60 protein-coding genes and 4 tRNA genes (1 of these 64 only partly in view) are annotated in these 55599 nt (G+C 65.3%); 17 read left to right on the top strand and 47 right to left on the bottom strand.

Features of this window, described 5'->3' with window-relative positions; translation table 11 throughout:
• The 3 genes from AC13GI_RS18775 to dxs all read left to right on the top strand — a co-directional run.
• Positions 1–295, top strand: the 3' end of a protein-coding gene (locus AC13GI_RS18775; RefSeq protein ID WP_482997025.1) for an acyl-CoA dehydrogenase C-terminal domain-containing protein. The gene continues 1496 nt to the left of window position 1, outside the view; 295 of the gene's 1791 nt are visible here — the last part of the coding sequence; its start codon lies off the left edge, out of view; its stop codon occupies positions 293–295.
• Positions 296–726: 431 nt separating this feature from the next.
• The gene (locus AC13GI_RS18770) at positions 727–1392 is read left to right on the top strand and encodes an HNH endonuclease (RefSeq protein WP_025876340.1); all 666 of its coding nucleotides are present in this window, start codon (positions 727–729) and stop codon (positions 1390–1392) included.
• Positions 1393–1497: 105 nt separating this feature from the next.
• A complete protein-coding gene (gene dxs / locus AC13GI_RS18765) occupies positions 1498–3405 on the top strand; it encodes a 1-deoxy-D-xylulose-5-phosphate synthase (RefSeq protein WP_099819123.1) in 1908 nt (635 codons plus the stop codon).
• Between the two features lie 183 nt (positions 3406–3588).
• On the opposite strand, the gene AC13GI_RS18760 is transcribed toward dxs, so the two are convergent.
• The 3 genes from AC13GI_RS18760 to AC13GI_RS18750 all read right to left on the bottom strand — a co-directional run bounded on the left by AC13GI_RS18760 (position 3589) and on the right by AC13GI_RS18750 (position 4867).
• Positions 3589–3792, bottom strand: a complete 204-nt coding sequence (locus AC13GI_RS18760; RefSeq protein WP_032978640.1) for a hypothetical protein — start codon at positions 3790–3792, stop codon at positions 3589–3591.
• A gap of 174 nt (positions 3793–3966) precedes the next feature.
• Complete coding sequence (locus AC13GI_RS18755) at positions 3967–4530, bottom strand: DUF3011 domain-containing protein (RefSeq protein WP_099819085.1); 564 nt, start codon at positions 4528–4530, stop codon at positions 3967–3969.
• Positions 4531–4660: 130 nt separating this feature from the next.
• Complete coding sequence (locus AC13GI_RS18750) at positions 4661–4867, bottom strand: hypothetical protein (RefSeq protein ID WP_380654382.1); 207 nt, start codon at positions 4865–4867, stop codon at positions 4661–4663.
• A gap of 416 nt (positions 4868–5283) precedes the next feature.
• On the opposite strand from AC13GI_RS18750, the gene AC13GI_RS18745 reads away from it, so the two are divergent.
• The 5 genes from AC13GI_RS18745 to AC13GI_RS18725 all read left to right on the top strand — a co-directional run bounded on the left by AC13GI_RS18745 (position 5284) and on the right by AC13GI_RS18725 (position 7614).
• Positions 5284–5547 carry a hypothetical protein gene (locus AC13GI_RS18745; protein ID WP_482997024.1) on the top strand — a complete coding sequence of 88 codons (264 nt, stop codon included), beginning with the start codon at positions 5284–5286 and terminating at the stop codon, positions 5545–5547.
• 12 nt (positions 5548–5559) lie between these two features.
• Entirely contained in the window at positions 5560–5793 is a 234-nt protein-coding gene (locus AC13GI_RS18740) for a DUF1653 domain-containing protein (protein ID WP_099819082.1), read from the top strand.
• Positions 5794–5862: 69 nt separating this feature from the next.
• Positions 5863–6618, top strand: a complete 756-nt coding sequence (locus AC13GI_RS18735; RefSeq protein ID WP_375069924.1) for a transporter — start codon at positions 5863–5865, stop codon at positions 6616–6618.
• Between the two features lie 77 nt (positions 6619–6695).
• Positions 6696–7268, top strand: a complete 573-nt coding sequence (locus tag AC13GI_RS18730) for a TetR/AcrR family transcriptional regulator (RefSeq protein WP_099819080.1) — start codon at positions 6696–6698, stop codon at positions 7266–7268.
• A gap of 13 nt (positions 7269–7281) precedes the next feature.
• Positions 7282–7614, top strand: coding sequence for an SMR family transporter (locus AC13GI_RS18725; protein WP_025876322.1), 333 nt, complete (start codon positions 7282–7284; stop codon positions 7612–7614).
• Positions 7615–7639: 25 nt separating this feature from the next.
• Here AC13GI_RS18725 and AC13GI_RS18720 read toward each other — a convergent pair whose 3' ends face one another.
• From AC13GI_RS18720 to AC13GI_RS18710, 3 genes are all read right to left on the bottom strand, one after another.
• Positions 7640–7813 carry a DUF1328 domain-containing protein gene (locus AC13GI_RS18720; protein ID WP_025876319.1) on the bottom strand — a complete coding sequence of 58 codons (174 nt, stop codon included), beginning with the start codon at positions 7811–7813 and terminating at the stop codon, positions 7640–7642.
• A 104-nt stretch (positions 7814–7917) separates the two neighbouring features.
• On the bottom strand, positions 7918–8556 hold the full coding sequence (locus AC13GI_RS18715; protein WP_099819122.1) for a LysE family translocator: 639 nt from the start codon (positions 8554–8556) through the stop codon (positions 7918–7920).
• A 99-nt stretch (positions 8557–8655) separates the two neighbouring features.
• A complete protein-coding gene (locus tag AC13GI_RS18710; RefSeq protein WP_099819079.1) occupies positions 8656–9288 on the bottom strand; it encodes a cation efflux transmembrane domain-containing protein in 633 nt (210 codons plus the stop codon).
• A gap of 136 nt (positions 9289–9424) precedes the next feature.
• On the opposite strand from AC13GI_RS18710, the gene AC13GI_RS18705 reads away from it, so the two are divergent.
• Entirely contained in the window at positions 9425–10117 is a 693-nt protein-coding gene (locus AC13GI_RS18705) for an aspartate/glutamate racemase family protein (RefSeq protein ID WP_482997023.1), read from the top strand.
• 7 nt (positions 10118–10124) lie between these two features.
• On the opposite strand, the gene AC13GI_RS18700 is transcribed toward AC13GI_RS18705, so the two are convergent.
• The gene (locus tag AC13GI_RS18700) at positions 10125–10493 is read right to left on the bottom strand and encodes a hypothetical protein (RefSeq protein ID WP_482997022.1); all 369 of its coding nucleotides are present in this window, start codon (positions 10491–10493) and stop codon (positions 10125–10127) included.
• Between the two features lie 275 nt (positions 10494–10768).
• On the opposite strand from AC13GI_RS18700, the gene AC13GI_RS18695 reads away from it, so the two are divergent.
• From AC13GI_RS18695 to AC13GI_RS18685, 3 genes are read left to right on the top strand one after another with little or no spacing between them, the layout of a single operon-like run.
• Entirely contained in the window at positions 10769–11278 is a 510-nt protein-coding gene (locus tag AC13GI_RS18695) for a DUF3011 domain-containing protein (protein WP_482997021.1), read from the top strand.
• Positions 11279–11337: 59 nt separating this feature from the next.
• Complete coding sequence (locus AC13GI_RS18690; RefSeq protein ID WP_482997020.1) at positions 11338–11691, top strand: DUF6713 family protein; 354 nt, start codon at positions 11338–11340, stop codon at positions 11689–11691.
• Positions 11688–12191: a GNAT family N-acetyltransferase gene (locus AC13GI_RS18685; RefSeq protein ID WP_482997019.1), complete on the top strand. Its 504-nt coding sequence runs from the start codon at positions 11688–11690 to the stop codon at positions 12189–12191. The genes AC13GI_RS18690 and AC13GI_RS18685 overlap by 4 nt, the downstream gene beginning before the upstream one ends.
• Here the strand turns inward: AC13GI_RS18685 and AC13GI_RS18680 are convergent.
• The 11 genes from AC13GI_RS18680 to thrS form a co-directional block, all read right to left on the bottom strand.
• Complete coding sequence (locus AC13GI_RS18680; protein WP_482997018.1) at positions 12107–12448, bottom strand: low molecular weight protein tyrosine phosphatase family protein; 342 nt, start codon at positions 12446–12448, stop codon at positions 12107–12109. The genes AC13GI_RS18685 and AC13GI_RS18680 overlap by 85 nt on opposite strands.
• Positions 12442–12645, bottom strand: coding sequence for a hypothetical protein (locus AC13GI_RS18675; protein ID WP_100553082.1), 204 nt, complete (start codon positions 12643–12645; stop codon positions 12442–12444). The genes AC13GI_RS18680 and AC13GI_RS18675 overlap by 7 nt, the downstream gene beginning before the upstream one ends.
• A 118-nt stretch (positions 12646–12763) precedes the next feature.
• Positions 12764–12840: transfer RNA gene (locus AC13GI_RS18670), tRNA-Pro, on the bottom strand.
• Positions 12841–12907: 67 nt separating this feature from the next.
• Complete coding sequence (locus AC13GI_RS18665; protein ID WP_005410431.1) at positions 12908–13264, bottom strand: MerR family transcriptional regulator; 357 nt, start codon at positions 13262–13264, stop codon at positions 12908–12910.
• Positions 13245–13544, bottom strand: a complete 300-nt coding sequence (locus AC13GI_RS18660) for an integration host factor subunit alpha (RefSeq protein WP_005410432.1) — start codon at positions 13542–13544, stop codon at positions 13245–13247. Before AC13GI_RS18660 ends, AC13GI_RS18665 begins: the two co-directional genes overlap by 20 nt.
• A 27-nt stretch (positions 13545–13571) precedes the next feature.
• Positions 13572–15968 (bottom strand): phenylalanine--tRNA ligase subunit beta, encoded by a 2397-nt coding sequence (pheT, locus tag AC13GI_RS18655; protein WP_099819121.1) that lies wholly within the window; start codon positions 15966–15968, stop codon positions 13572–13574.
• A gap of 83 nt (positions 15969–16051) precedes the next feature.
• The gene (gene pheS, locus AC13GI_RS18650; RefSeq protein ID WP_049468839.1) at positions 16052–17047 is read right to left on the bottom strand and encodes a phenylalanine--tRNA ligase subunit alpha; all 996 of its coding nucleotides are present in this window, start codon (positions 17045–17047) and stop codon (positions 16052–16054) included.
• Between the two features lie 194 nt (positions 17048–17241).
• The gene (rplT, locus tag AC13GI_RS18645) at positions 17242–17601 is read right to left on the bottom strand and encodes a 50S ribosomal protein L20 (protein ID WP_005410435.1); all 360 of its coding nucleotides are present in this window, start codon (positions 17599–17601) and stop codon (positions 17242–17244) included.
• Positions 17602–17612: 11 nt separating this feature from the next.
• Positions 17613–17810, bottom strand: coding sequence for a 50S ribosomal protein L35 (gene rpmI, locus AC13GI_RS18640; RefSeq protein WP_002811096.1), 198 nt, complete (start codon positions 17808–17810; stop codon positions 17613–17615).
• Between the two features lie 274 nt (positions 17811–18084).
• Positions 18085–18627 carry a translation initiation factor IF-3 gene (infC, locus tag AC13GI_RS18635; RefSeq protein ID WP_089236282.1) on the bottom strand — a complete coding sequence of 181 codons (543 nt, stop codon included), beginning with the start codon at positions 18625–18627 and terminating at the stop codon, positions 18085–18087.
• A gap of 49 nt (positions 18628–18676) precedes the next feature.
• A complete protein-coding gene (gene thrS, locus AC13GI_RS18630) occupies positions 18677–20578 on the bottom strand; it encodes a threonine--tRNA ligase (RefSeq protein ID WP_089236283.1) in 1902 nt (633 codons plus the stop codon).
• 417 nt (positions 20579–20995) lie between these two features.
• Between thrS and AC13GI_RS18625 the strand changes: the two genes are divergently transcribed.
• From AC13GI_RS18625 to AC13GI_RS18615, 3 genes are read left to right on the top strand one after another with little or no spacing between them, the layout of a single operon-like run.
• Positions 20996–21292, top strand: coding sequence for a hypothetical protein (locus tag AC13GI_RS18625; RefSeq protein WP_025876254.1), 297 nt, complete (start codon positions 20996–20998; stop codon positions 21290–21292).
• Positions 21292–21555 (top strand): hypothetical protein, encoded by a 264-nt coding sequence (locus AC13GI_RS18620; RefSeq protein WP_099819071.1) that lies wholly within the window; start codon positions 21292–21294, stop codon positions 21553–21555. The genes AC13GI_RS18625 and AC13GI_RS18620 overlap by 1 nt, the downstream gene beginning before the upstream one ends.
• A 10-nt stretch (positions 21556–21565) precedes the next feature.
• Positions 21566–23125, top strand: coding sequence for a PepSY-associated TM helix domain-containing protein (locus AC13GI_RS18615; RefSeq protein ID WP_482997017.1), 1560 nt, complete (start codon positions 21566–21568; stop codon positions 23123–23125).
• 25 nt (positions 23126–23150) lie between these two features.
• On the opposite strand, the gene AC13GI_RS18610 is transcribed toward AC13GI_RS18615, so the two are convergent.
• Both AC13GI_RS18610 and AC13GI_RS18605 read right to left on the bottom strand, forming a co-directional pair.
• Positions 23151–23543 carry a VOC family protein gene (locus AC13GI_RS18610; protein WP_482997016.1) on the bottom strand — a complete coding sequence of 131 codons (393 nt, stop codon included), beginning with the start codon at positions 23541–23543 and terminating at the stop codon, positions 23151–23153.
• A 103-nt stretch (positions 23544–23646) separates the two neighbouring features.
• Positions 23647–24837 carry a glycoside hydrolase family 18 protein gene (locus AC13GI_RS18605; RefSeq protein WP_482997015.1) on the bottom strand — a complete coding sequence of 397 codons (1191 nt, stop codon included), beginning with the start codon at positions 24835–24837 and terminating at the stop codon, positions 23647–23649.
• A 205-nt stretch (positions 24838–25042) separates the two neighbouring features.
• Here AC13GI_RS18605 and AC13GI_RS18600 point away from each other — a divergent pair, with 205 nt between their 5' ends.
• Both AC13GI_RS18600 and AC13GI_RS18595 read left to right on the top strand, forming a co-directional pair.
• Positions 25043–26044, top strand: a complete 1002-nt coding sequence (locus AC13GI_RS18600; protein WP_482997014.1) for a tetratricopeptide repeat protein — start codon at positions 25043–25045, stop codon at positions 26042–26044.
• Between the two features lie 103 nt (positions 26045–26147).
• Positions 26148–27206, top strand: coding sequence for a serine hydrolase domain-containing protein (locus AC13GI_RS18595; RefSeq protein WP_482997013.1), 1059 nt, complete (start codon positions 26148–26150; stop codon positions 27204–27206).
• On the opposite strand, the gene AC13GI_RS18590 is transcribed toward AC13GI_RS18595, so the two are convergent.
• The 27 genes from AC13GI_RS18590 to tpiA form a co-directional block, all read right to left on the bottom strand.
• The gene (locus AC13GI_RS18590; RefSeq protein WP_482997012.1) at positions 27175–28734 is read right to left on the bottom strand and encodes a tetratricopeptide repeat protein; all 1560 of its coding nucleotides are present in this window, start codon (positions 28732–28734) and stop codon (positions 27175–27177) included. The genes AC13GI_RS18595 and AC13GI_RS18590 overlap by 32 nt on opposite strands.
• A 125-nt stretch (positions 28735–28859) precedes the next feature.
• Positions 28860–30968, bottom strand: coding sequence for a polyribonucleotide nucleotidyltransferase (gene pnp, locus AC13GI_RS18585; RefSeq protein ID WP_099819065.1), 2109 nt, complete (start codon positions 30966–30968; stop codon positions 28860–28862).
• 147 nt (positions 30969–31115) lie between these two features.
• The gene (gene rpsO, locus AC13GI_RS18580) at positions 31116–31376 is read right to left on the bottom strand and encodes a 30S ribosomal protein S15 (protein WP_005410445.1); all 261 of its coding nucleotides are present in this window, start codon (positions 31374–31376) and stop codon (positions 31116–31118) included.
• A 177-nt stretch (positions 31377–31553) separates the two neighbouring features.
• Positions 31554–32462, bottom strand: coding sequence for a tRNA pseudouridine(55) synthase TruB (truB, locus tag AC13GI_RS18575; RefSeq protein WP_380654273.1), 909 nt, complete (start codon positions 32460–32462; stop codon positions 31554–31556).
• A gap of 109 nt (positions 32463–32571) precedes the next feature.
• Positions 32572–32955 carry a 30S ribosome-binding factor RbfA gene (gene rbfA, locus AC13GI_RS18570; RefSeq protein ID WP_025876229.1) on the bottom strand — a complete coding sequence of 128 codons (384 nt, stop codon included), beginning with the start codon at positions 32953–32955 and terminating at the stop codon, positions 32572–32574.
• A 99-nt stretch (positions 32956–33054) separates the two neighbouring features.
• Positions 33055–35700 (bottom strand): translation initiation factor IF-2, encoded by a 2646-nt coding sequence (gene infB / locus AC13GI_RS18565; protein WP_099819063.1) that lies wholly within the window; start codon positions 35698–35700, stop codon positions 33055–33057.
• Between the two features lie 92 nt (positions 35701–35792).
• The gene (gene nusA, locus AC13GI_RS18560; RefSeq protein WP_099819062.1) at positions 35793–37304 is read right to left on the bottom strand and encodes a transcription termination factor NusA; all 1512 of its coding nucleotides are present in this window, start codon (positions 37302–37304) and stop codon (positions 35793–35795) included.
• Between the two features lie 4 nt (positions 37305–37308).
• Positions 37309–37899, bottom strand: coding sequence for a ribosome maturation factor RimP (rimP, locus tag AC13GI_RS18555; RefSeq protein WP_089236292.1), 591 nt, complete (start codon positions 37897–37899; stop codon positions 37309–37311).
• 400 nt (positions 37900–38299) lie between these two features.
• Positions 38300–38376, bottom strand: a tRNA-Met gene (locus tag AC13GI_RS18550).
• Positions 38377–38460: 84 nt separating this feature from the next.
• Positions 38461–38537, bottom strand: a tRNA-Met gene (locus AC13GI_RS18545).
• Between the two features lie 129 nt (positions 38538–38666).
• The gene (gene nuoN / locus AC13GI_RS18540; protein WP_380655223.1) at positions 38667–40127 is read right to left on the bottom strand and encodes an NADH-quinone oxidoreductase subunit NuoN; all 1461 of its coding nucleotides are present in this window, start codon (positions 40125–40127) and stop codon (positions 38667–38669) included.
• 15 nt (positions 40128–40142) lie between these two features.
• Positions 40143–41651: an NADH-quinone oxidoreductase subunit M gene (locus AC13GI_RS18535; RefSeq protein ID WP_089236294.1), complete on the bottom strand. Its 1509-nt coding sequence runs from the start codon at positions 41649–41651 to the stop codon at positions 40143–40145.
• A 23-nt stretch (positions 41652–41674) separates the two neighbouring features.
• On the bottom strand, positions 41675–43834 hold the full coding sequence (gene nuoL, locus AC13GI_RS18530) for an NADH-quinone oxidoreductase subunit L (RefSeq protein ID WP_482997011.1): 2160 nt from the start codon (positions 43832–43834) through the stop codon (positions 41675–41677).
• Between the two features lie 7 nt (positions 43835–43841).
• Positions 43842–44147 (bottom strand): NADH-quinone oxidoreductase subunit NuoK, encoded by a 306-nt coding sequence (gene nuoK, locus AC13GI_RS18525; protein WP_006381125.1) that lies wholly within the window; start codon positions 44145–44147, stop codon positions 43842–43844.
• On the bottom strand, positions 44144–44800 hold the full coding sequence (locus tag AC13GI_RS18520; RefSeq protein ID WP_099819058.1) for an NADH-quinone oxidoreductase subunit J: 657 nt from the start codon (positions 44798–44800) through the stop codon (positions 44144–44146). The genes nuoK and AC13GI_RS18520 overlap by 4 nt, the downstream gene beginning before the upstream one ends.
• A 9-nt stretch (positions 44801–44809) precedes the next feature.
• Positions 44810–45298, bottom strand: coding sequence for an NADH-quinone oxidoreductase subunit NuoI (nuoI, locus tag AC13GI_RS18515; RefSeq protein ID WP_005417924.1), 489 nt, complete (start codon positions 45296–45298; stop codon positions 44810–44812).
• Between the two features lie 3 nt (positions 45299–45301).
• Positions 45302–46396 carry an NADH-quinone oxidoreductase subunit NuoH gene (gene nuoH, locus AC13GI_RS18510; protein ID WP_099819057.1) on the bottom strand — a complete coding sequence of 365 codons (1095 nt, stop codon included), beginning with the start codon at positions 46394–46396 and terminating at the stop codon, positions 45302–45304.
• Entirely contained in the window at positions 46393–48639 is a 2247-nt protein-coding gene (gene nuoG, locus AC13GI_RS18505; protein ID WP_482997010.1) for an NADH-quinone oxidoreductase subunit NuoG, read from the bottom strand. Before nuoG ends, nuoH begins: the two co-directional genes overlap by 4 nt.
• Positions 48636–49976: an NADH-quinone oxidoreductase subunit NuoF gene (nuoF, locus tag AC13GI_RS18500; protein WP_025876206.1), complete on the bottom strand. Its 1341-nt coding sequence runs from the start codon at positions 49974–49976 to the stop codon at positions 48636–48638. Before nuoF ends, nuoG begins: the two co-directional genes overlap by 4 nt.
• Positions 49977–49980: 4 nt before the next feature.
• Positions 49981–50508, bottom strand: coding sequence for an NADH-quinone oxidoreductase subunit NuoE (nuoE, locus tag AC13GI_RS18495; protein ID WP_025876204.1), 528 nt, complete (start codon positions 50506–50508; stop codon positions 49981–49983).
• Positions 50509–50605: 97 nt separating this feature from the next.
• Positions 50606–51913, bottom strand: a complete 1308-nt coding sequence (locus AC13GI_RS18490) for an NADH-quinone oxidoreductase subunit D (protein WP_025876202.1) — start codon at positions 51911–51913, stop codon at positions 50606–50608.
• Positions 51910–52656, bottom strand: coding sequence for an NADH-quinone oxidoreductase subunit C (locus AC13GI_RS18485; protein WP_099819055.1), 747 nt, complete (start codon positions 52654–52656; stop codon positions 51910–51912). Before AC13GI_RS18485 ends, AC13GI_RS18490 begins: the two co-directional genes overlap by 4 nt.
• 33 nt (positions 52657–52689) lie before the next feature.
• The gene (locus AC13GI_RS18480; protein WP_089236302.1) at positions 52690–53244 is read right to left on the bottom strand and encodes a NuoB/complex I 20 kDa subunit family protein; all 555 of its coding nucleotides are present in this window, start codon (positions 53242–53244) and stop codon (positions 52690–52692) included.
• Positions 53235–53591, bottom strand: a complete 357-nt coding sequence (locus AC13GI_RS18475) for an NADH-quinone oxidoreductase subunit A (protein WP_005414075.1) — start codon at positions 53589–53591, stop codon at positions 53235–53237. The genes AC13GI_RS18480 and AC13GI_RS18475 overlap by 10 nt, the downstream gene beginning before the upstream one ends.
• 111 nt (positions 53592–53702) lie before the next feature.
• Positions 53703–53787: transfer RNA gene (locus AC13GI_RS18470), tRNA-Leu, on the bottom strand.
• 51 nt (positions 53788–53838) lie between these two features.
• Entirely contained in the window at positions 53839–54276 is a 438-nt protein-coding gene (secG, locus tag AC13GI_RS18465; protein WP_025876192.1) for a preprotein translocase subunit SecG, read from the bottom strand.
• Positions 54277–54326: 50 nt separating this feature from the next.
• Positions 54327–55082, bottom strand: a complete 756-nt coding sequence (gene tpiA, locus AC13GI_RS18460) for a triose-phosphate isomerase (RefSeq protein ID WP_380655241.1) — start codon at positions 55080–55082, stop codon at positions 54327–54329.
• Positions 55083–55599 lie beyond the last annotated feature (517 nt).

Raw genomic sequence — 55599 nt, 5'->3', positions numbered from 1 at the left:
GGGCAAGCTGACGATGGACGTGCTGCAGCGTTCGGCCGCCAACCCGGACGAACTGGGTGCAGCCAGCTACGACTACCTGTTCTATTCGGGGTATGTGGTGCTGGCCTACTGGTGGGCCCGCAGCGTTGCCGCCGCCGATGCCAGCGCACACGGCGCAGCATTCGCCCAGGGCAAGCGCGAGACCGCGCGTTTCTACTTCGCCCGCGTGCTGCCGCGCACCCTCGGCCACGCCGCCGCCATCGAGGCGGGTGCCGCACCGCTGATGGCAATGGACGACGAACGCTTCGGCGCCTGAGCCGGGCCGCGGCCGGCACCCGAGGTAGTGCCGGCCGCTGGCCGGCACCTGCAACAGCTGGAGCAACAGCAACAGCTGGTTTCCTGCGGGATGGCGGGGTGGGTCCAATTGCGGGGGACGGCGCAAGTACGTCCCTGTAGCCTCGGCCGCGCCATCCATGGCGCTCACGCCCCCCGCAACCGGCCCCACCCCGCCTTCGACAATTCCCCGCGGCTGTTGGTAGGTGTCGACCTTGGTCGACACGCAAATCCACGCCATGCGTGGATGGAACCCCCCGAAATCCATCTGGAGAAAAGCCCCCTTTTGTTAAAGGGGGCGCGCCAACGGCGCGGGGATTAGGTGGAATGCGCGGACCTGAATGTTGACGATTTGTGTATCGCCCAGCGGGCGATACACAAATCGTCAACATTCAGGTATAAGCTGTTTTCCCGATGGAGACAGACACTACACGCTTGGGTCTGATCGAAGCCGGAGCTCCGTTTTCTGCTCCGGGCGCCGAAGCATCGCCCAACGCCACGACGCTGCATCGCCCCGGCACGGTCCGGTTGCTCTCACTTGATGGCCACGGGCGGGTCCTGGATTGGATCACCTGGCAGGACGCCGCCTGCCTCTACGCCCGCGATGCCGTCGCCTGGACGCTCGGCGACCCCTGCCTGCACATCCACGGTGGGACCAATCGTCGCAGTGGCATGCAGAGCGGGATGGACCTGCACCCGATCATCGCCGCGCGCGGCCATGCCCGCTCACGTGCGCTGGACCCGACGCCGAACCTGACCAACCCGGCCCTGTTCGCCCGCGATGCCCATCTCTGTCTTTACTGTGGCCAGCAGTTCGGCCGCCCCACCCTCACCCGCGACCACGTCATGCCCTTGTCCAAAGGCGGCCTGGATACCTGGGAAAACGTCGTCACCGCTTGCTTCCACTGCAATTCGCGCAAGAGCGACCGCACCCCGCAACAAGCCGGCATGCCACTGCTGGCGGTGCCCTACCGGCCGAGTTGGATCGAGCACCTGATCCTGTCCAACCGCAACATCCTGGCCGACCAGATGGCATTCCTGAGGGCCCAGCTGCCCAAGCGCTCCAAGCTCTGCACCTGAACACCTGAAATTGCAACCCTCACCGTCCTGTCACGGACGGCGGCGTTTGCTTGCCCCACCCCCGTTTGAGGGCGAAAATGGGCGTTCAGAACAAGTGCGAACATGATGATCGACTCTGCCCGCTATCCCCGCCTCGCGCGCATCCAGACACCGGATGACCTGCGCACGTTCGACGAATCCGAACTGACGGCGGTTGCCGATGAACTGCGTGCCTACCTGATCGAATCGGTGGGCAAAAGCGGCGGCCATTTCGCCGCCGGCCTGGGCGTGATCGAGCTCACCGTGGCCCTGCACTACCTGTACCAGACCCCGGTCGACCAGCTGGTCTGGGACGTCGGCCACCAGACGTATCCGCACAAGATCCTGACCGGTCGCCGCGACGAGATCCACACCGTCAAGCAGAAGGACGGCGTCGCGCCGTTCCCCAAGCGCGAAGAGAGCGAATACGACACCTTTGGCGTCGGCCACTCCTCGACCTCGATCTCGGCAGCGCTGGGCATGGCCATCGCGCGCCAGACCGAAGGTGACGACCGCAAGGTCGTGGCCGTGATCGGCGACGGCGCGATGACCGCCGGCATGGCGTTCGAAGCGCTGATGCACGCCGGCGGCATGGAACCGGAACCGAACCTGCTGGTGATCCTCAACGACAACAACATGTCGATCTCCGAGGCAGTGGGCGGGCTGACCAAGATGCTCGGCCGCGCCACCGGCAGCCGCACGCTCAATGCGCTGCGCGAAGGCGGCAAGAAGATCCTCGGTGACAAGAAGAACAACCCGGCCCGTTTCGTGAAGCGCTGGGAGGAACACTGGAAGGGCATGTTCGTGCCGTCCACGATGTTCGAGGAGATGGGCTTCCATTACACCGGCCCGATCGACGGCCATGACCTGCCGGCGCTGCTGTCCGCGCTGAAGACGCTGCGCGCCTCCAAGGGCCCGAAGCTGCTGCATGTCATGACCACCAAGGGCAAGGGCTACGAGCCGGCCGAAGGTGACCAGATCGGTTACCACGCGGTGGGCCCGTTCGATCCGGACAAGGGCCTGGTGGCCAAGACCGGCGCGAAGAAACCGACCTATACCGATGTGTTTGGCGACTGGCTGTGTGACGCCGCCGCGGCCGAGCCGCGCCTGTATGGCATCACCCCGGCGATGCGCGAAGGCTCGGGCCTGGTGCGCTTCAGCCGGGAATATCCGCAGCGTTATTTCGATGTGGCCATCGCCGAGCAGCACGCGGTGACCCTGGCCGCCGGCATGGCCACCCAGGGCGGCAAGCCGGTGGTGGCGATCTATTCCACGTTCCTGCAGCGCGCGTACGACCAGCTGGTGCACGACGTGGCCATCCAGGACCTGGATGTGCTGTTCGCGATCGATCGCGCCGGCGTCGTCGGCCCGGATGGTGCAACCCACGCCGGCAACCTCGACCTCAGTTTCCTGCGCTGCGTGCCGAACATGGTGGTGATGGCTCCGTCCAACGAAGCCGAGTGCCGGCAGATGCTCAGTACCGGCCTGCAGCACCCCGGCCCGGCTGCGGTGCGCTACCCGCGCGGCAGCGGTACCGGCGTGGATGCCGGCAGCGATCTGTCGACCCTGCCGATCGGCAAGGGCGAGCTCCGCCTGCAGGGCAACCGCGTCGCCCTGCTCGCCTTCGGCAGCACCGTCGCCGCCGCTGAACAGGTGGGTCGCGAACTGGGTTTGAGCGTGGTCAACATGCGTTTCGTCAAGCCACTGGATCGCGAACTGGTGCTGGCCATGGCCAACCAGCACGACGCACTGGTGACGATCGAAGACAACGTGGTGGCCGGCGGCGCCGGTTCGGCCGTGGCCGAACTGCTCAATGCCGAGGACGTGCTGCGCCCGATCCTGCACCTGGGCCTGCCCGATGCCTTCCAGCATCATGCCAGCCGCGAGGACCTGCTGGCCGAGGCCGGCATCGATGCCGCCGGCATCCGTGCAGCCCTGCTCAAGCGCTGGCCGCAATTGGCAGCCGGTAACCCGCCGCTGAGCGCGGCGGGCTGAGCGTCGCCGGGGTTATGGGGCCACGTCATGCGTGGCTCCCCAGGCCCCTCATCCACGCATGGCGTGGATCTACCAAGGCACTGGTGGCGCAGAGATACATCCACGCATGGCGTGGATCTACCAGGGTAAAAGTAGATCCACGCCATGCGTGGATGCCGCAGACCCTGCCGGCGATCGGCGCTCTCAGCCGTAGCTGATCGCTTCGACAAAAGCACCGCTGGACTCCACCCGCACCGAGGCGCGCTGGCCGGTGTCGGTGAAATGCAGGCGGGCCAGGGTTTCGGCGAAATCGAAGGCACGGACGCCATCACGGAACTCGATCGGTTCCGGCTTGTCCGGGTGCAGCACGCGCCATTGGCGCTGCTCACATTGCAGTCGGATCAACATGCGTTGCTCACTCCTTGAACAGCGTATCGACGACGAGAGAATGACCGCACCGGGCGCGACAGGGATGGCCAGTGCGAACCGGGACGCGCAAGGCGTCCCGGGAGTCGACAATACGAGGAAAGAAGTGTGATCGCTATCAGATTTCTCTGATCTTGAGCCGATTGCGTCGGCCGCTCAGTTCACCTGGAACTGGGCCCTGCAGCCATTGCTGACCCAGATGCCACGACGGTCCCAGCCCCAGCTCTGGCCTTCGATGCAGGCGCTGCGCGATTCCTGTCGTACCAGGCGCACGCCGCGACGAACCTGCGCATCACAGTACTGCTGGCGCCGGTCATTGGAATGGCAGGCAATCACCTGGCCGCCACCACCCCACTGGCTTCCGCCCCAGCCGTTGCCGCCACCGCCGCCCCAACCACCGCCGCCACCGCCCGGCCGCCGGTACTCACCGACGAATTCGGCGCGGCAGCCCTGGGTAACCCAGACACCGTAACGGGACTGGCCCCAGGTCTCACCTTCCACGCAGGGGGAGCCGGACAACTGGCGGATCATGCGCGCGCGCCCTTCCAGCCGGCACTCATTACTACGGTTCTTGATCGATTCACAGCGCACGATGCCATTGCCGCCACGATCATCGTAGCGATCGTCGTAGCCATAGTTCTGCGCCTGCGCTCCGCCAGCGGCAGCCATCATCGGCAACAGGGTGCACGCCACGGTGCGCCAAGTGAGTCCCTTGCCCATCCCTCGTCTCCAGGTGAATACGGTGGAGGCAAGCATCGGGGATTCTCGGCGTGGCGCACAGAGGGAGCTGCGACGGCGGTTTTTCCCCCATTCAACCAACCCAACCGCAACTGACTGCGGCTGCGCCGGCTCAGCGGCCGAAGTGCAGCGCGTCGACCGCGGTGCCCAGGGCTTCCACGCGCACGGTGCTGTGCTGGCCGGTACGGCAGTGATGTTCGCTGGCCCGCGAGGCAGCGGCGTCGAAGGCGGCCGCGCCGGTGCTGAACACTTCGGTCGCGCGCGTCTGCGGATCCAGCACGGACCACCGCTGGGCATTGCATTGGACAGTGATGACCATCGTAGGCTCCTGCGTTTCTGGGAAATCCGGGACCGGCGCAAGGCCGATCTCCGATGCCCGACCAGCCTAGCCAGCGCCCCGGGGAAGACCTATCGGATTTATCCGAAAACTCCCTACCGGCACCTCAGAAAGCGCCGCCCATCACATCCCTGAGGCCATTTAGGAAATCCATTCCGTGACCCTTGTCACGAAGTCAGCCGCGCTTCACACTACCGTCATCAACAGGGGCCCCTTCCACATGCGCACCTCGCTTCCACTGCAGCGTTCGACGCTGCTGAAGTTCTATTTCGCCGCCAGCTACGTGGTTCTGATCGAGGAACTGGTCCGCGCGTCGCTGAGTTGAGGCTTGGCCAGCGAGGCTTGCCGCCGCTGCGGGGACCGCACAGACTATCGGTTTACGGTACGGAGCCGCACCCATGAAAGTCCTGTTCCTGATCCCGCTGCTGGCCTTGGCCGCCTGTGCCAGCCCGGAAAGACCGGTCACCCGTGACGCCGCCACACCCGTGGTCGGTGGCGACCGCGATGCGCACGGATGTATCGGTTCGGCCGGCTATCAGTGGTGCGAGCACAGCCAGCGCTGCGAGCGCCCGTGGGAACTGGCGCAAGCACAGGGCCTGGCCAACACCGCCGAAGCGATCGACGCCTACTGCGCCACCCCGGCAACGCCGGCGCGCAGGTAACGGATGCCGCCAATGACCGATCTGTCCCCGCTGCCGGCGCTGGCACCCGGCCGCTACCGCCACTTCAAAGGTGGCGAGTACGAGGTGATCGACATCGTCCGCAGCAGTGAAACGCTGCAGCCGATGGTGCTCTATCGCGCGCTGTACGGCGAAGGCGGACTGTGGGTGCGTCCCTATCCGATGTTCATTGAACAGGTGCCCGGCGAGCACGGCCCACAGCCACGCTTCGCCCGCATCGGCGACTGAACGGCGCGGCTCACGCTGCGCGCACGGCATCCCCGCGCATGCTGGAGCCCCCTGCGAGACGGAACCCGCATGCGCCACACCCTGTTGATCGCCCTGTCGCTGGCCAGCACCCCGGTGCTGGCCGCAGAACTTCCCAGCTTCGACCGTCCCGGCATCGGCTTCGGCACCGACACAGTGCCGCGTGGCGGCCTTGCCGTCGAAGTCGGCCTGCCCAGCTATCAACGTGATCGTGATCGCGACGGCCTGCGTACGACATCGCTGTCCAGCGACCTGCTGTTGCGCACGGGCCTCGCACCGGGCTGGGAACTGCAGCTGGCGTCCACACCGTGGCAGCGCCAACGCGAACGTGGCCCTGACATGCCGCGCACGCAGCAACGTGGCGCCGGCGACAGCACGGTCGGAGTGAAATGGGCCGGTCCCGGCAGTACCGAGCGCACGGCCTGGGCGCTGCTGGCCAGCGGAGTGATCGCGCGTGGCGATGCCGCCTTCAGCGACGGCCGCCAGTACGCGCTGGCCGCCAGCGTCGAGCACACCTTCAACGAGCGCTGGAGCGGTGCGCTGTATGGCAGTCACCAGCGCGGCGCGGGCCAGCGCAGCACGACCTGGTCGCCAAGCCTCGCGTTGAGCGTGACCGATCGGCTGGGTACCTACATCGAAGCCGGCTTCACCCACGCCAGGCAGCAACCCGACCAGGCCATCGCCGGCGCAGGCCTGACCTGGATGCTGCGGCCGAACGTGCAGCTGGACGCCTCTTTCGATCTGGGCCTCAATCGCAACAGCCCCGACCTGCAGCTCGGCACCGGCATCGCGTTCTATCTGCAGTGAGCTGCTGAACTGATCGTGCGCGTCGGGCGCATCGCCCCCGCGCTACAATCATACCGTCCAGTCGGTTTTGTTCCCCCATGCCAGAATCCCCTCCCCGCTCCCGCCGCAAGGCGCCCGACAGCGTGCGCCAGGCGCTGCTGCACGCGACCGCCCACACCATCGGCCAGAATGGACTGGCGGCCCTTACCGTGCAGGACGTCGCCGACGCGGCCGGTGTCAGCAAGGGCGCGCTGTTCCATCATTTCAGCAGCAAGCAGGACCTGGTCGAGGCAACGCTGACCTCGCTGATCGCCGACTTCGAGGACAGAGTGCGCGAGGTGCTGCGACAGTCCCCGCCCCGCCATGGCGGCTTCAGCCGTGCCTATGTGCAGGTCAATTTCGAACATCTGCTGCAGCAGGAGCAGATCAACGATATCGGGCTCACCATGGGCAACATGCTGGAGCCAGCGCTGCTGGTCCACTGGCGCACGTGGATGCGCGGCATGCTGGCCGAGTTTCCGGCTGAAGCCTGCGATCCGCGCCTGTACGCTGCGCGTTGCGTTGCCGATGGCTACTGGGCCACCGCCTACGGGCGGCCCTTGGACGAAACCGAACGCCAGAATGCCCAGGCCATGGCCCTGGAGGCACTGAAGCTGTGCGAACCGGCATGAACGGGAAACTGCGATGAACCCCTATGTCTACCTGGCCGGCGCGATCGTGCTGGAAGTGATCGCCACCTCCCTGCTCAAGGCATCCGAAGGCATGACCCGCCTCGGTCCGACGCTGGGCGCGCTCGCCGGTTACGGTGTGTGCTTCTACCTGCTGTCGCTGACGATGAAGTCGATCCCCACCGGCATTGCCTATGCCATCTGGTCCGGCGTCGGCATCGTGCTGATCTCGCTGATCGGCCTGCTGGTATTCAAGCAGCGCCTGGATGCACCGGCACTGATCGGCATCGGCCTGATCTGTGCCGGCGTGCTGGTCATCAACCTGTTCTCGCACAGCAGCGCGCATTGAGCGCGCCGCTGTACGAACTGGCGGGCTAGGCGACCTTCTTCGCGACGGTCATGCCGAGCACGAAAAGTACGACGGCGATGATGATGCCGGCCCAGAACAGGAACTTGGCGATGCCCACCGCAGCGCCGGCAATACCGCCGAAACCCAGCGCGCCGGCGATCAGGCCGATGATGGCGAAAATGATGGCCCACTTGATCATGTCGATCCTCTCCCTGGCGGGAATACTGAAGGTGCGATCAGGTTAGGCAGGCCGCGATGCCACACACGTGAACAGGTCGCAGGCGCGGCGTGAAACGATCCGGCTCAGCGCGGCCGGAAGCGCAGCAGCGCCACTGCGAAGGCGAGAAACACGCTGCCGACCAGGCGTTCGAACCAGCGTTGCGCAAAGGGCTTTGCCAGCCAACGGCGCAGCCCATGTCCACCCGCCGCGTACATCACGTACCAGAACAGTTCGCAGGTAGCGAAGGTGGCCACCAGCACCGTGTACTGCACGGCCTGGCCACGCGCCGGGTCGACGAACTGCGGCAGGAACGCCGCGGCGAACAGCAGCAGCTTGGGATTGCTCAGCCCCACCAGCAGGCCACCACGGAACACGGCCCAGGCACCATGCACCGGCGCCAGCGCTGCATCGACGTCTGTCGCCACCGGCGCCTGCCGGCAGCTGTCCCGCCAGGCCTTGATGCCCAACCAGGCCAGGTAGGCCACACCCAGATAACGCAGCACATCGAACAGCATCGGCGACGAGCGCAGCACCGCGCTCAGGCCAGCCGCGGACGCCGCAAGCACCAGCAGCATCGCCAGCAGGCAACCGGCCATGGCGGGCACGCTGCGACGGAAGCCCAGGCCGACACTGCGCCCGAGGATGTGCAGCATGTTCGGACCCGGCGTGCCGCACAGCACGAACACCGTCGCCAGGAACCACCACCAGGTATGCAGGGCCATCACTTCGTCCACCGGAATAATCCCTGCAAGGATAGTGCGCAGCGGCTGTCCCCACCATGCACAGTCCCGGGTCGAATCGACGGTTACAGCTGCGGCGGCTCAGCCGCTGGCAACGCGTGACGCACGCAGTTCGGCCATCGCGATGCGCAGCACCCGCAGCGCCGAGCGCAGGAACACGACCAGCAGTGCGACCGCGACCAGCAGGTCCGGCCAACCGGCACCGAACAGCGCCACCAGACCCGCCGCCAGCACCACCGAAATGCCCTCGAAGATATCGTTGCGTGCGCATTCCCAGGCCGATGCCAGGTTCACGTCGTCATTGCGATAGGGCGTCAGCAGCCACAGGCAGAAACCGTTCGCGGCCAGGTTCAGCAGCGCGGCCAGGCCCATGCTTTCGAACAGGGGAACCTGCGGATGCGCCAGCCGCCATCCGATCTGTACCGCCACTGCCACCGCTGCCGCCAGGATCAGCACGCCCTTGAACAGCGCAACCCGCGCCTTGGCCGCCACGCCGGCACCCACCACCAGCAGGCTCAGCAGGTAGGTAGCGGCGTCTCCCAGGTTGTCCAGCGCACCGGAGAGCAGCGCGGACGAGTGGCTGTACCACGACGCGCCGACCATCATCAGGAACGTCGCCAGGTTGATCAGCAGCACGATCCACAGCACCCGCCGGTGGCGCGCCTGCATGGCTGCCACATCCAGCGTCTTGCCGCAGCCACAGCATTCGCCCATCGCCCTGTCCTCTGCCTGTCGTACCCCATTATCACGCTGATCAGGCGTGCCGGCAGCGGCTGCGACGGCCCCATCTGCGATTGCGCGTCCCGGCCTGCGATGTGCTGCAATGGCACTCCCCGGCACGGAGAGACCCATGAAGACGCTTGGCCTGATCGGTGGCATGAGCTGGGAAAGTTCGGCGCAGTACTACCGCCTCATCAACGAAGAGGCGCGCGCGCGGCTGGGCGGCGCGCACTCGGCGCAGCTGCTGCTGTGGTCGCTGGATTTCGCCCGCATCAAGCAGCTGCAGCACGATGGCGACTGGGATGCCCTGGGCAACGAGATGGTCGATGCGGCACAGCGGCTGCAGGCCGGTGGCGCCGAACTGCTGCTGATCTGCACCAACACCATGCACAAGCTCGTTGGTGAGATCGAGGCGGCCTGCCCGCTGCCGCTGTTGCACATCGCCGACCCGACCGCCACGGCGATCGTGCAGGCCGGTCTGCAGCGTGTGGGCCTGCTCGGCACGGCCTTCACCATGGAGGAAGACTTCTACCGTGGCCGGCTGAGCGAGCGCTTCGGCCTGGACGTGCTGGTTCCGGAGGCCGACGACCGCCGCGATGTGCACGCGATCATTTACGAGGAACTGATCGCCGGCGTGGTCAACGAGCGATCACGACAGGTGTACGTCGAGGTGATCGAACGCCTGGTTGCCCGCGGTGCCGAAGCGATCATCCTGGGCTGTACCGAGATCATGCTGCTGGTACGTGCCGAAGACAGCCCGGTGCCGCTGTTCGACACCACGACGCTGCATGCGCGCGCGGCAGTGGACGCGGCGTTGGCATGACGCACGGTCACGCGGGCGATTCCCGCTGCACCGCCAGCGACGTGACCAGCCATTCCACTACCGCTGGCGAATCGCACAGGAAGAATACTGCGTCGCCGCTGCGGGCTTCGGTCAGCATCCGGTAGACGCTGATCGCCACACCCGATTGGCTGGCGATGAAAATCTCGCTGCTGCGCGGCCCGTCGGCCTGGCGCGAAACCAGCCGCAAGGCATGGCGGGCCGCGACCGTATCTTCCGGTTCGGCTTCGCGGGTCAATTCCAGGCCACGCAGGCCCCAGGCGACGAAAACACGCTTGCCCTTGAACGTCGTGTCCAGGACCTGCACTTCGGCCGCGCCTGTGCCGGCCGAGCGATGAATGACGATACTGCTGATCAACGCAACCCCCTGTGGTCGTCGTGGTCCGCACATCCTTGTCCGCACCCGCGCCAGCGGCCCCGGGCGATGCCCGAGGGCTGTGTCCGAAAGCGCTGGAACGTGTAAAAAACTGTAAACCGATGCAATCGGATGTGCCCGGGATGATACGGGATGTAACGCCCTGCATGCGCCGCCGGACACTTATAAATCCGTCCTGAGCCGGCGCAGGGCCCGGTCGTCGCAGAGCGCCGCACGTGCGCCATTCTTGCGTCCCATTCCCAAACCGAGGTGTTTCAATGAGCCTTCGCCTGCTACTGCCCCTGGGCGGTTCTGCGCTTGCCCTGCTGCTGGCCGCGACCACCGTTTCGGCCCAGGACTACGACATCGCGTCGTCTCCACGCACCACCTGCGAATCGCACTTCAACAAGACCCAGCAGTGCCCGTTCGAAGGACGCGCGCGACTGGCGCGGCAGCTGTCGGTGACGCGATGCGTGGAAGACGACAACTGGGGACAGCGTCGCGGCATGCTGTGGGTTACTGACGGCTGTCGCGCCGAATTCGTCGCCGAAGAGCGTGGGCGAGGTCGTTGGCCCGGACGTGACCGTGACCGTGATCGCGATGGCGAGCGCCTGGTCTGCGAATCCTATGAAAAGAAGGAGAAGCAGTGCCGCATCCGTGTCCGTCATGACGTGCGGCTGGTCAAGCAGAAGTCGGTCACCACCTGCACCGAGGACCGCAACTGGGGCTGGGACCGACGCGGCGTGTGGGTCAGCGACGGCTGCCGCGCCGAATTCCGCGTCTATTGAGTGCAATGGCTGCGCATCCATCCTCGCTAGAATGAGGCTCTCACAGCAGGAAACACCGCATGGAACGCTGGTATCTGGCAACGATGATGTCCTTGCTGCTGCATCAGATCGATGCCGCGTTCTGGCAGGAGTGGCAGATGTTCCAGGTGCCCGGCGGCATCCAGGGATTTCTGCTGTTCAACCTGCTTGCCATCGGCTTACTGCTGCACGGTTATCGCCAGGTGGTGCTCGGCTTGGGTTCTGCGCGCCGCTACGCGCTGTTGTGCGGCGTGCTGGGTATCGGCACCGCCCTCATCCATGCCGGCTTCGCTGCGGCCGGTCGCGATGAATTCCACCTGCCGCTGTCGCTGCTCACGCTTCTGGCCTGCCTGGTCAGCGGCAGCGGATTGCTGCTGCGCAGCCGTCCGCGATGACGCTGCAGGCTCCAGCACTTCGAATCCGCGCGGCCGAATGCACGGATCTTCCGGCACTGATCGCCCTCGACAGCGTTGCGGCGCATGACCCACGACGTGCGGTGCAGATCGGCCAGTGGCTGGCGGACGGCCACATGCACGTTGCCGAGCTCGATGGCACGCTGGCCGGCTACCGCGTGCAGCATCGGCACTTCTTCGGTGAAGCCTTCATCGAGATGCTGACGGTGGCCGCGCCGCTGCGCGGATACGGCATCGGCAGCGCGTTGCTGCTGCATGCCACCTCGTGCAGCGCAGGTGCCCGGCTTTTCACCTCGACCAACCAGTCCAATACCAGCATGCAGCGGCTGCTGGCAGCCGCTGGCTTCGTGCAGTGCGGAATCGTGCACGGCCTCGACGAAGGCGACCCGGAGCTGATCTACCGCTTCGCCGCTGACGATGCGAGGCAGGGGGCGACCTTCGCTTCCAGCAGCGCCATCAACGCCGGGTCCATGCAGCGATAGTCGTCGGGGATGTCCAAGCAGTGCAGCGGCGTGTGTTCAAGCAGGCGCGCGAAATTCGCCTGCAGCCGATGCTGGTGCTTGGGCTCCATCACGAAGATGACATCCGCCCAGCGGATATCCGCTGGACTGATGGGCCGGCGCGCGTGCGGGCTGGTACCAGCCGAGCGCGCACTGATACCTGGCCGGCGCTGCCACATCGCTTCGGCGGTGGGGCTGCGCAGCTGGTTGCGGCTGCAGACAAACAACAGGTTCAACATTCCTGATCCAGTAGTTGTCGCGGGCTGAGGACCGGATAGGTGAAACCCAGCTGGCGCGCCCGCAGCAGCTTGTCGCCACGCGTATACATCAGCTTCCAGTTCTTTTCCGGCTTGAAGATCGGCAGTGGTGCCGTGTGGTCGCCGCCGTGGTGGCGCGACTGCGAGCGCCTCCAGGCGCGGTTCCTTTGCGTTTCCATGATCGTATTCTCGTGAGTACCGGGTTCAGCAGCCGCGGTAGTACGAGTGCGCGCAGGATACAACGCTGCAACAAAAAAGCCCACGCATCGCTGCGCAGGCTTGTCTGTTTCATCACAGTGGTCGGGACGGCCGGATTCGAACCGACGACCCTCTGCCCCCCAGGCAGATGCGCTACCAGGCTGCGCTACGCCCCGACTGATGCTGCGATGTGCCCGCCAGTGCGGCGGGCCGTGAAGTATAGCGGATTACGGCGGAAATGGGTCAGCGACGCAGCAGTTGCAGCACTTCTTCCAGCTCCATCCGCACCTGCTTGATGATCTGGTTGCTCAAGGCCGATTCCTCGCGCGCATCCGGACCATCCAGGCGCAGGCGCGCGCCACCGATGGTGTAGCCCTGTTCGTACAACAGGCTGCGGATCTGCCGCACCATCAGCACGTCGTGGCGCTGGTAGTAACGACGGTTGCCACGGCGCTTGGCCGGCTCGAGACTGGGGAACTCGGTTTCCCAGTAACGCAGCACGTGCGGCTTGACGTCGCACAGTTCGCTGACTTCACCGATGGTGAAGTAGCGCTTGGCCGGAATCGGCGGAAGTTCGCGGTTACTGCCCGGATCCAGCATAAGCTTCCACCCTCTCCTTGAGCTTCTGGCCCGGACGGAAGGTAACCACCGTACGGGCGGAAATCGGAATTTCCTCGCCGGTCTTGGGGTTGCGACCCGGGCGCTGGTTCTTGCGCCGCAGGTCGAAATTGCCAAAGCCCGACAGCTTCACCTGACGTCCCTGTTCCAATGCTTCACGCAGCACATCGAAGAACGCGTCGACGAATTCCTTGGCTTCCCGCTTGTTCAGACCGACTTCGTCGAACAGCTTTTCCGCCATCTCCGCCTTGGTCAATGCCATTGCCTGCTACCCCCGAGTGCTGCCCGCTCAGCCGCGGATCCGGGCGTGGTGTTCACGCTCGATGGCAGTGACCGCCTCGGCCACTACCGCTTCCACGTCGCGGTCCGTCAGAGTGCGCGACTTGTCCTGCAAAATCAAGCCCATAGCGAGACTCTTGAATCCCGGCTCGACGCCCTGGCCGACATAGCGGTCGAACAGGTTCAGCTCGCGCAGCAGCGGGCCGGCCGCCTGGCGGATGGTCGCGGCAAGGTCACTCCAGGCCACCTGTTCAGGCACCAGGAAGGCCAGGTCGCGGCGCACCGCCGGGTAGCGCGACAGTTCACCGGCGCGCGGCAGCGCACGGGCGGACAGCGCTTCCAGATCCAGCTCGAAGGCGTACACGTCCACGTCGATGTCCATCGCCTTGGCCAGGCGCGGGTGGATCTGACCGATCCAGCCGATCGCCACACCGTCGCGGAAGACCTCGGCCGAACGCACCGGATGGCCGTAGGCACGGGTGGACGGGCGGAACTCCAGGACCGCGCCACTGGCGGCGGCCAGCGATTCCAGGTCACCCTTCAGGTCATGGAAATCGACCTTGCGGGTCGGCAGGCCCCACTGCACCGCCTGCGCGTCACCGCAGACCGCAGCGGCCACGCGCGGGGTTTCCAGCGGCGCGGGCCGGCTTTCGCCGAGCGACGCGTCGCCGCCCTGCTGGGCGAACACGCGGCCGAGCTCGAACAGGCGCACGCGGCCCAGCTGGCGGGCGGCATTGCGGCCCAGGGTGGCGACCAGGCCCGGCAGCAGCGACGGGCGCATCACCGCCAGTTCGGCCGACAGCGGATTGGCCAGCGGCACCAGAGCATCGCGCAGCTGCCAGTGGCTCAGCAGGCCGTCGTCGACGAAGGCGAAATTGACGGTTTCCTGCAGATCGCGGGCGATCAGCTGGCGGCGCGCGCTCAACGCGTCCAGCTGGGTTTCGCTCGGCATCGCCACGCGCGAGGCACCGCCCGGCAGCGTGGTTGGAATCTGCTCGTAACCGTGGATGCGGGCCAGTTCCTCGATCAGGTCTTCTTCGATGGCGATGTCAAAGCGGCGGCTCGGCGCAGTGACCTGCCAGCCTTCCCCAGCGACCACCACCTGCATGCCCAGCGCGCGCAGGATGCGCTCGACCTCGGCGTCGTCGATGGTGATGCCCAGCACGCGGGTGATGCGCGCGCGGCGCAGCAGGATCGTGGCCGGCTGCGGCAGGTCGGCCGCATGTACCGCCTCGGTCACCGGCGCCGGCGTACCGCCGGCCAGGTCCAGCACCAGGCGGGTCGCGTATTCGATGGCGGTACGCGGCAGCGCCGGGTCGACGCCACGCTCGAAGCGGTGGCCGGCATCGGTGTGCAGGCCGAGCTTGCGGCCACGGCCCATGATCGCGGCCGGCGCGAAGTGCGCCGCTTCCAGGAACACGGCGGTGGTGGCGTCGGTGACGCGGGTGTCGAAGCCGCCCATCAGGCCGGCCAGGCCGACCGCACGGTCAGCATCGGTAACCACCAGGAAGCTGTCGTCCAGCGCAGCATCACGGCCATCCAGCAGCTTCAGGCTTTCACCGGCGCGCGAACGACGCACACCGATCGTGCCCTGCAGGGTGCCCAGATCGTAGGCGTGCATCGGCTGGCCCAGCTCGAGCATCACGTACTGGGTGATGTCGACCAGCAGCGACACCGGCCGCACACCACTGCGGCGCAGGCGCTCGGCCATCCACAACGGGGTCTTCGCCGCGGCGTTGACACCTTCGATGACACGACCGAGATAGCGCGGCGCTTCAGCACCGGCATCAAGCTGGATCGCCAGCTCGCGGCTGCCCTGGGCAGCAATCGGCTCTGCGATGAAATCCAGTACTTCGCTGCGCGTCGCTGCTGCAACGTCGTAGGCGATGCCGCGGATGCTGAAGCAGTCGGCGCGGTTCGGGGTCAGCTTGATCTCGATGCTGGCGTCCGGCAGGCCGAGGTACTCCACCAGGGTCTGGCCGACCGGCGCATCGTCCGGCAGTTCCAGCAGGCCTGAGGCATCGTTGTCCAGGCCCAGCTCCTTGGCCGAGCACAGCATGCCGTTGGATTCGACGCCGCGCAGCTTGGCCGGCTTGATCTTCAATTCACCGATCTGCGCACCGACCATCGCCAGCGGCGCGACCAGGCCCGGGCGCGCATTCGGCGCACCACAGACGATCTGCAGCAGCTCAGCCTGGCCCGCATCAACCTTGCATACCTGCAGGCGGTCGGCTTCGGGATGGCGCTCGGCTTCGACGATGCGCGCGACGACCACATGCTGCAGGCCATCGCCAAGCGCGGTCACCTCTTCCACTTCCAGGCCGATGGCGGTCAGCACTGCGCTGAGCTCATCGCGCGAGGCAGTGGTCGGGACGTGGCTGCGCAGCCAGTTTTCGGAGAATTTCATGGTGTCACCCTGGTGGGCCCGGCGCATGCGCCTGGGCCTGCGTTGTTGAGTCCGCCGGGCACGGCCCGGCGCTACCTAATGCGTTACGCGAACTGCTTCAGGAACCGCACGTCGTTCTCGAAGAACGCGCGCAGGTCGTTGACGCCGTAGCGCAGCATCGCAAAGCGTTCCACGCCCATGCCGAAGGCGAAGCCGGTGTAGCGTTCCGGATCGATGCCGACGTTGCGCAGCACGTTGGGGTGGACCATGCCGCAGCCGAGCACTTCCAGCCAGCGGGTGCTGCCGTCGGGCTGCTGCCAGGCGATGTCCACTTCCGCGCCGGGTTCGACGAACGGGAAGTAGCTGGGGCGGAAGCGCATCTCGAAATCGCGCTCGAAGAACGCGCGCACGAACTCGGACAACGTGCCCTTCAGGTCGGCGAAGGTCGAATGCTCGTCGACCAGCAGGCCTTCGACCTGGTGGAACATCGGCGAATGGGTCTGGTCGCTGTCGCTGCGATAGACCTTGCCAGCGGCGATCATGCGCAGCGGCGGCGCGTGGTCGCCCATGTAGCGCACCTGCACACCGGAGGTATGCGTGCGCAGCAGGCGGCCGTCGCCGAAGTAGAAGGTGTCATGCATCGCGCGCGCCGGATGGTGCGGCGGGAAGTTCAGCGCCTCGAAGTTGTGCCAGTCGTCCTCGATCTCCGGACCTTCGGACAACTCGTAGCCCAGCCGGCCGAAGATGCCGGTGATGCGCTCGAGGGTGCGGGTGATCGGATGCAGGCCGGCGCGTTCGCCACTGCGGCCCGGCAGCGTGATGTCGATCGCCTCAGCGGCCAGGCGCGCGTCCAGCGCAGCGTCTTCCAGCACCGCCTTGCGCTCGCCCAGCGCACTGCTCAGCGCATCGCGGGCCTGGTTGATGGCTTCACCGGCGGCCTTGCGCTCGTCGGCCGGCAGCGCACCGAGCTGCTTGAGCTGCGAGGTGATGCTGCCGCTCTTGCCAAGCAGGGCCACGCGCAGCTGCTCCAGCGCGTCAGGGCTCTGCGCGGCGGCCACGTCGGCCAGCGCCTGGGAAGTGAGGGATTGAATGTCGCTCATGGGTAGCCGGAACTCCAGTCGGTCTGCCATCGCGATGCGCGAAGGGCCGCGCCGTCGCCACCGCTTGCGGGTCGCCCGCCATCTGCACAGCTGCGCCCGGCACAAAAAAGAATGGGGAAGGACTTGCGCCCTTCCCCATGCATTGCCTCTACCTGACACCGTTCTCCGTGAACGGCAACGGCATCGGGAAGGACTTATGCCGCCAGTGCGCCCTTGGCCTTTTCGGCCAGTGCAGCAAAGCCAGCTGCGTCGTGCACGGCGATGTCAGCCAGAACCTTGCGGTCCAGGGTGATGCCAGCCTTCAGCAGGCCGTTCATGAAACGGCTGTAGCTCAGGCCGTTGATGCGGGCAGCCGCGTTGATGCGGGTGATCCACAGCGAACGGAAGTTGCGCTTCTTCTGCTTACGGCCGATGTAGGCGTACTGCTGTGCCTTGATGACCGCCTGCTTGGCGACGCGGAAGACCTTGCGACGGGCATTGTAGTAGCCCTTCGCCAGATCAAGGATTTTCTTGTGGCGGCGACGCGCCTGTACGCCACGCTTAACTCGTGCCATTTTTCAGTTCCTCAGAGGTAAGGGAGCATGCGGTCCAGACGGCCTGCGTCTTCTGCGCGGACGTGATTCGTCTGACGCAGGTTACGCTTACGCTTGGTCGCTTTCTTCGTGAGGATGTGGCTACGGTTGGCGTGGCCGCACTTGTACTTGCCCGAGGCGGTCTTGCGGAAACGCTTGGCCGCCGCCCGGTTGGTCTTGATCTTGGGCATTGCAATGTCCTTGATGGGATATGACCCTGGTTTCTGACTGATCTGGCGGCGGCCTGGGCCGCTCTTTCCGTCCTGCCATGATCGGCGTACGACCCGTCCTGGGTGGGTCGAGCCGGGCATGATACAGGCAAAACCGCCCTGTAACCAGCCCCCATACAGCTTTTCATCCGCAACCGGGCTGCGCCGGTCGCGGAAAAGCAAAAGGACGCCAGCGGCGCCCCTTCACCTTCATCCATTCAGCCGCCAGGCGCCCCGCGAGGCAGCCCGTCAGGCCTCAGGTCTTCTTCTTCGGCGCGATCATCATCACCATCTGACGCCCTTCCAGGCGCGGACGGGATTCGATGACGATGTCCTCGCCCAGATCACCCTCGATCCGGCTGGCCATCTCGCGACCCAGTTCCTGGTGGCTCATTTCACGGCCACGGAAACGGATGTTGACCTTGATCTTGTCGCCTTCTTCAAGGAAACCGCGCATCTTGCGCAGCTTGATCTGGTAGTCGCCCTCGTCCGTGACCGGACGGAACTTCACTTCCTTGATCTCGACCTGCTTGGTCTTCTTCTTGGCCTCGCTGGCCTTCTTCTGGGCTTCGAACTTGAACTTGCCGAAGTCCATGATCTTGCACACCGGCGGGTCGGCCTGCGGCTGGATCTCGACCAGGTCCAGGCCTTCATCTTCGGCCATGGACAACGCTTCGTCTCGCGTCAACACGCCGATCATTTCTCCGTCACTGCCGATCACGCGGACGCGCGGCACACGGATTTCCTGATTCTTGCGGTTCTGTTTGTTGTCAGGGGTACTGATATTGCGATCTCCCAAGGGTGTCGAACCCGGCCCGGGCGCCAATGCGCACGGGCCGGACCTTTGTTTACGCGCCCTCGGCCTGGAGCCGCTCGGTGAAGGCCTGAAGGCTCATGCTGCCGAGATCTTCGCCAGAACGCGTACGCACCGCCACAGCGCCGTTTTCCTTCTCGCGGTCACCAATGACCAGCAGGTACGGCACGCGCTGCAGCGTGTGCTCGCGAATCTTATAGCCGATCTTCTCGTTACGCAAATCGGCGCTGACGCGGAAGCCTTGATCCGCAAGGCTTTTGGTCACGGCAGACACGTATTCAGCCTGCGCATCGGTGATATTGGCCACCACCACCTGGGTCGGCGCCAGCCAGGCCGGGAACTGACCGGCATGGTGCTCGATCAGGATGCCCAGGAAACGCTCCATCGAGCCGACGATGGCCCGGTGCAGCATCACCGGATGCTTCTTCTGGCTGTTCTCGTCCACGTATTCAGCGCCCAGACGGCCGGGCATCATGAAATCGACCTGCATGGTGCCCAGCTGCCAGGTGCGGCCGATGGCGTCCTTCAGGTGGTACTCGATCTTCGGGCCGTAGAAGGCACCCTCGCCCGGCAGCTCCTGCCATTCCACCCCGCAGCTGGACAGTGCCGAGCGCAGCGCGCCCTCTGCCTTGTCCCAGGTGGCGTCATCGCCCAGGCGCGATTCGGGGCGCAGCGCGATCTTGACCTGGATCTCCTCGAAGCCGAAGTGCTGGTACACCGCCAGCGCCTGCTGGTGGAACGCGGTCACTTCCGCCTCGACCTGGTCTTCGGTGCAGAACACGTGGCCGTCGTCCTGGGTGAAGCCACGCACGCGCAGGATGCCGTGCAGCGCGCCGGAGGGCTCGTTGCGGTGGCAGGCGCCAAACTCACCGTAGCGGATCGGCAGGTCGCGGTAGCTGTGCAGCCCCTGGTTGAACACCTGCACGTGGCCCGGGCAGTTCATCGGCTTCAGCGCGTAGGTACGCTTCTCCGACTCGGTGAAGAACATCGCGTCCTGGTAGTTGTCCCAGTGGCCCGACTTCTGCCACAGCGACACGTCCAGGATCTGAGGGCAGCGCACTTCGCCGTAGCCGGTGCTGCGGTACACCTTGCGCATGTACTGCTCGACCACCTGCCACAGCGCCCAGCCCTTCGGGTGCCAGAACACCAGGCCCGGGGCCTCTTCCTGCAGGTGGAACAGATCCTGCTGCTTGCCGATGCGACGGTGGTCGCGCATCTCCGCTTCTTCGATGCGCTTGATGTACGCATCGAGCTGCTTCTTGTCGGCCCAGGCGGTGCCGTAGACGCGCTGCAGCTGCTCGTTCTGCGCGTCGCCGCGCCAGTAGGCGCCGGAAATGCGGGTCAGCTTGAAGGCCTTCAGGAAGCGCGTGTTCGGCACGTGCGGGCCGCGGCACATGTCCACGTATTCCTGGTGGTAGTACATGCCCATCGCCTGGATGTCAGGCGACATGTCCTCGATCAGGCGCAGCTTGTAGTCCTCGCCACGGGCCTTGAAGATCTCGATGACTTCCGCGCGCGGCGTCACTTTCTTGATGACGTCGTAATCCTGCGCGATCAGCTCGCCCATGCGCTTTTCGATCGCCGCCATGTCTTCGGGCGTGAACGGACGCTCGGAGTAGATGTCGTAGTAGAAGCCTTCGGCGATCACCGGACCGATGACCATCTTCACGTCCGGGTACAGCTGCTTGACCGCGTGGCCGACCAGGTGGGCGCTGGAGTGGCGGATGATCTCCACGCCCTCCTCGTCCTTGGCGGTGATGATGCGCAGGGAGGCGTCGTGGTCGATGACGTCACTGGCATCGACCAGCACGCCATCCACCGAACCGGCGATGGTGGCCTTGGCCAGGCCGGCGCCGATCGACTGGGCGACGTCCATGACGCTGACGGGATGTTCGAATTCGCGGCGGCTGCCGTCGGGAAGGGTAATCGTGATCATTGCAATGGCTTCATGCGGGGCCCGCCGGGCGGGCTGGAAAGCGCTCCCGGGCCAACGCCCGGGCAATAAAAAAGCGCCGCGAGGGCGCCTGGAATGCAGGGCCTTCGGGGCAGGTCAACAGTGGGCGGTGGTAGTGCTCATGTCGCACGCTCGGCCGGCGCTGGGCGCGGGCCACCTTGTTCCAGGATGGGGTTGCCGATGATCTTAAACCAGTGGCCGACAAAGCCCAAGCGGCGCCTGAATGGCGCTGGCTGGCGGCGTGAAAACGCAATGATTACCATGTGCGCGCAGCCAGCCCCCGTGCCGGCCTGCCCGCTTCCCCCAGGACCCTGCAATGCGCCACCCGCCCCGACCGGCGCCCGCCGGTCCCGCCCGTGCCCCGCGTTCACCGGCATTGTGCCGGGCCCGGAGCCCCCGATGATCACCGTCGGCCTGTCGACCCTGGGCTTCTGCAGCCTCGGCATGCTGTCGGCGATGTTCTCCGCGCTGGCCTTCTATGCCGCCTCCCCGCATTGCCGCTGGCCGCGGCTGCGCCGTGCCGGGCGCCTGGGCCGGCAGATCGGCCTGGTCGCTGCCGTGGCCGCACTGTGGCTGTGGATGGCCGAACTGGGCTTTGCCGCCGGTCTGGTGGCGATGCTGTGCACCTGGATGCTGGCCGCCATGCTGCTGCCGGCACTGGCCGCGTGGCACCGCCCCGATGTGGAGCCGCGCTGATGTGGTCGCGCGCACTGGCCGGCATCGTCGCCGGCTTCTTCCTTGCCGCTGCGGCGACCGGCCTGGTCGCCTGGCTGCCGCCGGGCCCCTGGCAGAAGGCCCTGGTGCCGAGCCTGATCGCGTTCGTCCCGTTGTGGATGCTGGCGGCGCTGTGGGCATTCAGTTTCCGCAGCCCGTTGCGCGCCTGGCTGACCCTGGCCGGTTGCGCGGCCCTTGGCTTCGCCGCACTCGGCCTGCTGCGCCTGACCGGGGCGGTGCAATGAGATCGACCGCATGAAATTCAGTTCCCAGACCCTGCGTACGTTCACCACCCTGCACACCTGGGTTGGCCTGGTCGCCGGCTTCGGGCTGTTCGTGGCGTTCTATGCCGGCGCGCTGACCCTGTTCCACCACGATCTCCCGCTGTGGCAGACGCCTGGCGCGGCAACCGCATTGCCCGCCGGCTTGGATGACGCGCAGTACCTGCTCGACGACGTGCTGGCCACGCACGCGGAGGCGCGTCGCCACGTCGGCATGACCTTCCCCGGCGCCGATCATCCGCAGCCGCTGGCCTACTGGCAGGCCGAGGACGGCAGCTGGCGCTATGCATGGCCCGGACAGATCGGCGGCAGCCCGACGCCGCCGCAGACCGGGCTGGCCGAACTGGTCAACGAACTGCATTACAGCCTGGGCCTGCCGGTGGCCGGCATCTACGTGATGGGCATCGTCAGCCTGCTGTACGGCATGGCCCTGCTCAGTGGCCTGGTGATCCACCTGCCCAAGCTGCTGGGCGATCTGTTCGCGTTGCGCCCGGGCCGCAATCTCAAGCAGCAGTGGCAGGACGCGCACAACGTGATCGGCGTGCTCAGCCTGCCGTTCCATCTGATGTTCGCGGTGACCGGTGCCCTGCTCTGCCTGGTGTTCATGCAGATGGCCGTACTCAATCCCCTGATCTACGACGGCAAGGCACTGCAGGCGGTACCGACGGCGATGGATACCGCGCCGCTGCGCGAGGCCAGTGGCATCCCTGCTGCACCGGGCAGCCTGCGCGAATTGCACGCACGGGCGCTGGAAGTGGCGCGCGCGCAGGGCGTGGCCAACTTCGAACCGGCCTACCTGAAACTGGCCAATGGCGGTGATGCCAACGCGACCATCGAGATCACCGGCGAGGCCAGCGGCACGCTTGGCCCGCTCGGTGCTGTGGCGCTGGATGTCGAAAGCGGCCGCGTGCTGGCCAGCCAGCTGCCTGGCCAACGCGATGCCAACCACGCCACGCTCAGTGCCGCCTATGCCCTGCACTTCGGCGAATTCGGCAATGGCGTGGTGGTCTGGCTGTACTTCCTGCTCGGCCTCGGCGGCGCCTTCCTGTTCTATTCGGGCAACCTGCTGTGGATCGAGTCGCGTCGCAAGCGCCGTCAGCCGCAGCAGTCGCGCGCGGCCGTCAACATGGCGCGGGCCACGGTGGGTGTCTGCATCGGCCTGTGCGTGGCGATCTCGGCGGCCTTCGTCGCCGCGCTGGTGCTGGAGCGGGTCGCACCTGCCCAGGTCGACCACGGCATCCGCTGGGCCTGCTTCGTGACCTGGGCGGCGTGTGCGCTGTGGACTGCCCTGCGCCGCCCGGCACAGGCGGCGCGCGAGCTGCTGTGGGCCGCAGCGATCAGCACCGCGCTGGTGCCGGTGGCACACGGCGCCCTCAACGGTGACTGGCTGTGGTTGGCCGCCGCACGCGGCCACTGGCCGTTGTTCTGGATCGATGCGATGGCACTGGCGATGGCCTTTGGCTTTGCCCGCCTGGCATATGCGAGCCAGCGGCGGGCCCGCAACGGTGACCCCAACAGCGTGTGGGCAAACTGACCAGGCCTGCTCGCAGCCTGCGCGGTTACGTGGCGTCCACGTAGCGGGCAACTTCGATCAGGTTCCCATCCGGATCACGGAGGTACACCGACTCGATCGGCCCAAGCGCTCCCGTACGCGGCACCGGCCCTTCTTCAACCGGCACCTGCTCTGCCTGCAGGTGGCCCAGCATCGCCTGTATGCCCATCGAGGTGATCAGGCAGAGATCGGCACTGCCGCGGGTAGGCTGCAGGGCGTGGGGCTGCAGCGGCGCGCTGGCCGGGTGCAGGTTGATCTTCTGCTGGCCGAACTGCAGGGCGACGCGACCGGCGCCGAAGCGCACGACCTGCATGCCCAGCACGCGCTGGTAGAAGTTGCAGCTGCGTTCGATGTCGGCAACGGTAAGAACCAGATGGTCCAGGCGGTCGATGATGATCATGCACGCAGCTTAGCGCTGCGTGCGTGGCGCAGATGTGCGGTTTCGGGCCGCAGGCCGTGCCTGGAACCGCCGAACCCGGACTGGCTCGAACATGTTGAAGCGGTCAGTCGCCGACGCGGGCCTTCTGCCAAGGAGCCAGCATGGCGTTGAGCAGGCTGGCCTGCTCGTCGTCACCGGTCAGCTCCCACATGAAGACACCAGCCAGGCCCTGCTCGCGCGCGAACTGCGCCCGCAGGCCGATGGAGCGCGGGTCTTCATAGCTGATGAAGATCTTCTCGGTCGGGTTGTACAGCCACGGGCTCTGCGCCTGCGGTTGCCAGTGCTTGCTCCAGCCCGGCTGGTCGAGATAGCGCGCCTTGATCAGCCGCCAGTCACCGGCATCGGCCGGAGCGCTGTAGGCCTGGTACAGGCCATCCGCCGACTCGCCGGTCACCTTGAAACCGCGCCCATAGAACGGCACGCCCAGCACCAGCTTGCTCGCCGGTACACCGTGCTCGCGGTAGTACTGCACGGCACCGGCGACGTTGTTCCAGCGCCGCAGTTCCGGCGCCAGCGGGTCGGCCGGCACTTCATGCAGGGGCGCATTGAAGGTCGACACCGCCGAGAAGCCGGTGCCCATGTCGTAGCTCATCAGGTTGATGAAATCGAACACCTTGGCCAACGCCGGCAGATCGTAGCTGGCGGCGGGATCGTAGGGCCCATCGGTCTGCAGGCGACCCGCGGCCAGCGCCGCGGTCAGCAGCATCGGCTGCCCCGCCTTTCTGCCACGTGCATCCAGCGCCACGCGGAAGGCCTGCGCAAGCCTGGTCAGGTTGGCACGGTCCTGCGGACGGTGCGCCAGTTCCTTCGGGCCACCACTGACCGGGAATTCCCAGTCGATGTCCACGCCATCGAAACTGCCGGCATGGCGCTCGAAGAACAACGCCATGCACGAGTCGACCAGGCGCCTGCGGCTGGCCTCGGTCAGTGCTGCGTCGGAGAATCCGCCCGCGCCCCAGCCACCGATCGAAATCAACGTGCGCAGATGCGGATGACGGCGCTTGAGCTCGGCCAATGCGGCGAAGTTGGCCGGCGCCTCGGCTCCGATCGCACAGCGCCCGTCCTCGATGGTGGAAAACGCATAGAACAGATGGGTGAGTCGTTCGGCCGGGATGCTCGATACCGGATAACGCTCGGCAGAACCACCGGGATAGTACGCACCGAAAATCGGCGGTTGCGCCGGCGCTGCCTGCGCTGCGCTGGGCAGGGCGCTGGCGATCAGCACTGCAAGTACGGCCATGGTCTGGCGGAACATGGAAACTCCCGGGTCGAAGGCGCAGCCACGTTAGCAAACAGATCGCTCCAGCGTGCGGATGTCCGTGCAAGTCGTCCGCTGGACAGTGGCCGGGCAAGGGAAGCTGACACCGACGTGGCTGCGCTATGTCGAAAGCACTTCGCTGCAGGACAACACACGACCTGCCTGAGCTAAGGTGGCGCTGGAATTTCACTGGCACACGGACATGACCACAGACCACGAGGCAGACGACGAACTGCTGGACGACGAAACCCTGCACAAGCTGCAGGCACTGGAGGCAAGTGCCTACGCGGCCTTCGACGCAGGCGAACTGGCTGACGCAGCGGCAATGTTCGGGCAACTCGTCGAATGGACGCCCGACATCCCCCACCTGCACTACATGCGCGGGCTGGCGCACAAGTACCTGCGCGACTGGCCGGCATCGCTGCAGGACAACCTGCGCTCGGAACAGCTGCGCGATGCATTCGACGAGGCCACCGCATGGAATGCTGGAATTGCCGCCACCGGCACCGGTGATTGGGCCGAGGCGCGCCGGCAATGGACCCGTTGCGGCATCACACTGCCCGAAGGTGAAGGCCCGATCGACGGCAATTTCGGCGTTGCCTGTGTCCGCCTGAATCCATGGTCCAGCGGCGAGACGGTGTACATGCGCCGGCTGGATCCCGTGCGTGCACGGGTGGAGAACGTACCGCTGCCGGAGAGCGGGTTCCGCTTCGGTGACATCGTGCTGCATGACGGCGCATCCACCGGGCATCGCACCTACGGCGAGCGCGAGGTTCCGGTGTTCAATGCCATGCAGCGCCTGCAGCAGTCGGACATGGCAACCCATGCCGTGTTCGTGCAGTGCGACGGGCCGAAGGACATTGCCGCGCTGCGTGCGCTGACCTTGCCGGGCATTGGTCTGGTCGAGGACTGGACCCAGTCGGTGCGGCACCTGTGCCTGCGCTGCAGCTATGGCACGCCGCACCAGCACGATGACGATCGTGGCGATGACGAGACCCGTGATGATGACGATCGCTGGGAGAGCGAACGAAACCTCGGTATCGCCGCACAGGGCCGGGCCGCAGTGGAGAAACTGATGGCGGCATGGACGGCAGCCGGCAGTGGGCGCGTGCTGGAGGCGATTGAACAGCGCGAGCATCCACTTCCGGCCCCGGAGCCCGGCCAGGTGTGGTGGCTGGGGCACGAAGAAGAACAGCCCGTGTAGCGCCGAGCCTTGCAGCGCAAGGCCTTCAGAATTCTTCAGGGGAATTTCCAGCACTTCAGCCGGTGCTCTGGCCCAATCGGGCTCCTTTCGATGGAGCCCGATCATGCGTTCACTCCTGGCCCTTTCCGGCCTGCTGGCATCGCTTCTCAGCCTGCCCTGTACTGCCGCCCCGCCCGACCCTGCGCGTCTGCAGGCGCTGGAACACGCCATTGCCAGCGATGAATTGAAGCAGATCCGCAGCGTGCTGCTGCAGGTGGACGGCAGGGTCGTCTACGAGGGCTACTTCAATGGCGCCGATGCGCAGACCCTGCACGACGTGCGTTCGGCCAGCAAGAGCGTGACCGCGCTGCTGGTGGGGGCTGCCATTGGCGAGGGCAAGCTGCCGGGCGTACACGCCCGCGTCTATGACTACTTCCCCGCCTACACCGCCCGCCATCCGGTGGACCCGCGCCTGCGTCAAACCACGGTGGAAGATCTGCTGACCATGAGTTCCCTGTGGGAGTGCGATGACGAGAATGCGTTCTCGGCAGGCAACGAAGAGCGCATGTACGTGACCGAACGCTGGCTCGATTTCACCCTGGGGTTGCCGGTCAAAGGATTCGCACCATGGATGCCGCGTCCGGCGGACAGCCCGCACGGGCGTGCCTTCGCCTACTGCACCGCCAATTCCTTCGTGCTCGGCGCGGTGCTGGAACAGGCGACCGGTCAGCCGCTGGCAGACTACGCCGCACGCGTGCTGGAGCGACCGCTGGGGATCACGGAAAGCCACTGGAACCGTTCGCCCGAGGGCATCGGCATGGGCGGCGGTGGGACCCGCTACCGCAGCCGCGATCTGGCCAGGCTGGGCCAACTGGTACTCGATGGCGGCCGCTGGCAGGGCCGACAACTTCTGCCGCGCGACTACATCGCCGCCATGATCCAACCGCAGGCACAGGCTGGCGATGGCAGTGACTACGGTTATCAATGGTGGGGATTGAAACTGGCGGTCGACGGCAAACCACAGACGGTGTGGGCAATGTCCGGCAATGGTGGCAACTATGTCTTCGTGCTGCCGCAGCATCGCGCCGTGGCCGTGATCACCAGCCAGGCCTACAACCGCAGCCTGGCCCACCCACAGTCGCGACGGATTCTCACCGAGTTCCTGTTGCCGGCGCTGCGCTGAGGCCAGAGAGGTCGGCGGGACGCCAGTCAGCAGCCAGTACCTGGCTGCGTTGGCGTGCAATGTCGGCATCGATGCGCGCCAGCAGAGCCGCCCATCCCGAAGTGCTGTGCAAGGGCGCGAACAGCGGCGTGGCGCGCAGCCACGCCGCATCGCGGAAGCCATCATTGACCGCCTGCTGCAGCGCGGTGACGGCAGCCTCCGGGTCGCTTTGCGCCTGCAACAGCAGGGCCCGCTCAAGTGCCGCATCGGACCAACCGTCGCCGCGCTGCGCCTGCAACACCGTCAGGCGGTTGCCGATCCATTCCGGTGACGGGCCCGGCTCTGCGTACAGCATGGCCAGGGTCTGTCCGAACGACTGCTGCGGACGCAGTTGGCGACCCTGCTCGAAGGCAGCGGCGGCGGCGGCGCGATCCCCGGCCTGCAGCGCCAGTTCGCCCTGCAGTCGCAGCAGTTGTGGATGCGGGGTGCCGCGCGACAGTGCTTCGGACAGCGCCTGCCTGGCGGACTCGGATGCACCGGCTGCAAACATGCTGCGCGGCCAGGCGATGTTGGCAAAGACGTTGTCGGGGTACAGCTGGAAGTTCCGCGCGTGCCGTTGTGCCGCCGCTTGGGTGAAGCCCAGCAGCTCCAGTTCACGTGCCACCTGCACGTCGCGGAAACGCAGGCGCTCGGGCGCCGTCAATGCGAGATTGTCGCGCAGCGCAAGAACAAGATGGCCCTGCTCCTGGTACAGATAGGCCAGCGATGCGCGCGTGCGCTCATCAGCGGGATCCAGCTGGATGGCGCGCTGGTAATCGGCAATGGCCTCACCCATCCGCCCCAGGCAGTCGTAGGCATAGCCGCGCAATGCGTGCGCCGCACCGTCATCGAAAGCGCGACGGAGTTCAGCGTCCGCCAGGGCAAGGGCTTCGTCCATCTGCGCAGCCGAGCCATTGAACAGGCACCCCTGCGCGGACAAGGCACGTGACAGCCCGCGGCGTGCGCTGCTGGACTCGGGATCCACCTGCAGCGCCTGACGGTACAGGGCAATGGCGCGCTCGTTGTTGCCGGCCTGGCCGATGCTGGCGTAGTACTCCGCGCGCTGCAGCAGCGCCTGCGCGGCCGGCGGCGCTGCCGTAGTGGGCCACAGTAGAACAGTGGCCAGTACGGCAACGGCGGCGGCACCGCCGGCCAGCCAAGGCCACTTGCGGCGTGCAGCTGGCGGCGACGTCGGCTCCAGGGCAACCGGCGCGGCGCACAGCTGATAGCCACGTCCACGCACCGAGCGGATATAGCGTGGGTGGCGACTGTCATCGCCCAACGCCTGCCGCAGCAGCTTCACCCGCTGGCTGATCGCATCTTCGCCGACGACCGCTGGTGCCCAGACCTGTTCGGCCAGGGTGTCGAAATCGACGATGTCGGTGCCGCGCTCCAGCAGCGCTCCGAACAGGCGCCAGCTCAGGCCATGGACCGGCAATGCGACGCCTGCGCGGGTGACCCGCTGTGAAGGGCGGTCGATTTCAAGGTCGAGCAGACGCAGGCTGTCCATGCGCGAAGCATAGCGGCCGGCGCGGCCGACGCGACAGCAGGCAAAGAAAAAGCGGGCCGAAGCCCGCTTTTTCATTTCGGCGTGTCAACCAAGGTTGACACCTACCGGAATCGACCGGAGGTCGATTACTCGGCGGTGGCGCCTTCGCCTTCCTCGACGGCCTTCATCGACAGGCGGATACGGCCCTGCTTGTCGACTTCCAGCACCTTGACCTTGACCACATCGCCTTCCTTCAGCACGTCGCCGACCTTCTCGACGCGGTCGCTGGAGATCTGCGACACGTGCACCAGGCCGTCCTTGCCCGGCAGGATGGTGACGAACGCACCGAAGTCCATGATCTTGGCGACCTTGCCTTCGTAGATGCGGCCCGGCTCGACGTCCGAGGTGATCTGCTCGATGCGGGCCTTGGCAGCCTGCGCAGCGATGGCATTGACCGACGCGATGACGATGGTGCCGTCATCCTGGATGTCGATCTGGGTGCCGGTTTCCTTGGTGATGGCCTGGATGGTCGAACCACCCTTGCCGATCACTTCGCGGATCTTGTCCGGGTGGATCTTGATGGTCAGCAGACGCGGCGCGTAGTCCGACAGCTCTTCGCGCGGAGCGGTCAGGCCATGGGCCATTTCGCCCAGGATGTGCAGACGGCCGGCCTTGGCCTGCTGCAGAGCCTGCTTCATGATCTCTTCGGTGATGCCTTCGATCTTGATGTCCATCTGCAGGGCGGAGATGCCCTCAGCGGTACCGGCAACCTTGAAGTCCATGTCGCCCAGGTGATCTTCGTCACCCAGGATGTCGGACAGGACGACGAAGCGATCGCCTTCCTTGACCAGACCCATGGCGATACCGGCAACCGGTGCCTTCACCGGCACGCCGGCGTCCATCAGGGCCAGCGACGAGCCGCAGACCGAGGCCATCGACGAGGAACCGTTCGACTCGGTGATCTCCGAGACGACGCGGATGGTGTACGGGAAGGATTCCAGCGACGGCATCACTGCCAGCACGCCGCGCTTGGCCAGACGGCCGTGGCCGATCTCGCGACGCTTCGGGCCCATCATGCGGCCGGTCTCACCCACCGAATAGGGGGGGAAGTTGTAATGGAACAGGAAGTTCTCTTTGTACTCACCGGAGACGGCATCGATGACCTGGCCATCACGGGCGGTGCCCAGGGTGATGGTCACGATGGCCTGCGTTTCGCCGCGGGTGAACAGCGAGGAACCATGGGTACGCGGCAAGATGCCGGTCTTCACGGCGATCGGGCGGACGGTGTCCAGCGCACGGCCGTCGATGCGGACCTTGGTGTCCAGCACCGAGTTGCGCATGGTGCTGTATTCCAGCTCACCGAATTCCTTCGACAGCTCGGCCGGGTTCCAGCCGTCGGCGGCAACGCGGCCAGCCAGCGACTCGGTCACGTCCTTCTTGATCGCCGAGATGGCGTCACGGCGCTGCAGCTTGTCGCGCACCTGGAAGGCTTCGCCCAGACGCGGGCCGATGGCTTCCTGCAGGGCGCTGATCAGCGCGGTGTTCTTGGCCGGGGCTTCCCAGGTCGACGGCTTGGTGCCGGCTTCGACGGTCAGCTCGTTGATGGCGTTGATGACCTTCTGCATTTCGCGGTGACCGAAGGTCACAGCGCCCAGCATCACGTCTTCGGACAGCAGCGCGGCTTCGGATTCCACCATCAGCACGGCGTTGGCGGTACCGGCAACGACCAGCTCCAGCTCCGAATCCTTCAGCTCGGTCACGGTCGGGTTGAGGATGTACTCACCGTTCTTGTAACCCACCTTGGCGGCGGCGATCGGACCCTTGAACGGGGTACCGGCCAGCGACAGCGCAGCCGAGGCACCGATCAGCGCCGGGATGTCACCGTCGATGTCCGGGTTCAGCGACATCACCGTGGCGATGATCTGGACTTCGTTCTTGTAGTCTTCCGGGAACAGCGGGCGGATCGGACGATCGATCAGACGCGAGATCAGGGTTTCCTTCTCGGTCGCGCGGCCTTCGCGCTTGAAGAAGCCACCCGGGATACGGCCACCGGCGTAGAACTTCTCCTGGTAGTCACAGGTCAGGGGGAAGAAGTCCTGGCCCTCACGCGCGCTCTTGGCGGCAACGGCGGAGACCAGCAGCACGGTATCGTCGAACTTGACGATGACGGCGCCACCGGCCTGGCGGGCGATTTCGCCGGTCTCAAGCGTGACGGTGTGCTTGCCGTACTGGAAGGTTTTGGTGATTTTTGCCACGGGGGTGTCCTTGGGGATGCTGTCTGCGAATGGACCGGGGGCGACCCTTGCCGCCAACGGATGACCGGTCGTTCCGGTCTGAAAAAGGTATTGCGGTGCTACAAAACAAAACCGCGGCGCATCGCTGCGCCGCGGGGGATTCGTTGCTTAGCGACGCAGGCCAAGCTTCTCGATCAGGGCCTTGTAACGCTCGACGTCCTTCTTCTTCAGGTAGTCGAGCAGGCTGCGGCGGCGGTTGACCATCTGCAGCAGACCACGGCGGCTGTGGTGATCCTTCTTGTGGGTCTTGAAGTGGCCGGTCAGCAGTTCGATGCGGGCGGTCAGCAGTGCAACCTGGACTTCCGGGGAGCCGGTGTCAGCCGAGCTGCGCTTGTTGTCTTCAATGACCTTCTGGGTGTCGATCGACATGTCTTTTTTCTCTGTGATGCGTGGCCGGCAGGAACGCGCTTTCGCGCACCGCCTGGCTCGCCGTGAACCAACAAATGGATGAAACCCGCCTTCGGCAGGCTGCCGTAAAACGGCCGCGGAATTGTAACGGCCAGGGGGCTTTGGAACAAGGTCCGGGGCTGAACCGGGCTTCCCCGTTCAGAGGTTGAAGCGGCGCTGCGGGGCCAGCAGACCGCTATTGTCGACCTGGCCCAGGCCCTGCGCCGCCGATCCGGGACCGAACACGGCCACCAGGCCGCGCGGCCAGGAAGGGTCGCGCTGGCGCTGGCCCACGCAGAAACGCTGGACCTGCTCGGCGTCCAGGTCGACCCGGGGGTACTCGGACAGACCCGCCGCCAACGGCAGCAGCAGCGCGTCCAGGGCGGCCTCGTCCTGCGCGTCCACCAAGGCCCTCAACTGATCCAGGGTGACCATCGCCGGTTCGCGGAACGGCTCCACCCACAACCGGCGCAGGGCACTGATGTGCGCGCCGCAGCCCAGCGTTTCACCCAGGTCACGGGCCAGACTGCGGATATAGGTGCCCGAGCCGCAGGTGACCCGCAGCCGTAGCCGCTCGGGCTGCTGCTCCAGTATCTCGATGGCGTGGACCTTGACCTGGCGCTCGGGCGCTTCGATGGCGTCGCCACGGCGGGCCTTCACATAGAGCGGCTCCCCACCCTGCTTGAGTGCGGAATAGATCGGCGCACGCTGCAGGATGTCGCCCAGCAACGGCACGATCGCCGCCTGCAGGGTCTCGGGGCTGATCGCGGGCACCGGCCGCTCGAGCAGCACCTGGCCCTCGGCGTCGTCGGTATCGGTGGTCTGGCCCAGCACGATCTCGCCGTCGTAGGCCTTGGCCGAGCCCAGCAGCAGGCCGGCGATCTTGGTGGCCTCACCGAAGCACAACGGCAACAGGCCGGTGGCCAGCGGGTCAAGGCTGCCGGTGTGGCCGCCCTTTTCCGCACGGAACAGGCGACGGGCGACCTGCAGCGCGGCGTTGGAGCTCATGCCGGTCGGCTTGTCGAGCAGCAGGATGCCATCCAGGCGGCGGAACTGAATTCGGGTCATGACAGGTACGGGTAGCGCCGGGCCATGCCCGGCGAGCGCGCAGCGCGGTCTGCATCAGACATCGCGCAGCCGGAATGCAGCAACGCCGGGCATGCCCGGCGTCGCGCGGTTATTCTTCGTCGCCTTCGCGACGCTTTTCGGCAGCCACGGTATCGGGCAGGTCGCGCAGCAGGTTGTCGATGCGCTCGCCACGATCGACCGAGTCGTCGTAGTGGAAATGCAGCTCCGGCACATGCCGCAGCTTCATCGCGCGCGCCAGCTCCATGCGCAGGCCCCAGGCCAGTTCCTTCAGGCCCTTCACTGCTTCCACCGAACGTTCCGGCATCAGCGCGGTGACGAACACCTTGGCGTGGGCCATGTCGCGGGTGATTTCCACGTCGGACACGCTCACCGAGGGCAACCCGTGCTCGCGCACGGCGTTGTGCACCAGGGTGCCGAGTTCACGGCGCAGCTGGGCGGAGACACGGTCGGTTCGATGGAAAGTCTTGGGCACGCGGCAGGCTCTTGATTCGATTGTGGCCCGACCGAAGTCAGGCCCTACAGTTTACGGGATGAAACGAGACCGGCCCGTGAGGGCCGGTCCGTTGCAGCATTACAGGGTGCGCGGCACTTCGATACGCTCGAAGCACTCGATCTGATCACCCGGCTTGACGTCGTTGTAGGCCTTCACCGCGATACCACACTCGGTACCGTTGCGGACTTCCTCGACGTTTTCCTTGAAGCGGCGCAGCGATTCCAGCTCGCCTTCGAAGATCACCACGCTGTCGCGCAGGACGCGGATCGGCTTGTTGCGCTTGACCACACCCTCGATGACCATGCTGCCGGCGACGGCACCCAGCTTGGAGCTGCGGAAGACGTCGCGGACCTCGGCGATACCGATGATCTCTTCGCGGATCTCCACGCCCAGCAGACCGGAGGCCACCTGCTTCACCTGATCGATCACGTCATAGATGATCGAGAAGTAACGCAGGTCCACGCCGTTGGATTCGATGATGCGACGGGCCGAAGCATCCGCACGCACGTTGAAGCCGATGACGGTGGCCTTCGAAGCGGCAGCCGAATTGGCGTCCGACTCGGTGATGCCGCCCACGCCGGAGTGGATCACGTTGATGCGGATGTCGTCGTTGGACAGCGCCACCAAGGCCTGGCTCAACGCCTGCACCGAACCCTGCACGTCGGCCTTGATGACCAGGTTGAGGACCTGCTGGCCCTCGCCCTTGCCCAGGGTCGCCATGATGTCTTCCATGCGGCTGCCAGCGGTGGCGACCAGGCGCGATTCGCGGCGCTTGGTCTCACGCTGCTGGGCAACGTCCTTGGCCAGACGCTCGTCGTCGACGACGACGAAGTCGTCACCGGCTTCCGGCACGCCGGACAGGCCCAGGACCTGCACCGGGATGGACGGGCCCGCGAACTCCGGCTGCTTGCCGGTTTCGTCGAACAGCGCACGCACGCGGCCGTACTGGATGCCGCACACCAGGTAATCGCCCTTCTTCAGGCGGCCCTGCTGCACCAGCACCGTCGCGATCGGGCCACGGCCCTTGTCCAGCGACGATTCGATGACCACGCCGTTGGCACGACCGTCGTCGACCGCCTTCAGTTCCAGCAGTTCAGCCTGGACCGAGACAGCTTCCAGCAGATCGTCGATGCCGAGGCCGGTCTTGGCCGAGATCTCCACCATCTGGGTGTCGCCACCGAAGTCTTCGGCCACGACCTGCTCGGAGAGCAGCTCGTTCTTGACCCGCATCGGGTCGGCGCCGGACTTGTCGATCTTGTTGATCGCCACGATCAGCGGCACACCCGCCGAACGGGCGTGCTGGATCGCTTCCTTGGTCTGCGGCATGACGCCGTCATCGGCCGCCACGACCAGCACCACGATATCGGTCAGCTTGGCACCGCGGGCACGCATCGAGGTGAACGCGGCGTGGCCCGGGGTATCCAGGAAGCTGATGACGCCCTTCGGCGTTTCAACGTGGTACGCACCGATATGCTGGGTGATGCCGCCAGCTTCGCCGGTGGCGACCTTGGTGCGACGGATGTAATCCAGCAGCGAGGTCTTGCCGTGGTCGACGTGGCCCATGATGGTGACCACCGGCGGACGCTGCACGGCCTCGCCCTGGTTCTCACCGGCCGAAGCCAACAGCGCATCTTCGGCGTCGTTGTCGCTGGCGCGGATCGCCTTGTGGCCCAGCTCTTCGGTGACCAGTGCCGCGGTGTCGTGGTCGATGGACTGGGTGATGGTGGCCATCACGCCCATCTTGAACAGCGCCTTCACCACCTCGCCGCCCTTCAGCGCGAGCTTCTGCGCCAGGTCGGCCACGGTGATGGTGTCGCCGATCGCCACTTCACGCACGACCGGTGCGGTCGGACGCTCGAAGGCATGCGGGCCGGAGTTGCCACCGCCGCGCGACATGTCGCGACGGCCGGACGTCGGACGGCTGCCCGGGCGACCACGGTTGTTGCTGTTGTTGCTGTTGCCACGGCGCGCACGATCGGCGGCGGACAGGTGCATCTGACCGGCAAAGCGGTCACCCGGGCCACGCTCGTTGCGCGGCGCGTTGCGGTTGTTGCGGTCGTCGCTGCGCGGCGGCGCTGCACTACGCGGAGCAGCCGGGGCTGCGGCCGGAGCGCGCGGCGGGCGCGGCGCGGTTTCGTCGATCGGAGCACGCACCTTGGGCTTGCTGGCAGCCAGGGCCTCGGCAGCCTTGGCGGCAACCGCAGCTTCCTCGGCCGCCTTCTTCTCGGCCTCGGCACGCTCCTTGGCAGCGACCTCTTCCTCGCGCTTGCGGACGATTTCCTCGTCACGCAGGCGGTCCTTCTCGGCCAGGGCCTGCTGCTCGGCAAGGTTGCGTGCGCGCGACTCTTCCAGCTTGCGCAGGATGTCGGCACGCTCTTCGTCCGGGGTCATCGCACGACCACCATCGGCCTTGACGTAGGTGCGCTTCTGGCGCACTTCCACGTTCACGGTTGTCTTGCTGCGACCGGAATTGACCGTCACTTCCTGCTGCTTGCGACGGTTGAGGGTGATCTTCTTGGCAGACTGATCAGTCTCTTCCGGGGCCTGCTCGGGCTTGCCATGCGAGCGACGAAGGAAGCCCAGGAGCTTCACTTTCTCGGAGCTGGTCACGACCTGGTCGGGACCGCTGAACTTCATGCCGGCACCAGCCAGCTGTTCCAGCAGTTTTTCGACCGGTGTATTGACCAGTTCAGCAAGCTTGCGGATGGTGGTTTGCTGCGACATTCGGATCCTATGATCTTGTGGGCGCCCCCCCGCATCTGGAGGTGGCGCGGATTCTACGCCCTGATCGGCTCAGGGCCCTGTTCATTGCCGGCTCATTCGCCGCGTTCCAGTCGGGCGATTTCCTCGGCACGCGCGGCCAGGATCAGCGCCGCGGCGCGCTCCTGGTCCAGCCCTTCGATGCCGAAGTCCATGACCTCGTCGGCGGCCAGGTCGGACAAGTCCTCGCTGGTACGCACGCCGTGGCCGGCCAACGCGTATGCGGTGGCTTCGTCCATGCCCTTCAGGGACAGCAGGTCCTGCGCCGGCTGGCCGTCCTCCAGGCCTTCCTCGACTGCCAGGGCCTCATTGAGCAGCGCATCGCGGGCACGTGCGCGCAGCTCTTCGACGATGTCTTCGTCGAAACCTTCCACGGCCAGCAGCTCGCCGACCGGTACGTATGCAATTTCCTCGACCGTGCCGAAGCCTTCGCTGACCAGGATGCCGGCGATTTCCTCGTCCACTTCCAGCTTGTCCATGAACAGCTGGCGGGCCGACGCCTGTTCGGCTTCCGACTTGGCGGTCACCTGGTCCTGGGTCATCACGTTCAGCTGCCAACCGGTCAGGCGGCTGGCCAGGCGCACGTTCTGGCCGCCCTTGCCGATCGCCTGGGCCAGGCGGTCTTCAGCAACGGCCAGGTCCATCGAATGCTTGTCTTCATCGACGATGATCGACTGCACTTCGGCCGGTGCCATCGCGTTGATGACGAAGTTGGCCGGGTTCTCGTTCCACAGGACGATGTCCACGCGCTCGCCATTGAGCTCGTTGGACACGGCCTGCACGCGCGAACCGCGCATGCCGATGCAGGCGCCGATCGGATCGGTGCGGGCATCGTGGGCGAGCACGGCGATCTTGGCGCGGTCGCCCGGGTCGCGGGCACAGGCCTTGATTTCCACCAGGCCCTGGCCGACTTCCGGCACTTCCAGCTTGAACAGCTCGATCATGAATTCCGGCGCGGCGCGGCTGATGAACAGCTGCGGGCCACGCGGCTCCGAACGCACTTCGGCCAGGTACCCGCGGACGCGGTCGCCGGCACGCAGGACGTCACGCGGAATGCCCTTGTCCTTCGGAATGAAGCCTTCGGCGTTGCCGCCAAGGTCGACATAGATGTTGCCGCGCTCGGCGCGCTTGACCACACCGGTGATCAGCTCGCCCACACGGTCGGCCCATGCATCGACCACCTGCTGGCGCTCGGCTTCGCGCACGCGCTGCACGATCACCTGCTTGGCGGCCTGGGCGGCGATGCGACCGAAGTCCGGGTTCTCGATCTGCTCTTCGATGTAATCGCCGACGTCCACGCCTTCGGCTTCGTCGATCGCGTCCATCAGGCGGATCTGGCGATCCGGCGATTCCATCACTACGTCATCGGCCACCACTTCCCAGCGGCGGTAGGTTTCGTAGTTGCCATCCTTGTGGTCGATGACCACGCGGGTCAGCACTTCCTCGTCGGGATAGCGCTTCTTCGCTGCCGAGGCCAGGGCGGCCTCGATGGCATCGAAGATCACTTCACGCGGCACGCCCTTCTCGTTGGCGACCGCGTCCACTACCAGCAACAGTTCCTTGCTCATTGGCTCACTCCGCGCGCGGCTTCTTTGCCGCCGGCTCGTTGGAAGAAGAATTCTTGTTCGGCTTCGGACGCTTCGGTGCCGGACCGGTCGGCTTGCTCGGGGCCAGCCCCAGCGCCACCCAGTCAGGCATGATCCGCGCCTTGTCGATGTTGTCGGCCGACACCACCAGTGCGGTATTGTCGACGATGAAAGTGATGCTGCCCTGCGCCTCGTCGATCGCGTCGATGCGACCCTGCAGGCGGCGGCGGTTTTCCTGCGGCAGCTTCAGGGTGACCTTGGCCGATTCGCCGAGGTGACGACCGAACTGCTCCAGGTTGAACAGCGGGCGATCCACGCCCGGCGAAGACACTTCCAGCGTGTAATTGCCGCTGATCGGGTCTTCGACGTCCATCTGTGCGGAGACTTCGCGGCTTACCCGCTCACAGTCGTCCACATTGATGATGCGCTCCGGCTGTTCCGCCAGCGGCACGTCGATGTAAAGGCGAAGGGTCGCACCGCCGGGGGCCGGCAGATACTCAACGCCCAGCAGCTCCAGGCCCAGCGACACAACGGTCGGGGCGAGCAGATTCGCGATGTCGGTTGCCTTGTCGCTCACAGCCTGCCTTGATCTCTTGGTTGGGTGCCGGCCGTGGCCAGCATGGAAACATGACGCCCCGAAAACGACGAAGGGCCCGCTGGGCCCCTTTTCCGGAAAGACTCCGGTGACTGGATTCCGGTTGCAACGCGCTGAACAAGCGTGTTGCGGCCCTCCTTCCGGGTGGATCTCCGATGGGGAGCGCCGCCGTCAGGGGTACTTCTAGGCCGCTGATGATAGCCCCTGCACCGCTCTGGTGCAAGGCTGCGGCCGTGCTGAAACCCTCCGCCGCGCTCGCCGGGCATGGCCCGGCGCTACCGGATGACCGCGCGATGGCAGCGCCGGGCCATGCCCGGTGGATCAGCGCAAGCGCCAAAGAAAAACGCCTTCGAAGCAGAACTTCGAAGGCGCATTCTTTACTTGGTAGCGGGGGCAGGATTTGAACCTGCGACCTTCGGGTTATGAGCCCGACGAGCTGCCAGACTGCTCCACCCCGCATCAGAAGCGGAATTATGAGGTATAACTTCAAAACCTGCAAGCTTTTCCTCATTCATCGAACTGGTTGGCGCCGATTCGATGTGTTGGTAGCGGGGGCAGGATTTGAACCTGCGACCTTCGGGTTATGAGCCCGACGAGCTGCCAGACTGCTCCACCCCGCACCGGAAGTGTTTGAACCGCTGCCTCCACTCTGGCGAGGGAGGCGCTCCGCAACGATGTTCTGGCTGAACCGCTGCAGTGACAACTCAAGCTGCGTATATTACACGAATCGCGCAGCTTTGTGTCAACTTTTATGCAAGATGCGCAAATGCCTGCTGGCACCAGACCATGATCGGGTTCCAGGCCAGGCCCAGCGCCAGCAATGCCAGTGCGTTCACGCCCAGCACCACACCCAGCACGCGGTCCTTGCTGCGCGGCATGGCCTCGCCCACCGGCTCATCGAAGTACATGACCTTGATGACGCGCAGGTAGTAGAAGCAGCCGACCACGGCGCACAGCACGCCCAGGAGCGCCAGCCACAGCAGGCCACCGTTGACGGCGGCGCCGAGCACGGCCAGCTTGGTCCAGAAGCCGAGGAACGGCGGGATGCCCGCCAGCGACGCCATGATGCACAGCACCAGGCCGGCCATCCACGGGTTGCGGGCGTTCAGGCCCTTGAAGTCCTCGATGTTCTCCGCCTCGAAGCCGGCACGCGACAGCGCGATGATCGCGCCGAAGGCCGCGGTCGACATGATCGCGTAGGCCAGGGCGTAGAACAGCGCCGCCGCATAGCCCTGCGAACCGCCGCCGGCGATGCCCATCAGCAGGAAGCCGATGTGCGACACGGTGGAGAACGCCAGCATGCGCTTGAGGTTGCTCTGCGCGATGGCCATCAGGTTGCCGATCACCAGCGACAACGCGGCCAGGCCGGCAATCATCAGCTGCAGTTCGGTCGACAGCGGGCCCACGCCCATTTCCAGCAGGCGATAGGCCATGCCGAAGGCAGCCAGCTTCGGTGCCGAGCTGATGAACAGCGCGATCGGTGCCGGAGCCCCCTGGTACACGTCCGGCAGCCACATGTGGAACGGTGCGGCACCCAGCTTGAAGGCGACACCGGCAATCATGAATACCGCGCCGGTGATCAGCAGCACGCGCTCTTCCGAGTGCGGGATGGCGGCCTGGATGGCATCCAGGTGCAGGCTGCCGGTGGCGCCGTAGATCAGCGACATGCCGTACAGCAGCAGGCCCGAGGCCAGCGAGCCGAGGACGATGTACTTCATCGCCGCTTCCGAGGCCAGGCCGCTTTCGCGGTTGCTGGCGACCAGCGCGTAGGAGCACAGGGCCAGCAGTTCCAGGCCCAGGTACACCATCAGCAGGCTGCCGGCGGAGACCAGGATCATCATGCCGGCGGTGCCGAACAGGATCAGCACCGGGATCTCACCCTGGAACAGCTTGCGCTCGCGCAGGTAGCCCCAGCCATAGATCAGGGTCAGGCCGCTGAGCAGCACGATCCCGGTCTTCATCACGTCCGCGGCGGTATCGCGCACGAACATGCCATGGAAGACCTCCCCCTGCCCGCCCACGCCGGTGGCCAGCATGAACAGCACCACGGCCAGTGCGGCGACCGAGAACAGGTGGGTGACGATCTTGTTCCGTTCACTGACGAACAGGTCGAGGATCATCAGGGCGAAGGCGCTGCCGATCAGCACCAGCTCGGGAGCGAGCGGTGGCAGGTCAGCGGCGGTCAGTGGCAGCAGCGGCGAGGTGGTCATCATCAAATCCTGGAATTACAGCAGCTTGCTGGATGCGATCTGCATCGCCAGCTTTGCGATCGAGGGCTCCATCAGGTCGGTCAGCGGCTTGGGGTAGATGCCCAGGGCCAGCACGCCAATGGCGAACACGCCCAGCACCAGCCATTCGCGGCCGTTGATGTCCTTCAGTTCGGCGACGTGGCTGTTGGCCACCTCGCCGAAGAAGACGCGCTTGTACAGCCACAGGGTGTAGGCCGCGCCGATGATCAGGGTGGTGGCTGCGCCCAGGGCGATCCACGGGTTCCGCTGGAACGCCGCAAGGATGACCATGAACTCGCCGACGAAACCGCTGGTACCCGGCAGGCCCGCGTTGGCCATGAAGAACAGCATGGCGAAGGTGGCGAACCAGGGCATCACGTTGACCACGCCGCCGTAATCGGCGATGCGGCGGCTGTGCATGCGGTCGTACAGCACGCCGACGCAGGAGAACATCGCGCCGGACACGAAGCCGTGCGAGATCATCTGCACCATGGCGCCCTGCAGGCCCAGGCGGGCCGCATCGACGTTGCCGGCTTCACGCACCAGCCACAGGGCGATGAAGGTGCCCAGGGTGACGAAGCCCATGTGCGCGATCGACGAATAGGCGATCAGCTTCTTCATGTCGTCCTGCACCAGGGCGACCAGGCCGACGTAGATCACCGCGATCAGCGACAGTGCGATGACCAGCCATGCCCATTCCTGCGACGCATCGGGGACGATCGGCAGGTTGAAGCGCAGGAAGCCGTAGCCACCGATCTTCAGCGCGATGGCGGCCAGGATCACCGAACCGGCGGTCGGCGCTTCCACGTGCGCGTCCGGCAGCCAGGTGTGAACCGGGAACATCGGCACCTTGACCGCGAAGGCGATCAGGAAGGCGAAGAAGATCCAGGTCTGCTCCTTTCCCGACAGCTGCAGTGCATACAGGTCGGCCAGCTGGAAGCTGCCACCCTTCATGTACAGGTAGATCAGCGCCACCAGCATCAGCACCGAGCCGAGGAAGGTGTACAGGAAGAACTTCAGCGCGGCGTAGATGCGGCGCGGGCCGCCCCAGACACCGATGATCAGGAACATCGGGATCAGCATCGCCTCGAAGAACACGTAGAACAGCATCGCGTCCGTGGCCGAGAAGATACCGACGGTGACACCTTCCAGGATCAGGAAGGCAGCCACGTACTGGTTCACGCGCTTGTCGATCGCGCTCCAGGCACCGATCAGGGCGAGCACGCTGACCAGCGTGGTCAGCAGGATCAGCGCTACGGCGATGCCGTCCACGCCCAGGTTGTAGCCGATGTTGTAGGTCGGGATCCAGGCGTGGGTCTCGACGAACTGCAGCGCGTCGATGCCCGGGTTGTAGCCGCCCAGCAGCGAGAGACTCGCCACGAAGGTCAGCACCGCGACGCCCAGCGACGCCCAGCGGGCGGTCTGCGCATCACGGATCGCAAGGATCAGGGCACCGCCGAGGATCGGCAGCCAGATGAGGACACTGAGTAGAGGCCAGTTCGACACGTCTTCTTATTCCGTACAGGTCATCAACGCAGGTAATGCATCAGCACGCCCAGGAGGGCAATCAGGCCGATGATCATCGCGAAGGCGTAGTGATAGAGGAAACCGGATTGGGTACGGCGCAGCACGCTGGCTGCGACGTCCACAACACGTGCCGAGAGATTGACCACGCCGTCGACGATGTTGCTGTCGATCCAGCGCGAGACCTTGCCCAGCTTGACGCTGCCACCGGCGAGGCCATCGATCCACAGCTTGTCGAAGCCGTACTTGTTTTCCAGCACGGACACCACCGGGGCGAAGGTCTTGCGCGCCTTGCCCGACAGGTCCGGCTTCCACAGGTAGAACAACGCAGCCAGCAGGAAGCCTGCCAGGGTCAGCCAGAACGGCGGCAGCATCATGCCGTGCAGCGCGAACGCCACCGGACCATGGAACTCCTCGCCCAGGAAGGCCACGGTGTTCTTGGCCGGATCGTAGAAATCGACGATGCCGGTGAAGAACGTGTTGACCTGGCCCTTGATCGCCTCGTGGGCGTGGTGACCGGCCCAGTCGGTGCCGTGCAGCATCGGACCGATGCTGAAGAAACCGATGGCGATCGACGGGATGGCCAGCAGGATCAGCGGCAGCGTCACCACCCACGGCGTTTCATGCGGCTCATGCGGACCGTGGCCGTGGCCGTGGTCGTCATGCGCGTCGGCATGGTGTGCGTCGGCGGCATGGTGGTCGTCATGACCATGGCCGTGATCATCGTGTGCATCGCGGAAGCGTTCCTTGCCATGGAAGGTCAGGAACAGCAGGCGGAAGCTGTAGAAGCTGGTCACCAGCACGCCACCCAGCACGGCCCAGTAGCCATAGGTGGCCACCCAGCTGTTCTGCATGTGGGCGTGGATCTCGGCGGCCTCGATGATGGTGTCCTTCGAGTAGAAGCCGGAGAAGAACGGCGTACCGACCAGGGCCAGGGTACCGATCCACATGGTGATGAAGGTGATCGGCATGTACTTGCGCAGGCCGCCCATCTTGCGCATGTCCTGCTCGTGGTGCATCGCGATGATGACCGAGCCGGCACCGAGGAACAGCAGCGCCTTGAAGAAGGCGTGGGTCATCAGGTGGAACACGGCAGCGGAATACGCCGACACGCCCAGCGCCACGGTCATGTAACCCAGCTGGGACAGCGTGGAGTACGCGACGACGCGCTTGATGTCGTTCTGCACGATGCCGATCAGGCCGGTGAAGAACGCGGTGGTGGCACCGATGAACAGGATGAAGTTCAACGCGGTCTGCGAAAGCTCGAACAGCGGCGACATGCGGGTGACCATGAAGATACCGGCGGTCACCATCGTCGCGGCGTGGATCAGTGCCGAGATCGGGGTCGGGCCTTCCATCGAATCCGGCAGCCACACGTGCAGCGGAACCTGCGCCGACTTGCCCATGGCGCCGATGAACAGGCCGATGCAGATCACGGTGGCGATCGACCAGATCACCGGCTCGTTGAGCAGCTGCATGCCGAACATGGTGCCGTCCCAGATCTGCAGCTGGGCGCGCGGGTCGGCGAGCATGCCGGCCTGCGAGAACACCTGCGAGTAATCCAGGGTACCGAACACCCACAACACACCGGCGATGCCCAGCAGGAAGCCGAAGTCACCGACGCGGTTGACCAGGAACGCCTTCATGTTGGCGAAGATCGCGGTCGGGCGCTTGAACCAGAAACCGATCAGCAGGTACGACACCAGGCCCACTGCTTCCCAGCCGAAGAACAGCTGCAGGAAGTTGTTGCTCATCACCAGGGTGAGCATCGAGAAGGTGAACAGCGAGATGTAGCTGAAGAACCGCTGGTAACCCGGATCGTCCTGCATGTAGCCGATCGTGTAGATGTGGACCAGCAGCGACACGAAGGTCACCACCACCATCATCATCGCGGTCAGCTTGTCGACCATGAAGCCGACGTGGGCCGAGTACTGGCCGACTTCGAAGAACGTGTACAGGTTCTCGTTGAACGGCTGCGCCCCGCCCCACAGCAGCTGGTAGAGCGTGTGCATCGACAGGCCGCAGGCAACAGCGACACCGAGGATGGTGATGGTCTGCGCGCCGAAGCGCTTGACCTGGCGACCGAACAGGCCGGCGATGATGCTGCCGAACAGCGGTGCAAGCACCACTGCGATCAACAGACTCTTGGAGAGAGTGATTTCCATCTGTGGATCAGCCCTTCAACGAATCGACTTCGCCGACATTGATCGTTCGGCGTGTACGGAACAGGGTCACCAGGATCGCCAGGCCGATGGCGGCCTCGGCTGCGGCGACGGTCAGGATGAAGAACACGAACAGCTGGCCGGACGGATCACCCAACTGACGCGAGAACGCGACGAAATTGACGTTCACCGACAGCAGCATCAGTTCGATGGACATCAGCAGGACGATGACGTTCTTCCGGTTGAGGAAGATGCCGGCCAGGCTGATGGCGAACAGCACCGCGCCGAGCGCAAGCATGTGGCCAAGGGTAATCACGGCTGGGTCTCCTCGCCGGCAACCGGCTTGCTGTTGCTGTGCACGACCGGCACTTCGGCGCCCATCTTGACCATGCGCAGGCGGTCGCCCGCCTTGACCATGGTCTGCTCACCCGGGTTCTGGCTCTTTACACCGGTACGACGACGCAGGGTCAGCATCACCGCGGCGACCACGGCCACGGTCAGGATGACGGCAGCGAACTCGAACGGCAGCAGGTATTCAGTGAACAGGGTGCGGGCCAGCCAGGTGACGTTGGAGCTGTCGGCGGCGAGCGCAGCGGCGTTGTCGGCCGGGAACGGAGTGACCGCCCTGCTCTTCACGCCGATCAGGGTCAGCATCTGCACCAGCATGGCCACGGCAACGATGAGGCCGACCGGCAGGTAGCGCACCCAGCCTTCACGCATCTTCGTAGGATCGATGTCCAGCATCATCACCACAAACAGGAACAGCACCATCACCGCGCCGACGTAGACCAGCACCAGCGCAACACCGAGGAACTCGGCGCCGACCAGCAGCCACACGCAGGCGATGGAGAAGAAGGTCAGCACCAGGCACAGGACAGCATGCACGGGGTTGCGCACGCTGATCACCGCAGCGGCCGAAACCGTTGCCGCGATGGCGAAGACCCAGAAAGCGATATTTACCCAATCCATCTCTCGACCTCAGCGGTAAGCGGCATCGGCGGCACGACGCTCGGCGATCTCGGATTCGAGACGGTCGCCCAGGGCCAGCAGCTGCGGCTTGGTAACGATGTTTTCGCCACGATTCTCGAAGTGGTACTCGAGGATGTGGGTCTCGACGATCGAGTCCACCGGGCAGCTTTCCTCACAGAAGCCGCAGAAGATGCACTTGAACAGATCGATGTCGTAGCGGGTGGTACGGCGGGTGCCGTCCTCGCGCTTGGCCGAATCGATGGTGATGGCCAATGCCGGGCACACCGCTTCGCACAGCTTGCAGGCGATGCAGCGCTCTTCACCGTTGGGATAACGGCGCAGGGCGTGCAGGCCACGGAAGCGCGGCGACTGCGGGAACTTCTCCATCGGGTACATCATCGTGTACTTCGGCTTGAAGCTGTACTTCAGCGTCAGCCAGAGACCGGCCAGCAGTTCGAGCAGCAGCAGGCTCTTGAAGTAATGGGTAATCCTGTTCATCACTTAGACGCCCTTTTGAATCACGCCGAAGAACACCATGACGGCGGTAACCGCAATCCACAGAATGGCCAGCGGGATGAAGACCTTCCAGCCCAGGCGCATGATCTGGTCATAGCGGAAGCGCGGGAAGCTGGCACGGAACCAGATGTAGGCACTGGCGAAGAAGAACACCTTGACGAACAGCCACGGTGCACCGCCCTTCCAGATCCAGTCGACCAGCGGCGAGATATCGCCCGGGTTGACCCAGCCCTGGATCGGGCTCAGCCAGCCGCCGAGGAAGAAGATCGAGATCAGGAAGCTGATCAGGATCATGTTGGCGTATTCGGCCAGGAAGAACAGCGCGAACGCACCGCCCGAGTACTCGACCATGTGACCGGCGACGATTTCCGATTCACCTTCCACCACGTCGAACGGCGCGCGGTTGGTTTCGGCAACGCCCGACACCCAGTAGATGACGAACAGCGGGAACAGCGGCAGCAGGAACCAGTCGAAGAAACCGGAATTGCCGGCCTGCGCCATCACGATGTTGCTCAGATTCAGGCTGCCCGCAGCGATCATCACGCCGACCAGAGCGAAGCCCATCGCGATTTCGTAGCTGATCATCTGCGCCGAGGCGCGCATCGCACCCAGGAACGCATACTTCGAGTTGGATGCCCAACCGGCCAGGATGATGCCGTAGATGCCGAGCGAGGTCATCGCCAACAGATACAGCAGGCCGGCGTTGGCGTTGGACAGCACGATCTGCGAATCGAAGGGCACCACCGACCAGGCCGCGAAGGCCGGAGCCAGGGTGATCAGCGGCGCCAGCAGGAAGATCGCCTTGTTCGCGCTGCTCGGCTGCAGGACTTCCTTGAACAGCAGCTTGAAGACGTCGGCGAAGGCCTGGAAGATGCCCATGCCCACGTACATCGGGCCGTGGCGGACGTGCATCCAGCCGATCAGCTTGCGTTCCCAGACCACGTAGAAGGCCACCGAGACGATCACCGGAACGGTGATCACCAGGATCTTCAGGATGATCCAGATCAGCGCGCCGATGTCACCGAGGCCAAGCAGCCACTGGTGCAGCGGATCGACCGCGTTAATCAGCAATTCGTTCATGCAGCCACCACCGAAACACGAGCGGCACCCAGCGGCGCGGTTGCGCCGTGGCCCGATTCAATCCAGACCGAACCCGCAGCGACGCGGGCGTCGACCACCACCGGCAGGGTGGCCTTGCCGGCATCGGTGCCGACCTTGGCCATCTGCCCTTCCTGCAGCTGCAGGCGGGCGGCATCGTCAGCGTTGAGCACGATGCGCGGGGCGTTGTTGAGCGGATGCGACTGCAGCGCCGCGGCGCGACGGACCACCGCATCGGTGCGGTAGATCGCAGCGGTCGAGGCCACTTCCAGGCCTTCGCCGGCAAGGGCCGGCTGGGCCGAGGCAGCGACGGCAACAGTCACCGGGGCCAGGCTGGCGCGCAGGCCGGCCAGGTCGATGAACTCGAAACCGGCCACGGCCAGCTCAGCGCCGAGCGCACGCAGCACGCGCCAGCCCTCGCGAGCCTCGCCCGGCAGCTTGCCGCCGGCACGCGCCGACTGCTCACGACCATCGAGGTTGGTCAGGGTGGCATCGATTTCCGGCAGCGCACCGATCGGCAGGATCACGTCGGCAACGTCGCGGGTCGAGGCGCAGGCGAACTGGCTGAAGGCCACCACCTGTGCGCCGACCAGCGCCTTGCGCGCGGCCGGAGCATCGGCGAAGTCCAGGCCCGGTTCCAGGCCGTAGACCACGTAGGCCTTGCGCGGATCGGCCAGCATCGCGGCGACGTCCTTGCCGGCCGGCAGCACGCCGGCGCGGGTCAGGCCGATGGCGTTGGCGCCCTGCGGGATACGGCACAGCTTGGCACCGGTAGCGGCGGCGAAATCACGCGCAGCGGCGCGGATCGCGGCAGCCTGCGGGTGGTTCTCGGCGATGCCACCGACGATCAGCACGGTGTTGGTACCGCCCTGCACCGCCGAACGCAGCTCGGCGTTGGCCAGCGCATCGACGAACTTCGACGGGGCCACGATCTGCTTGCCGGCAACGCTGAACGCGAAGTCGAAGTCGACCGGGTTGACGACGTGGATCTTCGCGCCGTTGGTCGTCTGCGCCTTGCGCAGGCGGGCGTGCAGCAGCGGCAGTTCGTGGCGGATGTTGCTGCCCAGAATGACGATGCGGTCGGCGCCTTCGATCTCGGCCAGCGGCAGGCCGAACACTTCGGCGGTGGCGGCGTCGGAGAAGTCGCGGTTGTTGATGCGGTGGTCGATGTTGCTCGAACCCAGGCCAGTGGCCAGGCGGGCCAGCAGTGCGCCCTCTTCGTTCGAGGTCGACGGGTGCACCAGCACGCCCAGGTTGTCGCCCTGGTTGGCCTTGAGGATCCCGGCGGCCGCGGCCAGGCCTTCGGCCCAGCTCACTTCCTTCCACTCGCCATTGACCTTGCGCAGCGGCTTGACCGCACGGTCTTCGCTGTACAGGCCCTGGTGCGAATAACGGTCACGATCGGACAGCCAGCACTCGTTGACCGACTCGTTGTCGCGCGGCACGGTACGCAGCACTTCGCCGCGACGCACGTGCAGGAACAGGTTCGAGCCCATCGCGTCGTGGTAGCCCAGCGATTCGCGCGCGGTCAGTTCCCACGGACGGGCGCGGAACTGGAACACCTTGTTGGTCAGCGCGCCGACCGGGCACACGTCGACCACATTGCCCGAAAGCTCGGTGGTCAGCGGCTTGCCGTCGTAGGTGCCGATCTGCAGGTTTTCACCACGGTACATGCCACCCAGCTCGTAGGTACCGGCAACGTCGGCGGTGAAGCGGACGCAGCGGGTGCACTGGATGCAGCGGGTCATCTCGGTGGCGACCAGCGGCCCCATGTCCTCGTCGGCCACCACGCGCTTGCGCTCGTTGAAGCGGCTGACCGAACGGCCGTAGCCCAGCGACACGTCCTGCAGCTCGCACTCGCCGCCCTGATCGCAGATCGGGCAATCCAGCGGGTGGTTGATCAGCAGGAATTCCATCACCGAGCGCTGGAACTTCAGCGCCTTTTCACTGCGGGTGGCGACCTTCATGCCGTCCATCACCGGCGTGGCGCAGGCCGGCGCCGGCTTCGGCGACTTTTCCACGTCGACCAGGCACATGCGGCAGTTGGCAGCGATCGGCAGCTTCTCGTGGTAGCAGAAGCGCGGAATCGAAATGCCCGCCTTGTCGGCGGCCTGGATGATCATCGAACCCTTGGGCACGACCAGCGCCTTGCCATCGATCTCGATGGTGACGTGATCCGGTGGCACGCTGGGGGTCACTCCAGGATTATTGGGTTGCGCGCTCATGCAGCGGCTGCCTCCACCTTCTTGCCGTCAACCATCGAATGACCGTTGACGATGTAGTACTCGAATTCGTCCCAGAACTGGCGCAGGAAGCCCTGGATGGGCCACGCCGCCGCTTCGCCGAACGCACAGATGGTATGGCCTTCGATCTGGCCGGCCACGGTCTTCAACTGGTGCAGGTCTTCCATCGTGGCCTTGCCGGCGACGATGCGCTCCAGCACGCGGTGCATCCAGCCGGTACCTTCACGGCACGGGGTGCACTGGCCACAGGATTCCTTGTGGAAGAACTGGCTGATGCGGCAAGCGAACTTGACGCAGCAGACGCTGTCATCCAGCACCACGACCGCACCGGAACCCAGGCCGGAGCCCAGCGCACGGATGGTGTCGTAGTCCATCGGCAGGCCCTTCAGCTCGGCCGCGGTCAGCACCGGCATGGACACGCCGCCCGGGATCGCGCCCTTGAGCTTGCGGCCCGGCTTGAGGCCGCCAGCCATTTCCAGCAGGTCGTCGAAGGTGGTGCCGAGCGGCACTTCGAAGTTGCCGCCCTTCTGCACGCAGCCGGACACCGAGAAGCACTTCGGGCCGCCATTGGCGGTCAGGCTCAGGCCCTTGAACCACTCGGGACCATTGCGGATGATCGCCGGCACCGAACCATAGGTTTCGGTGTTGTTGATCGTCGACGGCTTGCCATACAGACCGAAGTTGGCCGGGAACGGCGGCTTGTAGCGCGGTTGACCCTTCTTGCCTTCCAGCGATTCCATCAGCGCGGTTTCTTCGCCGCAGATGTAGGCGCCGGCACCGAGGGCGCCGTAGATGTCGATATCCACGCCCGAGCCCAGCACGTTCTTGCCCAGCCAGCCGTTTGCATAGGCATCGGCCAGGGCCTGCTCGAAGTGCTCGAACGGCTCGTGGTGGAACTCACCGCGCAGGTAGTTGTAGCCCACGGTGGAACCGGTGGCGTAGCAGGCGATCGCCATGCCTTCCACCACCGAATGCGGGTTGTAACGCAGGATGTCGCGATCCTTGCAGGTGCCCGGCTCGGATTCATCCGAGTTGCAGAGGATGTACTTCTGCACGTTGCCCTTGGGCATGAAGGACCACTTCAGGCCGGTCGGGAAACCAGCGCCGCCACGGCCGCGCAGGCCCGAGGCCTTGACCATCTCGATGACCTGCTCCGGCGGGATCTTCTCTTCGAGGATCTTGCGCAGGGCGGCATAGCCACCGGTCTTCAGATAGCTTTCGTACGACCACGGGGTGTCGTAATGCAGGGTGGTGTAGACCACCTGGTGCGGCAGCGGCGCGGGGCCGACCGGACCCTTGGATTCGTGGTGATGTGCCATGCCCTTACTCCAGCCCGTCCAGAAGCTCGTCGACCTTTTCCAGGGTCAGACGCTCATGGTAGTGACCATTGATGACCATCATCGGTGCACCCGCGCAGCCGGCCAGGCACTCTTCCTCACGCTTGAGGTAGACGCGGCCGTCAGCGGTTGACTGACCGTTCTTGATGCCCAGCTTCTTCTCGCAATGGCGCACGATGTCTTCGGCGCCATTGAGCCAGCAGCTGATGTTCGTGCAGATGGCCACGTTGTTGCGGCCCACCTTCTCGGTCTCGAACATCGAGTAGAAGCTGGCAACCTCGTAGGCCCACACCGGCGGCAGGTCCAGGTACTTGGCCACGCCGGCGATCAGCTCGTCGGTCAGCCAGCCCTGGTTCTGCTCCTGGGCAGCATGCAGACCCTGCAGCACGGCAGAGCGCTTGCGGTCCGGCGGGAACTTGGACAGCCAGTGATCGATGTGAGCGCGGGTTTTGTCGCTCAACACCACCATCGGGTCGACGTCGCGCGCCGCCTCGAAATTACCTGTCGCCTTCATCGGCCGACCTCAGCGAAATGCATAACGTGAAATTGCAGAAACTGCGGCGCCGGCTTGCGCCGGCTGCCTGCAGCGGGCGTTGGCGTGGCGGACGGCATTACCGGTCAACCTCGCCGAACACCAGATCGTAGGTACCGATCATCGCCACCACGTCGGCCAGCATGTGGCCGCGCACGATCGAATCGATCGAGGACAGGTGGGCGAAGCCCGGCGCACGGAGGTGTACGCGGAACGGCTTGTTGGCGCCGTCGGAAACCAGGTAGCAGCCGAATTCGCCCTTGGGCGCTTCAACCGCGGCGTAGGTTTCGCCGGCCGGCACGCAATAGCCTTCACTGAACAGCTTGAAGTGATGGATCAGCGCTTCCATGTCGTCCTTCATGTCCTCGCGCTTGGGCGGAGCGACCTTGAAGTTCTTGACCATGACCGGGCCGGGGTTGGCCTTCAGCCATGCCACGCACTGCTTGATGATGCGGTTGGACTCGCGCATTTCGGCCACGCGGCACAGGTAGCGATCGTAGCAGTCGCCTTCCTTGCCCAGCGGGATGTCGAAATCGACGGCATCGTACTTCGCGTACGGACGCTTCTTGCGCAGGTCCCAGGCAACGCCCGAGCCACGCAGCATCACGCCGGTCATGCCCCACTGGTGGGCCAGTTCCGGGGTGACCACGCCGATGCCAACGGTACGCTGCTTCCAGATACGGTTGTCGGTCAGCAGGGTCTCGTATTCGTCGACACGGCCCGGGAACTCATTGGTGAAGTTTTCCAGGAAGTCCAGCAGCGAACCTTCGCGCGAGGCGTTGAGGTTCTTCAGGGCCTTGCCCTTGTGCCAGCGCGATTCCTTGTACTTCGGCATGTGGTCCGGCAGGTCGCGGTAAACGCCGCCCGGACGGTAGTACGCCGCGTGCATGCGCGCGCCGGAGACCGCTTCGTAGCAGTCCATCAGCTCTTCGCGCTCGCGGAAGGCGTACAGCATCACCGCCATCGCACCCAGGTCGAGGGCGTTGGAGCCCAGCCACATCAGGTGGTTCAGGATGCGGGTGATCTCGTCGAACATCGTACGGATGTACTGCGCACGCTCCGGCGCCTCGATGCCCATCAGGGTCTCGATCGAGCGCACATAGGCGTGCTCGTTGCACATCATCGACACGTAATCCAGGCGATCCATGTAGCCGATCGACTGGTTGAAGGGCTTGGACTCGGCCAGCTTCTCGGTGCCCCGGTGCAGCAGACCCACGTGCGGGTCGGCACGCATGATGGTCTCGCCGTCCATTTCCAGGATCAGGCGCAGCACACCGTGCGCGGCCGGATGCTGCGGGCCGAAGTTCATGGTGTAGTTGCGGATTTCCTGCCGGCTTTCGGCAGCATTGCTGGCGAATGCTTCGCCGGCCTGGTGTACGTGACTCACTTCACTGCCTCCTGCGAGCGCTCGCCGGCAGCGGTCTGCAGGCGGGCGTCGTCGCGGATCACGCGCGGCACGCCGACACGCGGCTCCACCGAGGTGACCGGTTCGTAGATGACACGCTTCTTTTCTTCGTCGTAGCGGACTTCGACGTTGCCGATCAGCGGGAAGTCCTTGCGGAACGGATGGCCGACGAAACCGTAGTCGGTCAGGATCCGGCGCAGGTCCGGGTGACCTTCGAAGATCACGCCATACAGGTCGAACGCTTCGCGCTCGAACCAGTTCAGGCCCGGCCAGATGCCGGTCAGCGAGGACACCACCGGCAGCGCTTCGTCAGGCGCGAAGCAGCGCAGGTGCAACATCAGGTTGTGCTGGTACGAACGCAGCTGTGCGACCACGGCAAAGCGCTGGGTCGGCATGTGCTGCGGGCGGGCGCCGTCGGCGCTCTCTTCGCTGGGGAACTCGCCCCAGGCGAAGCGGCCCTGGGCCTTGCCTTCGACACCGCGGCTGAAGCCCTGCGAAGACACGTCGGCGGTGTCCCACTCGTCGGAGCCATAACCGAGGTAATCGACGCCGCAGAGGTCCACGGCCTGCTCGAAACCAAACTCGTCACGCAGCGCGAGGGCGGTGGCGTGCCACTCAGCGGCAGGCACTTCCAGCGTCACTTCGCCGCGGGGTTCGACCACGATGACCTTCGCACCTGCGAAACGTGCGGAGAGTCGGTCGATGAAGGATGCTTGCTCTGCCATGGGGGCTTGGCGCGCTCTTGTCAGGTGAAGGGGTCAGCGGGCGATGGTCTGTGTACGCCAGATCTTCTTCTGCAGCTGCAGGATCCCGTACACCAGCGCCTCGGCGGTCGGCGGGCAGCCCGGGACATAGATGTCCACCGGCACCACGCGATCACAGCCGCGCACCACAGAATAGGAATAGTGGTAGTAACCACCGCCGTTGGCGCAGCTGCCCATGGAGATCACCCACTTGGGGTCGGGCATCTGGTCATAGACCTTGCGCAGCGCCGGGGCCATCTTGTTGACCAGGGTGCCGGCGACGATCATCACGTCGGACTGACGCGGCGACGGGCGGAACACCACACCGTAGCGGTCAAGGTCCAGGCGCGCCGCACCTGCGTGCATCATTTCGACCGCACAGCAGGCCAGACCGAAGGTCATGGGCCACATCGAACCGGTACGTGCCCAGTTCAGCAGCGCATCGACGCTGGTGGTGACAAAACCCTTTTCCAACAAGGGGTTGTCGCCTTCCGGCCGCAGGATGTCATCAACCCGCCCTTCCGGGACAGGATTGGTCATCAGGCCATCGAGAGTCTGAATCACTCCCATTCCAGCGCTCCCTTCTTCCAGACATAAATGAAACCGAGGAACAGCATGCCGACGAACAGACCCATGGTGACGAGCGAACGCGCGCCCAGCTCCATGAAGACCTGCGTCCACGGCACGATGAAGATGATTTCCAGGTCGAAGACGATGAACTGGATCGCGATCAGGTAGTAGCGCACGTCGAACTTCATACGTGCGTCTTCGAAGGCTTCGAAGCCGCACTCGTACGGCGACAGCTTTTCCAGATCGGGGCGGCGGGGACCGAGGAATCGACCAACCAGCATCAGCGTAATGCCGATACCGGTGGCAACGATCAGAAACAGCAGAGACGGCAAATATTCGGCCAGCACAGCGATTCTCTCTTGCCTCTGCCGCTGCGCCTGCAGGCGCTTTGGCATGGGGGAGTGGACGGGAATCTGCCTGGCGCCTTGCGCGCCAGACCAACCCGCTTACTTACTAAATGGTGCCCAAGAGGGGACTCGAACCCCTACGACCTAAGTCGCTACCACCTCAAGGTAGTGCGTCTACCAATTCCGCCACCTGGGCAAACGATCACATCAGACTATCTTCCCGATGCGCCGCGTATTGTAACCGGCTTCAGTCTTTCTGGGAGCCTTCCGAAGGCTTTTCTTCACCAGAAACCGAAGATTCCGCCTGAGCCGGCACAGTTGCGGCCGGAACCGGGGCGGCCGGGACCGCATCGGCCTTCGGAACGGCCGGCAATTCGCCCGCCGGAGCGGCCGGAGCACTGGCCGCCGGGGCGGACATCAGGCCCAGATCCTGATCGGCGGCCGGGCGGTTGCCATGGCCGGCGTACCAGGCCATGAAGAGGCTGATGCCGAAGAACACCACGGCCAGCCACTTGGTCGACTTGGACAGGAAGTTGGACGCGCCACGCGCACCGAACACGGTCCCCGAGGCGCCAGCGCCAAAGCCCGAACCTGCCGCCGCACCCGAGCCACGCTGCATCAGGATCAGCGCGACCATGGCTACGGCAACCAGCACGTAGACGACATTGAGGATCAACATCAGCATTGGAAATCCGCCCTCGGACTAGAGTGCCGGCGGCTAGCCGGCAACCGTAACTAATTGTTTGCCGCCGCCTCTGCGATGGCCAGGAAGTCGGCGGCCACCAGGGAGGCACCACCAACCAGCCCACCATCGACATCCGGCTGCGCGAACAGTTCCCCGGCATTGTCGGGCTTCACGCTACCGCCGTAAACAATGGGCAGTGAATCAGCAATTCTAGCATCGATGCGCGCGACTTCGCCACGAATGAACGCGTGCACCTGCTGCGCCTGCTCCTTGGTGGCGGTACGGCCGGTGCCGATCGCCCAGACCGGCTCGTAGGCGACCACGGCATTGGCGAAGCCCTCGGCCCCGACAAGCTCGAGCACCGGGGCCAGCTGGCTGGCGATGACCGCCTCGGTCTGCCCGGCCTCGCGCTGCTCAAGGGTTTCACCGACGCACAGCACCGGCACGAGGCCGGCATGCAGGGCGGCAGCGAACTTGCGGGCCACCAGCTCACTGCTCTCGTTGTGGTACTGGCGGCGCTCGGAGTGGCCGACCAGGCCATAGCGGGCACCCACCTCGTGCAGCATGGCCGCGCATACCTCACCGGTGTAGGCGCCCTTCTCGTTGCTGCTGACGTCCTGTGCACCAAAGGCCAGGCCGGTGTCGCCGAAGTCTTCGACCAGCTCACCCAGGTAGGGCATCGGCGGCAGGATCACCACCTCCACTCCGCGCTTCGGCAGCCCGGCAGCGACCTGCCCCAGCAGTTCGGTGGCGAATTGACGGCTGCCGTGCAGCTTCCAGTTTCCAGCGACGATCTTGCGGCGCATGAGCGGGTGGCTCCTGTATGAACTCAGCCGCCCATGATACCTGCTGCGGCAAAAAACCGTTTCTTTGTAAGCGGTTACATGGGTTTTCAGCCAACGGCGCAGCCCCTCGTGGCGGGGGTGGGGTTGGTCGCGGAGAGCCCCGGCTGGATTTGTGGGGTTGGCCGGGCGGGCGGGACTGGCGAGGGACGCCGTGAACCCGTCCATGGGGGCTTGGCCGCGGCATCCATGCCGCGGACACCCTCGCCAGCCCCACCCGCCCGGCCCCTGACACATTCCGGCGGTTCCGCCCGCCACGGAAAGAAAAAAGAAGATCAAAAGCAAAAGCGAAAGCAGAGCTTCGGCCCCCTCCCCTGTTTCGAGATCTGACAGATCTCATCCACGCATGACGTGGATAGATCGTGTCGACCAAGGTCGACACCTACCAACGGCCGCGGGAAATTGTCGGGGGTGGGGCGGTGTGGGCTGGCAGGACCGTTGGCGCCATGGATGGCGCCATCGAGCCCCCAGGGATGGGTTT

The sequence above is a fragment of the Stenotrophomonas sp. 82F1 genome, assembly GCF_056861525.1.
The sequence above is the reverse complement of the archived record's forward strand: the minus strand, read 5'-3'. Positions and strand labels throughout refer to the sequence as shown.

Coding starts and splice junctions, on each gene's coding strand:
- thrS (WP_089236283.1), bottom strand. CDS start 20,578: ATGATCACGATTACCCTTCCCGACGGCAGCCGCCGCGAATTCGAACAT.
- AC13GI_RS18590 (WP_482997012.1), bottom strand. CDS start 28,734: ATGGACAGCCTGCGTCTGCTCGACCTTGAAATCGACCGCCCTTCACAG.
- nuoG (WP_482997010.1), bottom strand. CDS start 48,639: ATGAGCGCGCAACCCAATAATCCTGGAGTGACCCCCAGCGTGCCACCG.
- AC13GI_RS18695 (WP_482997021.1), top strand. CDS start 10,769: ATGAGCCTTCGCCTGCTACTGCCCCTGGGCGGTTCTGCGCTTGCCCTG.
- secG (WP_025876192.1), bottom strand. CDS start 54,276: ATGCTGATGTTGATCCTCAATGTCGTCTACGTGCTGGTTGCCGTAGCC.
- AC13GI_RS18625 (WP_025876254.1), top strand. CDS start 20,996: ATGATCACCGTCGGCCTGTCGACCCTGGGCTTCTGCAGCCTCGGCATG.
- AC13GI_RS18620 (WP_099819071.1), top strand. CDS start 21,292: ATGTGGTCGCGCGCACTGGCCGGCATCGTCGCCGGCTTCTTCCTTGCC.
- rpsO (WP_005410445.1), bottom strand. CDS start 31,376: ATGTCGATCGACACCCAGAAGGTCATTGAAGACAACAAGCGCAGCTCG.
- nuoF (WP_025876206.1), bottom strand. CDS start 49,976: ATGGCACATCACCACGAATCCAAGGGTCCGGTCGGCCCCGCGCCGCTG.
- nuoI (WP_005417924.1), bottom strand. CDS start 45,298: ATGAACAGGATTACCCATTACTTCAAGAGCCTGCTGCTGCTCGAACTG.
- AC13GI_RS18615 (WP_482997017.1), top strand. CDS start 21,566: ATGAAATTCAGTTCCCAGACCCTGCGTACGTTCACCACCCTGCACACC.
- AC13GI_RS18685 (WP_482997019.1), top strand. CDS start 11,688: ATGACGCTGCAGGCTCCAGCACTTCGAATCCGCGCGGCCGAATGCACG.
- AC13GI_RS18710 (WP_099819079.1), bottom strand. CDS start 9,288: ATGGGCGAATGCTGTGGCTGCGGCAAGACGCTGGATGTGGCAGCCATG.
- AC13GI_RS18715 (WP_099819122.1), bottom strand. CDS start 8,556: ATGGCCCTGCATACCTGGTGGTGGTTCCTGGCGACGGTGTTCGTGCTG.
- AC13GI_RS18745 (WP_482997024.1), top strand. CDS start 5,284: ATGAAAGTCCTGTTCCTGATCCCGCTGCTGGCCTTGGCCGCCTGTGCC.
- AC13GI_RS18600 (WP_482997014.1), top strand. CDS start 25,043: ATGACCACAGACCACGAGGCAGACGACGAACTGCTGGACGACGAAACC.
- truB (WP_380654273.1), bottom strand. CDS start 32,462: ATGACCCGAATTCAGTTCCGCCGCCTGGATGGCATCCTGCTGCTCGAC.
- AC13GI_RS18610 (WP_482997016.1), bottom strand. CDS start 23,543: ATGATCATCATCGACCGCCTGGACCATCTGGTTCTTACCGTTGCCGAC.
- pheS (WP_049468839.1), bottom strand. CDS start 17,047: ATGAGCGACATTCAATCCCTCACTTCCCAGGCGCTGGCCGACGTGGCC.
- tpiA (WP_380655241.1), bottom strand. CDS start 55,082: ATGCGCCGCAAGATCGTCGCTGGAAACTGGAAGCTGCACGGCAGCCGT.
- AC13GI_RS18605 (WP_482997015.1), bottom strand. CDS start 24,837: ATGTTCCGCCAGACCATGGCCGTACTTGCAGTGCTGATCGCCAGCGCC.
- AC13GI_RS18720 (WP_025876319.1), bottom strand. CDS start 7,813: ATGATCAAGTGGGCCATCATTTTCGCCATCATCGGCCTGATCGCCGGC.
- AC13GI_RS18725 (WP_025876322.1), top strand. CDS start 7,282: ATGAACCCCTATGTCTACCTGGCCGGCGCGATCGTGCTGGAAGTGATC.
- rplT (WP_005410435.1), bottom strand. CDS start 17,601: ATGGCACGAGTTAAGCGTGGCGTACAGGCGCGTCGCCGCCACAAGAAA.
- AC13GI_RS18520 (WP_099819058.1), bottom strand. CDS start 44,800: ATGGATTGGGTAAATATCGCTTTCTGGGTCTTCGCCATCGCGGCAACG.
- pheT (WP_099819121.1), bottom strand. CDS start 15,968: ATGAAATTCTCCGAAAACTGGCTGCGCAGCCACGTCCCGACCACTGCC.
- nuoL (WP_482997011.1), bottom strand. CDS start 43,834: ATGGAAATCACTCTCTCCAAGAGTCTGTTGATCGCAGTGGTGCTTGCA.
- infB (WP_099819063.1), bottom strand. CDS start 35,700: ATGTCGCAGCAAACCACCATCCGCAAGCTTGCTGAACTGGTCAATACA.
- nuoH (WP_099819057.1), bottom strand. CDS start 46,396: ATGAACGAATTGCTGATTAACGCGGTCGATCCGCTGCACCAGTGGCTG.
- AC13GI_RS18665 (WP_005410431.1), bottom strand. CDS start 13,264: ATGCTGGATCCGGGCAGTAACCGCGAACTTCCGCCGATTCCGGCCAAG.
- AC13GI_RS18730 (WP_099819080.1), top strand. CDS start 6,696: ATGCCAGAATCCCCTCCCCGCTCCCGCCGCAAGGCGCCCGACAGCGTG.
- AC13GI_RS18480 (WP_089236302.1), bottom strand. CDS start 53,244: ATGGGAGTGATTCAGACTCTCGATGGCCTGATGACCAATCCTGTCCCG.
- AC13GI_RS18740 (WP_099819082.1), top strand. CDS start 5,560: ATGACCGATCTGTCCCCGCTGCCGGCGCTGGCACCCGGCCGCTACCGC.
- nuoE (WP_025876204.1), bottom strand. CDS start 50,508: ATGAAGGCGACAGGTAATTTCGAGGCGGCGCGCGACGTCGACCCGATG.
- AC13GI_RS18675 (WP_100553082.1), bottom strand. CDS start 12,645: ATGGAAACGCAAAGGAACCGCGCCTGGAGGCGCTCGCAGTCGCGCCAC.
- AC13GI_RS18760 (WP_032978640.1), bottom strand. CDS start 3,792: ATGTTGATCCGACTGCAATGTGAGCAGCGCCAATGGCGCGTGCTGCAC.
- rpmI (WP_002811096.1), bottom strand. CDS start 17,810: ATGCCCAAGATCAAGACCAACCGGGCGGCGGCCAAGCGTTTCCGCAAG.
- AC13GI_RS18660 (WP_005410432.1), bottom strand. CDS start 13,544: ATGGCATTGACCAAGGCGGAGATGGCGGAAAAGCTGTTCGACGAAGTC.
- AC13GI_RS18770 (WP_025876340.1), top strand. CDS start 727: ATGGAGACAGACACTACACGCTTGGGTCTGATCGAAGCCGGAGCTCCG.
- AC13GI_RS18680 (WP_482997018.1), bottom strand. CDS start 12,448: ATGTTGAACCTGTTGTTTGTCTGCAGCCGCAACCAGCTGCGCAGCCCC.
- nusA (WP_099819062.1), bottom strand. CDS start 37,304: ATGAGCAAGGAACTGTTGCTGGTAGTGGACGCGGTCGCCAACGAGAAG.
- AC13GI_RS18755 (WP_099819085.1), bottom strand. CDS start 4,530: ATGGGCAAGGGACTCACTTGGCGCACCGTGGCGTGCACCCTGTTGCCG.
- AC13GI_RS18485 (WP_099819055.1), bottom strand. CDS start 52,656: ATGGCAGAGCAAGCATCCTTCATCGACCGACTCTCCGCACGTTTCGCA.
- dxs (WP_099819123.1), top strand. CDS start 1,498: ATGATCGACTCTGCCCGCTATCCCCGCCTCGCGCGCATCCAGACACCG.
- AC13GI_RS18750 (WP_380654382.1), bottom strand. CDS start 4,867: ATGGTCATCACTGTCCAATGCAATGCCCAGCGGTGGTCCGTGCTGGAT.
- AC13GI_RS18690 (WP_482997020.1), top strand. CDS start 11,338: ATGGAACGCTGGTATCTGGCAACGATGATGTCCTTGCTGCTGCATCAG.
- AC13GI_RS18595 (WP_482997013.1), top strand. CDS start 26,148: ATGCGTTCACTCCTGGCCCTTTCCGGCCTGCTGGCATCGCTTCTCAGC.
- AC13GI_RS18705 (WP_482997023.1), top strand. CDS start 9,425: ATGAAGACGCTTGGCCTGATCGGTGGCATGAGCTGGGAAAGTTCGGCG.
- nuoN (WP_380655223.1), bottom strand. CDS start 40,127: ATGACCACCTCGCCGCTGCTGCCACTGACCGCCGCTGACCTGCCACCG.
- AC13GI_RS18735 (WP_375069924.1), top strand. CDS start 5,863: ATGCGCCACACCCTGTTGATCGCCCTGTCGCTGGCCAGCACCCCGGTG.